At 50.3% G+C, this 57,671-nt stretch carries 52 protein-coding genes; 35 read left to right on the plus strand and 17 right to left on the minus strand.

Annotation, left to right across the window (positions count from 1 at the left end):
- Positions 1 to 213: 213 nt before the first annotated feature.
- From pepT to QZT18_RS09340, 8 genes are all read left to right on the plus strand, one after another.
- Positions 214 to 1,446, plus strand: a complete 1,233-nt coding sequence (pepT, locus tag QZT18_RS09305; RefSeq protein ID WP_294146984.1) for a peptidase T — start codon at positions 214 to 216, stop codon at positions 1,444 to 1,446.
- Between the two features lie 229 nt (positions 1,447 to 1,675).
- Positions 1,676 to 2,962 (plus strand): sensor histidine kinase, encoded by a 1,287-nt coding sequence (locus QZT18_RS09310; protein WP_294146986.1) that lies wholly within the window; start codon positions 1,676 to 1,678, stop codon positions 2,960 to 2,962.
- A gap of 117 nt (positions 2,963 to 3,079) precedes the next feature.
- Positions 3,080 to 4,837: a phage tail sheath subtilisin-like domain-containing protein gene (locus tag QZT18_RS09315; protein ID WP_294146988.1), complete on the plus strand. Its 1,758-nt coding sequence runs from the start codon at positions 3,080 to 3,082 to the stop codon at positions 4,835 to 4,837.
- A gap of 53 nt (positions 4,838 to 4,890) precedes the next feature.
- Entirely contained in the window at positions 4,891 to 5,319 is a 429-nt protein-coding gene (locus QZT18_RS09320) for a phage tail protein (protein ID WP_294146989.1), read from the plus strand.
- A gap of 567 nt (positions 5,320 to 5,886) precedes the next feature.
- Positions 5,887 to 6,462 carry a biotin transporter BioY gene (locus tag QZT18_RS09325; RefSeq protein WP_294146992.1) on the plus strand — a complete coding sequence of 192 codons (576 nt, stop codon included), beginning with the start codon at positions 5,887 to 5,889 and terminating at the stop codon, positions 6,460 to 6,462.
- A 62-nt stretch (positions 6,463 to 6,524) separates the two neighbouring features.
- Positions 6,525 to 7,208 (plus strand): dethiobiotin synthase, encoded by a 684-nt coding sequence (gene bioD / locus QZT18_RS09330; protein WP_294146994.1) that lies wholly within the window; start codon positions 6,525 to 6,527, stop codon positions 7,206 to 7,208.
- A gap of 18 nt (positions 7,209 to 7,226) precedes the next feature.
- Positions 7,227 to 8,411: an adenosylmethionine--8-amino-7-oxononanoate transaminase gene (gene bioA / locus QZT18_RS09335; protein ID WP_294146996.1), complete on the plus strand. Its 1,185-nt coding sequence runs from the start codon at positions 7,227 to 7,229 to the stop codon at positions 8,409 to 8,411.
- 181 nt (positions 8,412 to 8,592) lie between these two features.
- Entirely contained in the window at positions 8,593 to 9,339 is a 747-nt protein-coding gene (locus tag QZT18_RS09340) for a Sir2 family NAD-dependent protein deacetylase (RefSeq protein WP_294146997.1), read from the plus strand.
- A gap of 116 nt (positions 9,340 to 9,455) precedes the next feature.
- Here the strand turns inward: QZT18_RS09340 and QZT18_RS09345 are convergent, their stop codons facing one another.
- From QZT18_RS09345 to QZT18_RS09355, 3 genes are read right to left on the minus strand one after another with little or no spacing between them, the layout of a single operon-like run.
- Positions 9,456 to 10,295 (minus strand): hypothetical protein, encoded by an 840-nt coding sequence (locus QZT18_RS09345; RefSeq protein ID WP_294146998.1) that lies wholly within the window; start codon positions 10,293 to 10,295, stop codon positions 9,456 to 9,458.
- Positions 10,267 to 10,770 (minus strand): RNA polymerase sigma factor, encoded by a 504-nt coding sequence (locus QZT18_RS09350; RefSeq protein WP_294146999.1) that lies wholly within the window; start codon positions 10,768 to 10,770, stop codon positions 10,267 to 10,269. Before QZT18_RS09350 ends, QZT18_RS09345 begins: the two co-directional genes overlap by 29 nt.
- A 21-nt stretch (positions 10,771 to 10,791) precedes the next feature.
- A complete protein-coding gene (locus tag QZT18_RS09355) occupies positions 10,792 to 11,145 on the minus strand; it encodes a hypothetical protein (RefSeq protein ID WP_294147000.1) in 354 nt (117 codons plus the stop codon).
- Between the two features lie 183 nt (positions 11,146 to 11,328).
- Between QZT18_RS09355 and QZT18_RS09360 the strand changes: the two genes are divergently transcribed.
- The 5 genes from QZT18_RS09360 (at position 11,329) to QZT18_RS09380 (ending at position 19,228) form a co-directional block, all read left to right on the plus strand.
- Positions 11,329 to 13,074, plus strand: coding sequence for an ABC transporter ATP-binding protein (locus tag QZT18_RS09360; protein WP_294147001.1), 1,746 nt, complete (start codon positions 11,329 to 11,331; stop codon positions 13,072 to 13,074).
- The gene (locus QZT18_RS09365) at positions 13,064 to 14,857 is read left to right on the plus strand and encodes an ABC transporter ATP-binding protein (RefSeq protein WP_294147003.1); all 1,794 of its coding nucleotides are present in this window, start codon (positions 13,064 to 13,066) and stop codon (positions 14,855 to 14,857) included. The genes QZT18_RS09360 and QZT18_RS09365 overlap by 11 nt, the downstream gene beginning before the upstream one ends.
- A gap of 168 nt (positions 14,858 to 15,025) precedes the next feature.
- Entirely contained in the window at positions 15,026 to 15,649 is a 624-nt protein-coding gene (locus QZT18_RS09370) for a TetR/AcrR family transcriptional regulator (protein ID WP_294147004.1), read from the plus strand.
- A gap of 73 nt (positions 15,650 to 15,722) precedes the next feature.
- Positions 15,723 to 17,480: an ABC transporter ATP-binding protein gene (locus QZT18_RS09375; RefSeq protein WP_294147007.1), complete on the plus strand. Its 1,758-nt coding sequence runs from the start codon at positions 15,723 to 15,725 to the stop codon at positions 17,478 to 17,480.
- Positions 17,477 to 19,228, plus strand: coding sequence for an ABC transporter ATP-binding protein (locus tag QZT18_RS09380; RefSeq protein ID WP_294147008.1), 1,752 nt, complete (start codon positions 17,477 to 17,479; stop codon positions 19,226 to 19,228). The genes QZT18_RS09375 and QZT18_RS09380 overlap by 4 nt, the downstream gene beginning before the upstream one ends.
- A gap of 252 nt (positions 19,229 to 19,480) precedes the next feature.
- On the opposite strand, the gene QZT18_RS09385 is transcribed toward QZT18_RS09380, so the two are convergent.
- The 6 genes from QZT18_RS09385 to QZT18_RS09410 form a co-directional block, all read right to left on the minus strand.
- Positions 19,481 to 20,686 (minus strand): ribonuclease E/G, encoded by a 1,206-nt coding sequence (locus tag QZT18_RS09385; RefSeq protein ID WP_294147010.1) that lies wholly within the window; start codon positions 20,684 to 20,686, stop codon positions 19,481 to 19,483.
- A complete protein-coding gene (locus QZT18_RS09390; protein ID WP_294147012.1) occupies positions 20,679 to 21,395 on the minus strand; it encodes a TIGR03936 family radical SAM-associated protein in 717 nt (238 codons plus the stop codon). Before QZT18_RS09390 ends, QZT18_RS09385 begins: the two co-directional genes overlap by 8 nt.
- Positions 21,370 to 23,244 carry a TIGR03960 family B12-binding radical SAM protein gene (locus tag QZT18_RS09395; protein WP_294147014.1) on the minus strand — a complete coding sequence of 625 codons (1,875 nt, stop codon included), beginning with the start codon at positions 23,242 to 23,244 and terminating at the stop codon, positions 21,370 to 21,372. The genes QZT18_RS09390 and QZT18_RS09395 overlap by 26 nt, the downstream gene beginning before the upstream one ends.
- Positions 23,245 to 23,544: 300 nt before the next feature.
- Positions 23,545 to 24,063 (minus strand): hypothetical protein, encoded by a 519-nt coding sequence (locus tag QZT18_RS09400; protein ID WP_294147016.1) that lies wholly within the window; start codon positions 24,061 to 24,063, stop codon positions 23,545 to 23,547.
- Positions 24,064 to 24,082: 19 nt separating this feature from the next.
- Entirely contained in the window at positions 24,083 to 24,391 is a 309-nt protein-coding gene (locus QZT18_RS09405; protein ID WP_294147046.1) for a hypothetical protein, read from the minus strand.
- 633 nt (positions 24,392 to 25,024) lie between these two features.
- A complete protein-coding gene (locus QZT18_RS09410) occupies positions 25,025 to 26,317 on the minus strand; it encodes a sugar MFS transporter (protein ID WP_294147049.1) in 1,293 nt (430 codons plus the stop codon).
- A 678-nt stretch (positions 26,318 to 26,995) separates the two neighbouring features.
- Here QZT18_RS09410 and QZT18_RS09415 point away from each other — a divergent pair.
- From QZT18_RS09415 to QZT18_RS09460, 10 genes are all read left to right on the plus strand, one after another.
- The gene (locus tag QZT18_RS09415) at positions 26,996 to 28,423 is read left to right on the plus strand and encodes an MATE family efflux transporter (RefSeq protein ID WP_294147055.1); all 1,428 of its coding nucleotides are present in this window, start codon (positions 26,996 to 26,998) and stop codon (positions 28,421 to 28,423) included.
- A 306-nt stretch (positions 28,424 to 28,729) separates the two neighbouring features.
- A complete protein-coding gene (rplU, locus tag QZT18_RS09420) occupies positions 28,730 to 29,038 on the plus strand; it encodes a 50S ribosomal protein L21 (protein ID WP_003503953.1) in 309 nt (102 codons plus the stop codon).
- 8 nt (positions 29,039 to 29,046) lie between these two features.
- Positions 29,047 to 29,376, plus strand: coding sequence for a ribosomal-processing cysteine protease Prp (locus QZT18_RS09425; RefSeq protein ID WP_125140311.1), 330 nt, complete (start codon positions 29,047 to 29,049; stop codon positions 29,374 to 29,376).
- A 3-nt stretch (positions 29,377 to 29,379) separates the two neighbouring features.
- Positions 29,380 to 29,670 carry a 50S ribosomal protein L27 gene (gene rpmA / locus QZT18_RS09430; RefSeq protein WP_125140312.1) on the plus strand — a complete coding sequence of 97 codons (291 nt, stop codon included), beginning with the start codon at positions 29,380 to 29,382 and terminating at the stop codon, positions 29,668 to 29,670.
- A gap of 160 nt (positions 29,671 to 29,830) precedes the next feature.
- Positions 29,831 to 31,114, plus strand: coding sequence for a GTPase ObgE (gene obgE / locus QZT18_RS09435; RefSeq protein ID WP_294147100.1), 1,284 nt, complete (start codon positions 29,831 to 29,833; stop codon positions 31,112 to 31,114).
- A gap of 46 nt (positions 31,115 to 31,160) precedes the next feature.
- A complete protein-coding gene (gene yhbY / locus QZT18_RS09440; protein WP_125140314.1) occupies positions 31,161 to 31,457 on the plus strand; it encodes a ribosome assembly RNA-binding protein YhbY in 297 nt (98 codons plus the stop codon).
- Positions 31,458 to 31,478: 21 nt separating this feature from the next.
- Complete coding sequence (gene nadD / locus QZT18_RS09445) at positions 31,479 to 32,087, plus strand: nicotinate-nucleotide adenylyltransferase (protein WP_294147101.1); 609 nt, start codon at positions 31,479 to 31,481, stop codon at positions 32,085 to 32,087.
- 78 nt (positions 32,088 to 32,165) lie between these two features.
- Positions 32,166 to 32,915 (plus strand): bis(5'-nucleosyl)-tetraphosphatase (symmetrical) YqeK, encoded by a 750-nt coding sequence (gene yqeK / locus QZT18_RS09450; protein WP_294147102.1) that lies wholly within the window; start codon positions 32,166 to 32,168, stop codon positions 32,913 to 32,915.
- Entirely contained in the window at positions 32,836 to 33,192 is a 357-nt protein-coding gene (rsfS, locus tag QZT18_RS09455) for a ribosome silencing factor (protein WP_227030158.1), read from the plus strand. The genes yqeK and rsfS overlap by 80 nt, the downstream gene beginning before the upstream one ends.
- Positions 33,193 to 33,329: 137 nt before the next feature.
- On the plus strand, positions 33,330 to 34,052 hold the full coding sequence (locus QZT18_RS09460; RefSeq protein ID WP_294147108.1) for a DUF554 domain-containing protein: 723 nt from the start codon (positions 33,330 to 33,332) through the stop codon (positions 34,050 to 34,052).
- Positions 34,053 to 34,156: 104 nt separating this feature from the next.
- Here QZT18_RS09460 and lexA read toward each other — a convergent pair whose 3' ends face one another.
- Positions 34,157 to 34,771, minus strand: a complete 615-nt coding sequence (gene lexA, locus QZT18_RS09465; RefSeq protein WP_294147110.1) for a transcriptional repressor LexA — start codon at positions 34,769 to 34,771, stop codon at positions 34,157 to 34,159.
- Between the two features lie 174 nt (positions 34,772 to 34,945).
- Between lexA and QZT18_RS09470 the strand changes: the two genes are divergently transcribed.
- The 8 genes from QZT18_RS09470 (at position 34,946) to QZT18_RS09505 (ending at position 42,008) form a co-directional block, all read left to right on the plus strand.
- Positions 34,946 to 35,257 carry a LysM peptidoglycan-binding domain-containing protein gene (locus QZT18_RS09470; protein WP_294147112.1) on the plus strand — a complete coding sequence of 104 codons (312 nt, stop codon included), beginning with the start codon at positions 34,946 to 34,948 and terminating at the stop codon, positions 35,255 to 35,257.
- A gap of 331 nt (positions 35,258 to 35,588) precedes the next feature.
- Positions 35,589 to 36,536 carry a tol-pal system YbgF family protein gene (locus tag QZT18_RS09475; protein WP_294147114.1) on the plus strand — a complete coding sequence of 316 codons (948 nt, stop codon included), beginning with the start codon at positions 35,589 to 35,591 and terminating at the stop codon, positions 36,534 to 36,536.
- Between the two features lie 16 nt (positions 36,537 to 36,552).
- Entirely contained in the window at positions 36,553 to 37,692 is a 1,140-nt protein-coding gene (locus QZT18_RS09480) for a DUF4097 family beta strand repeat-containing protein (protein WP_294147116.1), read from the plus strand.
- Positions 37,693 to 37,730: 38 nt separating this feature from the next.
- On the plus strand, positions 37,731 to 38,255 hold the full coding sequence (locus QZT18_RS09485) for a hypothetical protein (protein ID WP_294147118.1): 525 nt from the start codon (positions 37,731 to 37,733) through the stop codon (positions 38,253 to 38,255).
- 272 nt (positions 38,256 to 38,527) lie between these two features.
- Entirely contained in the window at positions 38,528 to 39,136 is a 609-nt protein-coding gene (locus QZT18_RS09490) for a hypothetical protein (protein ID WP_294147120.1), read from the plus strand.
- A gap of 40 nt (positions 39,137 to 39,176) precedes the next feature.
- Entirely contained in the window at positions 39,177 to 39,710 is a 534-nt protein-coding gene (locus QZT18_RS09495; RefSeq protein ID WP_294147122.1) for a hypothetical protein, read from the plus strand.
- A gap of 23 nt (positions 39,711 to 39,733) precedes the next feature.
- Entirely contained in the window at positions 39,734 to 40,606 is an 873-nt protein-coding gene (locus QZT18_RS09500; protein WP_294147124.1) for a hypothetical protein, read from the plus strand.
- A 19-nt stretch (positions 40,607 to 40,625) separates the two neighbouring features.
- Positions 40,626 to 42,008 carry an MATE family efflux transporter gene (locus QZT18_RS09505; protein WP_294147126.1) on the plus strand — a complete coding sequence of 461 codons (1,383 nt, stop codon included), beginning with the start codon at positions 40,626 to 40,628 and terminating at the stop codon, positions 42,006 to 42,008.
- A gap of 9 nt (positions 42,009 to 42,017) precedes the next feature.
- Here QZT18_RS09505 and QZT18_RS09510 read toward each other — a convergent pair whose 3' ends face one another.
- The 5 genes from QZT18_RS09510 to QZT18_RS09530 form a co-directional block, all read right to left on the minus strand.
- Entirely contained in the window at positions 42,018 to 42,725 is a 708-nt protein-coding gene (locus QZT18_RS09510) for a hypothetical protein (protein ID WP_294147129.1), read from the minus strand.
- A complete protein-coding gene (locus tag QZT18_RS09515) occupies positions 42,718 to 44,907 on the minus strand; it encodes a M1 family aminopeptidase (RefSeq protein WP_294147131.1) in 2,190 nt (729 codons plus the stop codon). Before QZT18_RS09515 ends, QZT18_RS09510 begins: the two co-directional genes overlap by 8 nt.
- A gap of 1 nt (position 44,908) precedes the next feature.
- Positions 44,909 to 45,769: an ATP-binding cassette domain-containing protein gene (locus QZT18_RS09520; protein WP_294147133.1), complete on the minus strand. Its 861-nt coding sequence runs from the start codon at positions 45,767 to 45,769 to the stop codon at positions 44,909 to 44,911.
- Positions 45,770 to 45,848: 79 nt separating this feature from the next.
- The gene (locus QZT18_RS09525) at positions 45,849 to 47,351 is read right to left on the minus strand and encodes a cell wall metabolism sensor histidine kinase WalK (RefSeq protein WP_294147135.1); all 1,503 of its coding nucleotides are present in this window, start codon (positions 47,349 to 47,351) and stop codon (positions 45,849 to 45,851) included.
- Positions 47,335 to 48,000 carry a response regulator transcription factor gene (locus QZT18_RS09530; protein ID WP_294147137.1) on the minus strand — a complete coding sequence of 222 codons (666 nt, stop codon included), beginning with the start codon at positions 47,998 to 48,000 and terminating at the stop codon, positions 47,335 to 47,337. Before QZT18_RS09530 ends, QZT18_RS09525 begins: the two co-directional genes overlap by 17 nt.
- A gap of 286 nt (positions 48,001 to 48,286) precedes the next feature.
- Here QZT18_RS09530 and QZT18_RS09535 point away from each other — a divergent pair, with 286 nt between their 5' ends.
- The 3 genes from QZT18_RS09535 to QZT18_RS09545 are packed head-to-tail and all read left to right on the plus strand — an operon-like array spanning position 48,287 to position 53,796.
- Positions 48,287 to 49,045, plus strand: a complete 759-nt coding sequence (locus QZT18_RS09535) for an ABC transporter ATP-binding protein (RefSeq protein ID WP_294147139.1) — start codon at positions 48,287 to 48,289, stop codon at positions 49,043 to 49,045.
- Between the two features lies 1 nt (position 49,046).
- Positions 49,047 to 51,554: an ABC transporter permease gene (locus QZT18_RS09540; protein WP_294147140.1), complete on the plus strand. Its 2,508-nt coding sequence runs from the start codon at positions 49,047 to 49,049 to the stop codon at positions 51,552 to 51,554.
- Positions 51,555 to 51,558: 4 nt separating this feature from the next.
- On the plus strand, positions 51,559 to 53,796 hold the full coding sequence (locus QZT18_RS09545) for a serine hydrolase (RefSeq protein ID WP_294147142.1): 2,238 nt from the start codon (positions 51,559 to 51,561) through the stop codon (positions 53,794 to 53,796).
- A gap of 97 nt (positions 53,797 to 53,893) precedes the next feature.
- Here QZT18_RS09545 and QZT18_RS09550 read toward each other — a convergent pair whose 3' ends face one another.
- Together QZT18_RS09550 and QZT18_RS09555 are read right to left on the minus strand one after the other, a co-directional pair.
- Positions 53,894 to 55,189, minus strand: a complete 1,296-nt coding sequence (locus QZT18_RS09550; protein WP_294147143.1) for a HAMP domain-containing sensor histidine kinase — start codon at positions 55,187 to 55,189, stop codon at positions 53,894 to 53,896.
- Entirely contained in the window at positions 55,186 to 55,878 is a 693-nt protein-coding gene (locus QZT18_RS09555) for a response regulator transcription factor (RefSeq protein ID WP_294147144.1), read from the minus strand. The genes QZT18_RS09550 and QZT18_RS09555 overlap by 4 nt, the downstream gene beginning before the upstream one ends.
- 235 nt (positions 55,879 to 56,113) lie before the next feature.
- Between QZT18_RS09555 and QZT18_RS09560 the strand changes: the two genes are divergently transcribed.
- Entirely contained in the window at positions 56,114 to 57,487 is a 1,374-nt protein-coding gene (locus tag QZT18_RS09560) for a S41 family peptidase (RefSeq protein WP_294147146.1), read from the plus strand.
- The last annotated feature ends 184 nt before the right edge of the window (positions 57,488 to 57,671 follow it).

The raw sequence follows: 57,671 nt of genomic DNA on the forward strand, positions 1-57,671 counted from the left end.
CTCCCACCACCCCGTCCGCCGTCTTACAGAGGCGTCCTCGCATCTCAATTAAATCTCTAATATCCCTTTTTTCCTGAAGAAATATGTAGTATAATATCTGATGTGTGTGGACATAAGCTGCCGTTCGCGGACCGTGTTTCCGGCGGGAAAGCAAATTGCAGCGATAACCGTAATATATGGAATTTCTTTAAATAAAAACTATGAGGTGAAGGTATGAGCAGAGCAGCAGATCGTTTATTAAAGTACGTCTCCTTTGACACTCAGTCAAAAGATGAGATGGAGCAGGTTCCGAGCACGGAGAAACAGCTCGTGCTGGCAAAAGAGCTGGTGAAGGAACTGGAAGAGATGGGAGCATCCAATGTCCGTTTGAGTGAGAACGGCTACGTCTATGCGACAATCGGGGCAACTACGGAGAAGAAAGTGCCTTCTCTGGGTTTTGTCGCCCATATGGATACTTCTCCGGCTCTGTCCGGCAAGGATGTGAAGGCCAGAATCGTAGAGAATTACAGCGGCGGCGACATTGTCCTGAATGAGGAAAAGAATATTGTCATGAGAGTGAAGGATTTCCCGTTCCTGGTGGACTGTGAAGGGAAAGACCTGATTGTAACGGACGGAACAACGCTGCTTGGCGGTGACGACAAGGCAGGCGTAGCCGAGATTATGACAATGGCCGCATGGCTTTTAGAGCATCCCGAAGTGCCCCACGGCACAATCCAGATTGGTTTCACTCCGGATGAGGAAGTTGGCAGAGGCGCTGATTTCTTTGATGTGGAAGGTTTTAAGGCGGATGTGGCTTATACGGTGGACGGAGGTCCTTTAGGAGAGCTGGAGTACGAAAACTTCAACGCGGCATCCGGACGTGTCTATGTACGCGGTGTCGGAATCCATCCGGGCGGAGCCAAGAACATGATGAAGAGCGCCGTTTTAATCGGAATGGAATTCCAGAGCCTGCTTCCTGTTTTTGAGAATCCGATGTACACGGAGGGATATGAGGGATTTTTCCATCTCGATCAGTTTGCCGGAGACGTGGAGAATGCCAAGATGGATTATCTGATCCGCGATCACGATATGCAGAAGTTTGAGCAGAAAAAGGAATTATTTGCCGCAGCCGGAGATTACCTGAATAAAAAATACGGCGAGGGAACCGTTGAAGTCAAGATAAAAGATTCCTACTATAACATGAAGGAAAAAATCGAGCCTTACAAATACCTGATCGACATTGCGAAAGAAGCGATGGAGGAGAACGGCATCACTCCCGAAATCTCTGCGATCCGCGGAGGAACGGACGGAGCCAGGCTGTCCTATATGGGACTTCCATGCCCGAATCTCTGCACGGGCGGTTATAACTTCCACGGAAGATTTGAATTCATTCCGGTCCAGTCCATGGACAAGGTAGTGGAACTGCTGCTGACGATTGTAAATAAATTTGAGGCCCTTGGGGAATAAGAGAATTTTTTATTTCCGTGCCGGACGGCAGCGCTTGATAGTTAAATACAGACTGAAACACAGAAAAAACTCTGCACCGGATTGGGATGCAGAGTTTTTTGTATGGAAAAATCCCCCACCGTTCCGGAGGGAATAAAAAGCCTCCGGGTGAAAGACTTGCCAGTGTCTTCCTGAAAAGATATAATGGAATAAAATGACAGACAAGTGCGATGAAGAAACGGGGAAAATCATGACGCTGAATGAATTATTTGAAATCTGCAATACCCTGATTACCACACCCTTATCCTTTTTCCAGATTTATATGCTGACGAAAGAGTGGCGTTATTCCCGCAAGAAAACCGTAGTTATCGGCGCAGCCTCAATTCTGGCTCTGCTGGCGCTGGATTTTCTGGTTTGCAGCCGCATGGGGGTCAACAGGGCAAGGGATATTGTGTCCGTGCTCAACTTTACCACCCTGCTGTTTCTTTACCTGTTTCTTCCCAAGTATCAGGGAGGAAAATCTATCTTTATCTGCTTCAGCGTATCTTTGTCTATGTTCATCGGAAACGCCATAGCGGAGATTTTCGGCACTACGGTTATCGCTTACAGACTGCTGATTAAATGTGCCGTCTATCTGTTTATGCTGATCGTTACCTATCAATATTTCCGCCGTCCCTTTTTTACGGTCATGGAGGGGATCGAAACGGGCTGGCACAGGCTGTCCGCCATACCCGTTATGTTTTGTATTTTATTGGGAGGCGTGCTGTGGTCGAGAAATATGTACCATGACCGGGAGGTGAAGATGATTGGGCTGGTTCTCTGTTTTGCGGCCGGGATCATCTATTTGGTGCTGTATTTTACGTTCTGCAGTATACAGGAGCAGTACAGAATGAAATCCGGCTATGATCTTTTGCAGGCGCAGATGTTTTCTCTGCAGAAACAGCTTGAAATTGTCAGGGAATCGGGAAAAGAGCTGGATATTCTCCGCCACGATATGCGCCACTATATCATGCTTTTATCGGCCTGCGTGGAACACGGTGATCTGGAGGAGGCGGGAAAACTGATGAACTCCCTGGAACTGTCCTTAGAGTCGGCCAATAAAAAGTGCCGGACCTATACTGGAAATATCCTGATTGACGCCATTTTGTCGGAATATGAGGGCCGCGCCGAAAACGGCGGTATCCGGTACGATGTGCTGCTGGCACTTCCTGAAACGCTTAAGAATAATCCGATCGAATTTGCCGTTGTTATCTCCAATGCGCTTGAAAACGCCTGCATCGCCTGTCGTAAGATTCCCGAGGGAGAGGAGCGCGTGATAAAAGTCAGAGGCAGAACGGAGGGAAAGCAGTTTTTTCTGGAAATTGCCAATACATTTACAGGCACGGTGAGAATCGATGAAGAAAAGGGGCGGCCGGTCACGGAGCAGGCGGGGCATGGTCTGGGGACACAGAGCATTGAGGCTTTTGCAGAGAAATACCATGCGTATCTGAGATACCAGGCCGGGAACGGCTGGTTCCGCCTTCGCCTTGTTCTCTGAATTCTCTTCCTGTTACCGGTGAATTGATCTTGCAGCCGGCTTTGGAACAGGGAGAAGTGATTTACGGTACGCCGTCTCTTATGGGAATAAATAGAAAGAGGAAGAAAGGAGAAGAATATGGCAGAGTATTTATCACCAGGTGTCTATGTGGAGGAGTTTGAGTCCGGCGTAAGACCGATGGAGGGCGTTGAAACCAGCACGGCCGGTTTTATCGGTGTGGCCGAGAGAGGGCCGGTTGAAGGACTTCCCAGGATGATTACAACTTTTTCGGAATTTAGGAGGAATTATGGAGATTATCTTCCGGCGGATGGGTTCGGAAATTATAGGTTTCTCGCTTATGCTGTGGAGTATTTCTTTCTCAACGGAGGGGCGCGTTGTTTTGTGATGAGGGCGGCGCCGCAGGATGCAGTCTGCGCCGAAGGAGCCGCGCCGGCAGGGGATGCCCCTGTCTTATTGCTGAAAGCCAAAGATCCGGGACTCTGGGGGAACGGCATCAAGGTGTCCATAGTTCCATCCAGCAAGGCGAAAACCCAGATTTTAGAGGTGGTTGAGACGGCATCCGGCAAGTGCTATTCCGTCAAGAACGGAGCCGGTTTCAGGGAAGGAGACGTCGTTGCATTTTATGACGGAACGGGGACGGTATTAAACCGGGTGGTTAAGAGTCAGGATAATATTCTGATCTTTGAGAAAGAGTTTGAAGAGGATGTGGTGGATAAAAGCCTCTTACCCGAGAAGATTATCTCCACCTGTGAATTTTCCATGGAAGTCCGTTATGAGGACCAGATGGAGAACTATGATAATCTCTCATTTAACGGGGAAGCGCCGAACTTTGTGGAGACGGGGACGGCCAAATCCAATCTCGTGTCCGTCAAGTATATGGGGGAGACGCAAGAGGAGATAAAAACTCCATTTGAACGTCTGCTGGAAGGACAGGAGGACGCAGTGTCCATCAGTTTTTCCGGAGGGAGCAATGGAACTGTACTGGGAATGAAGGCAGATGATTTTATCGGCGCGGATAAAGGCGCCGGAAAGAGAACCGGAATACAGGCCTTTCTCGATAATGATGTCGTATCCATCATGTCGGTCCCGGGAGTCACCGATCCCAAGGTGCAGCTTTCTCTTGTGGCTCATTGTGAGAATCTGGCCAGCCGTTTTGCCGTCCTTGATATTCCGCAGGATGCCGGAACGGTACAGGATATAAAGAGCCACAGGGATATCTTCGATTCGGCTTACGCAGCCCTTTACCATCCGTGGCTGACTGTTTTTGATCCGCTGGACAAGAGAAATATCCAGATACCGCCATCCGGTTCCGTGAGTGGAATCTATGCCAGAAGCGATAATACGAGAGGCGTCCATAAAGCGCCGGCCAATGAGGTGGTCAGGGCCTGCGTGGGTCTGGACATACAGTTTACGAAGGAGGAGCAGGACATTCTGAATCCTGCGGGTGTCAATTTAATCAGGTCGTTCCCGGGACAGGGAATCCGCGTCTGGGGGGCCAGGACGGCCTGCAGCGACGCAACATGGAAGTATATCAATGTGAGGCGCCTTTTTATTTTTATAGAGGAATCCATAAAAGCCAATACAAACTGGGCAGTATTCGAGCCGAACGATGAAACACTTTGGATCAGGGTCCAGAGAACCATTGAGGTATTCCTTACCGGCCTCTGGAGAAACGGAGCCCTTGTGGGAGCTTCACCTGCTGAGGCGTTTTATGTCAACATAGGAAAAAGCACAATGACTCAGGATGATATTGACAATGGAAGGCTAATCTGCATGATTGGAGTTGCTCCTGTCAGACCTGCTGAATTTGTAACTTTCAGAATTACCCAAAGAATGGGTGATTCCAGGCAGCAAGAGGAGGCAATGGAGCGTTGAAAGAGCAATAGTTTTTAAAACAATGAAAAAGGAAATAGGGAAGGAGCATTATTATGGCAGTATACCCAAGGGCGAAATTCCGTTTTAAGCTGGAAATCGATGGAATGGAGGCAGGAAGGTTCAGTGAGGTTTCCGGTTTCGACGCGGCGGTAGAACCGATTGAGTACAGGAAGGGAGATATAGCGGGAGAGGCTCCGATGAGAGTGGCGGGACTGCGTAAATACGGTGATATCACCCTGAAGAATGGGATAATCGAAGGAAAAGCCGTTTGCGGCTGGATTGAGAAGGGGACGGCCGGTGAGGTGGAGAGAAAGACCGTGACCGTAAGCCTGCTCGATGAGATGCAGAATGTAGCGGCGGTGTGGAAGATTATTAATGCATGGCCTACTAAATATTCGGCGCCTGATTTCAATGCGGACTCCTGTGAGATTGCCGTTGAGAGTTTGGAGCTGGCCCACGAGGGAATGGTAAGGGAGCCATAGATTATGCATCCGGTTACGATGCAGGTGACTCAATATCCATATGCGAAGACCTTGAGGAAGCCGATGCAATAATCAGGAAGAACAGAAAGAAAACGAGATTGCTTTCCATGTTCATCCCCTTCGAAAAGTGCTGCTGTGAATTCCGTGCCGGCAGCACTTTTCGTGATTCTAATTCTAATACCGAATCCAACATCAAACCTAAAGCCGATTCTAACTCTATGCTGAATCCGGCACCAAATCTAAAGCCGATTTTAACTCTATACCGAATCCGGCACCAAATCTAAAGCCGATTCTAACTCTATATCGAATCCGGCACCAAATCTAAACCGATTTTAACTCTATACCGAATCCAGCATCAAATTAAAAGCAGGTTCTAATTCTAATACTGAAACCAATGTCAAACCCCAGAAGATATTTTCAGACATCGGATATAGCAATGTTAACTTATTTAAATATAAGGTTGACAATCTGGCCTGCAATTGGTAAACTTTATTTAAATGTAAACTAAAATATAAAAAGAGTTTACATTTAGATGATCTTATCAAACAGGAATTAAAGGAGGAGAACATGTTACAAAAAGCAGAAAAACCCCTGAGGTATTCACCGGTATTGAATCTGACCTATACGGCGATGTTTACAACATTGATCGCAGTGGGTGCGTTTATCAAAATTCCGGTGCCTGTGGTGCCTTTTACGCTGCAGTTTCTATTTACCATGCTTGCGGGGCTTTTGCTGGGAGGCAAAAACGGGGCGGTCAGTGTGGCTCTGTATATGGCGCTTGGGCTGGCGGGACTGCCTATCTTCGCGGAGGGCGGCGGAATCTGGTATCTTTTAAAGCCGAGCTTTGGCTATCTGATCGGCTTCTGTCTGGCCAGTTATGTGACGGGAAAGATGGCCGAACACGGAAATCCGCTGACAATGAAAAGACTTCTGGCAGCAAATTTTACGGGGCTTTTTATCGTCTATGGCGTGGGGATGATTTATTACTATATTATCTGTAATTTTGTGATAAACACACCGATAGGAGTATGGCCGCTGTTTCTTTACTGTTTCATATTGGCAGTCCCGGGAGATATCTGTTTATGCATTTTGGCAGCTTATCTGGTTAAGCGGGTCCAGCCGGTAATGAAAAGAATGAGATAAGGTTAAAAGAGAGCGGATAACATCAAAGAAATTGAAACATTACAGAATGAGGTGAACTGAATATGAGCAAGAGTATCTTTATTACAGGAACCGGAACAGACATTGGAAAAACCTTTGTGACGGGCCTGATTGTGAAAAAGCTGAACCAAAGCGGGAGAAGCGCGGCATATTATAAAGCGGCCATGAGCGGGAACAGCCGCGGCGGGGACGGGAATCTGATTCCGGGTGACGCATGGACCGTCAAGAATGTTTCGGGAATTGCCCAGCCGCTCAAGGAAATGTGTCCTTATGTGTATGAGCTTGCGTATTCTCCCCATCTTGCCTCCAGAATCGAGGGAAATCCGGTGCGGCTTCAGGTGGTCAGGGAGGGATTTGAGGCTGTCTGCCGCAATTACGACTATGTAACGATGGAAGGGAGCGGCGGTATTGTATGTCCGGTCTGCTTTGATGAGGCCAAAATCCAGTTGGAGGATATTATCAGAGAACTGAAGCTGTCCTGCCTGATTATCGCAGATGCGGGACTCGGCACAATTAACGATGTGGTCCTCACCTGCGAATATATGCGGGCCCATGATATTCCGGTGAAAGGAATCATTTTCAACCATTTCCATGCAGGAAATGTGATGGAGGAGGATAATCGGAGGATGTGCGAATACATGACGGGACTTAAGGTGCTGGTCTGCGTCAAAGACGGTGATACGGAGCTCGACATGGACGCAGACGAACTGGCATCCCTGTACGAATAGGAAAGAAGGTAAAAAAATATGATTTGGTATCCATATCAGCAGATGAAAACAATGAAACCGCCCTATAAAATCATCAATGCGGAAGGTGTTTATCTATACACGGAGGACCAGAAACTGATTGATTCCGTTTCTTCCTGGTGGAGTGTTATCCACGGTTACAAGCATCCGGTGCTTACGGAGGCGATTAAATCCCAGGCGGACCGGTTTGCCCATGTCATGCTGGGGGGACTGACCCATGAGCCGGTGGAAAAGCTGTCTGAAAAGCTGAAGGAGTGGCTGCCCGGGGATCTGGATTACTGCTTTTACTCCGATTCCGGGAGTGTGGCGGTGGAAGTGGCTCTTAAAATGGCGCTGCAGTTCAATACAAACCGCAAAGAGACCAGAGATAAGGTCCTGTCCCTGACCCGGTCTTATCACGGCGACACGTTTAAGGCCATGGAAGTGGGAGACGACGAGGATTATCATTTTGCATTCGGGGAGAAAAAGGATGTTATACATATCCCAACGGAGATTCCCGCCCTGGAGGAAGCGTTTAAACAGCATCATAGCGAACTGAACTGTTTTATCGTGGAGCCGCTGCTTCAGGGAGCGGGAGGAATGCAGATGTATGATATCTCATTCTTGGAGCGGGCGAGAGAGCTGTGTGACGAATACGATGTGCTCTTGATTTTTGATGAAGTTGCCACCGGATTTGGGCGGACCGGCTTCCGTTTTGTTGCAGATCTGGTATGTCCGGATATCCTTGTTCTGGGAAAAGCACTGACGGGAGGATATATAGGACATGCGGTTACGGTGGCAAACCACAAGGTATATCAGGGCTTTTACGGCGACGATCCCGCCCTGGCGCTGATGCATGGACCTACCTTCATGGGAAATGCTCTCGCCTGCAGTGTGGCGTTAAAGTCTATCGAGCTTTTTGAAAAAGAGGACTACATATCGAAGATCAGCCGGATTACAGCCGTTACCAGAAGGGAAATGGAGGGCTTTGAGGACAGCCGTGTAAAAGAAGTGCGTATCATGGGAGGCTGTGTCTGTGTGGAAGTCTATGATCCCGCCGTACTGGACGGATATCAGCAGTTTGCATACGAACGCGGCGTATTCAGCCGTCCGTTTTTAAATTATATGTATGCGATGGTTCCCTATATAATCACGGAACAGGAACTGGTGAAGGTGCTGGATACGATGAAAGAGTGGTTCAGGTAAAAGAATATGATATGGAAGGAAAGGCGCTGTCTGCATAGATACAGCGCCCTTCTTTTCGTGGAATTCATCGGATTTGAGGCGATTGATGCCGGGCCATTGATCCAATTCTTGTCCAGGCTTGCAGGTGATATAGCAAAATGTTATAATAAAAGAAGGTAATAGAACCGAAGGGGGCATTGCTATGAAGAAAAAAATTGAACGGCTAAAGAGAATTCTGGAAGAAAGTACGTACACTGTGGCGCTTTGCGGCTCCGGCATGATGGAGGAGGGCGGATTTACAGGAATAAAAAAGCAGGATAAAGCCTACGACATAGAAAGCCGCTATGGCCATTGCGTGGAAGAGCTGTATTCGGCTACCTTCTATAATACACGGCCGGAACAGTTCTTTGAATTTTACAAAAGTGAAATGCTTCATCGTATGCCGCATGACACCGCCACCGGTCCGGCACTGGCGGCCATGGAGCGGGCGGGCAGACTTCAGAGCGTGATCAACAGCAATATTTATGACAAGCCGCGCAGGGGCGGCTGCGAACATGTAATCAACCTGCATGGAAGCATCTATCAGAACCAGTGTCCCAGATGCGGGAAAGAATACCCTGTTTCCTACATAATGAATGCAAAACACGTACCGCTTTGCGAAGACTGCAGGATTCCCGTCCGGCCGATGATTTCTCTGTTCGGAGAGATGGTGGACAGCCAGAAGATGACAAGCACCACGGAGGAAATTACAAAAGCCGATACATTACTGCTGCTGGGGACGACCCTTGCTTCCGAAGTGTTCCATCATTACATCCAGTATTTTGAGGGAAGACATCTGGTCATTATCCATAAGCAGAAGCACTATCTGGATGAGAAGGCGTCACTGGTGATACTGGATCATCCGATGAATATACTGCCTCTTTTGGGATATGGAAAAGAGGAGAAATAAGGTAAAGCAGAGTTTTTCAGATTTTCACCGGGGCCGGTTATGGTCCCGGTGCTTTTTTTGCCATTCCTTGAAACCACCCATTTATGAACTTGGGCCTGGCCGCTGCATTCCATCTGTCAATTGTGCTCCTTATGATGTTTATTATGGCATTTCCCACGGCTGTCCGGGAGGCAGCCGTCCTCGGAAGAACTGGCGGTTTCGTCCTGATATTTCTGTCCGCCGGGACGTTCTTCATTCTGTTCCGCCCTGTGCTCACAATGTTCCGTATGCCCCTTGATCTCTTTCATGGATTTATCCTTGAACTCATCCAGGGTAGCCATGGGATCCACATCCAGAAGTTCCTGGATGGCGTAATACTTGCCGACGGACATACCATGACTGTGTGCCTCGCTGCACATATGGCTGTCTACACTGGCATATTCCGCAGTTACATTCCCGTGGCACTGTTCTAAGGCCGTATCTACGGAATCCTGAAGATTTTCCAGGAGCCGGCCGTTTCCATTTCTGTTTTCCAGGGTGACGGATATCACGGCATTATTTTTCAGATAAGACTGCATGGCCTCACTGCCCAGCAGGCGTTCCATGGCCTCCCCGTATTCCAGATGCTTCAGGGAGACTTCCTGGAGCACATTTTCTCCGTCCGCCCCGTAGGGAACCTCGTCCACGACCCTTCCCCAGCGGTTGATATCCAGTTCAATACTGGGATTGACATCAATGCTGATGGTGGCGGCCTCGGTATAATAGAGCTTGTAGCCTCCGAACCCGCTTCCCACAAGAAGCATGAGACAGGCGGCGGAGATGGCCCATTTCATTCCGGGTGAGGTGAAACGGTGTTTCCTGTGCGTTTTTTTCTGCTGTTTTCTTCTCATTCCGCCGACAACAGCCGCGCGTGTGCGTTCTTTCAGCGCATCATCACATTTAACGGCGTCAAATGCGTTTTGGATCTTCTGTTTCACCTTCCTCACCTCCCAGTCTGTTTTTCAGTTCCGCTTTGGCTCTTGCCAGATGCGTATATACCGTATTGACATTCTTATGTAAAATACCTGCGATTTCCACGGAGGAATATCCCTCGTAATAATGCAGATAGATCAGGATTTTATATTTTTCAGGAAGCTGTATCACGGCCTCCAGAACCTCGGAATGTTCGTTACCGTCCGGCGCCGCCGTGGCCATGGCCTCCTCCAGGGAACAGGTATTGCGGCGGAAAAAACTGCGCAGCACATCCTTGCACCGGTTGACGGTCACTCGGATCAGCCAGGCTTTTCTGTGTTCCTCGGACTGAAAGGGTTCGGAAAAAAGGGCGTATTTCAAAAATACATCCTGAAATACGTCCTCCGTATCGCTTTCATTTTTCATATAGACAAAGCAGATATGCTTCACCATATCGGCATATTGGCCGATTGTCTGCTCTACATCCGATTCCTGCCGCATTGTTTCTCCATGAAGTAATTTTTATCTGTGATGTGAGCCGCAGCCCTGCCTGTTGTGATGGCCGCTGCGGTTCCCGCTTTCACTGTGATGACCGTTTGAAATTCTGCCGTCCGAATTGCCGGAGGCTGAAGCAGCCGGAGAACCTGCAGTTGAGGAGGCGCACCAGCTATGTGTACCGTCGGGGCACACCCAGTTTCCGTCCTCGGACCAGTGGCCCTCACAGTCTCCGTGGTCATGAGTGGTACAGTATTCATAACCGGTACAGTCTTCGTATCCTCTCGGACAGCTCCACTCGGCTCCAAACGCCAGGCTGCTGCCTGCAAATACTAATACGATCCCAGTTGCTGCTGTTGCCATTATAGTTCTGATTTTCATTATTTTCAATCTCCTTCTTTCATTCATTTCATTAATAATACGAATGGGGGTGGTGAACCCTTTCAAACAGATGAAAATAATTTTATAACGTTCCGCAGGATCCGCTTTTACAGCGCCTGCGCACAGGTATTTATTAACGGAAAACGGCGCATAATGTGACCAGATATACGATGGAGGTACGGCATGAAAAAAATGTATAAGGAACTGTTTTTGTTTAAATGGGCGATTCTGCTGCTGGTATTGACTGTAATTGGTTCCGTGGCCGCAAATCTTGCCCTGCCCATGTATCTTTCAGAGGTTATTAATACTGCAATCCCGGACGGAGATAAAGTCCGAGTTGTTTCAATCGGGGGAACCATGCTGCTGTTCGTCCTGCTGGGCGTCATATGCAGCGTTGGAACCGGTTTTTTTGCGTCTCTTGCATCGGTTGGTTTTGGCAGAAATGTGCGAAGCAGAGTATTCAGGAAGGTACAGTATTATTCCCAGACGGAATTCGACGGTTTCTCCACATCATCCCTGATAACCAGAACTAATAATGATGTGGTTCAGGTTCAAACTTTTATGAATATGCTTCTTAAAGTTTGTCTGATGGCTCCTGTTATGTGTATCGGCGGGGTAGTACTGGCTCTGGCTAAAAGTGCGGCCATGTCCATGATACTGATTTTTTCTCTTCCGGTCATGATTGCTTTTGTCCTGATTGTTGCCCGCCTGGCTTCTCCGCTGTCCCGGAAAATGCAGGAAAAACTTGATGAGATCAATCTTGTTACCAGGGAGAAACTGACTGGAATCCGTGTTGCCAGGGCGTTTGGAACGGAACAGTTTGAGGAACAGCGATTCCATAAGGTCAATGATGAGTTTATGATCAATACCATCCGTATGAACAGTGTCATGGGGATTATGATTCCCGGATTGAGCCTGATTTTGTACGCAACCATGGTAGCTCTGATTGCATTTGGCGGTTACCGGATTATTAACATCCATACGGCAATACCCATTGGAGATATTATTGCCGTCATACAGTACGTGATGCAGATTATGATGTCGGTGATGATGCTGTCCATGATATTTGTCATGTATCCCAGGGCAGCCGTTTCTGCCGGGAGGATCAATGAGGTGCTTGACACAATTCCCGCTGTGGCTGACCGTGAGGATGCCGTAACGGAAACGGATGTAAAAGGATATGTTTCCTTCCGGGACGTGTCGTTTACCTTTCCCAACGCGGATGAACCGGCGGTTTCTCATATTTCCTTTGATTCTTCCCCGGGGGAAGTTACGGCGATTATCGGTTCTACGGGAAGCGGAAAGTCTGCACTGGTCAATCTGATTCCCAGATTTTACGACGTACAGCAGGGGGAGATCCTGGTGGACGGGGTGAATGTAAAGGAGATCAGTCTGGAAGTCCTTCGTAAAAAGATAGGGCTGGTACCGCAGAAGGCATTTTTGTTCAGGGGTACCATTGCTGAAAATGTGGGGTATGGTCTGGGGTATCCGGATCAGATGGATGTGGAGCATGCGGTGAGGATTGCGCAGTCCTATGATTTTGTGACGGCCAAGGAGGGGGGATTTGACGCTCCCATAACACAGGGAGGCGCCAACGTATCGGGAGGACAGCGGCAGCGTCTGGCAATTGCAAGGGCAATCGCCAGAAAACCGGAAATCTATATTTTTGACGACAGTTTTTCCGCATTGGATTATAAGACGGATGCGGCGCTGAGAAAGGCCCTGCTGTCGGAAGCCGGAGATGCCACCGTGATTCTGGTGGCACAGAGAGTCAGTACCATTAAAAATGCGGACCGGATTCTGGTATTGGAAGACGGCAGATGCGTAGGACAGGGCAGACATGAGGAACTGATGAAAAGCTGTGAGGTTTATCGGGAGATTGTATATTCCCAGCTTACCCGTGAGGAGGCGGAGAAAGATGAAATCTAGTATACACAATAAAAAAACGGATTCTAATGCCGTTTTCAGGCGCCTGCTTCGGTTCATGGGGCCTTACCGGAAAGGATTAACCGTCTCCGTCATCTGCATCGTTCTTTCATCTCTGTTTAACAGTTTCGGGCCGTTTGTACTGGGCAGGGCAACGGATGCGCTGGCGGGTCTCGTAACAGGCGGGGAGCCGGTATACAGTCAGATACGCAGTTTTGCCGCCACTCTGATTCTGCTGGCCGCCATTTATATTTTGTACGCGGTTTTCAAGTATGTCAGCACGGTTATTCTTGTCAGGGTTTCCCAGAAAACAATCCGTGATTTGAGGAACGGCATCGACCGGAAGTTTCGGAAACTTCCCCTGAACTATTTTGATACGAATACCTACGGGGATGTGCTCAGCCGTATTACCAATGATGTAGATACCATATCCAACAGCCTGCAGCAGAGTCTGGAGCAGATTGTGACGGCGGTGACTTCCGTTATCTGTATTCTGGCCATGATGCTTTTTATCAGTCCCATGCTGACTTTGATCGGCATTGTGACAGTACCCCTTGCCCTTGTTTTTTCAATGAAGATAGCAGGAGCTTCACAGAAGTATTTTAAGACTCAGCAGGAGACGCTTGGAGAGATGAATGGGTATGTGGAGGAAATGTATACAGGGCATACCATTGTCAGCGCCTATGGCACGGAAGAAGAGACGGTAGATGAATTTGAGGAAACCAACAGAACCCTGTATGACAGCGGCTGGAAATCTCAGTTTATGTCCAGCACCATGATGCCTGTTACCCAGGGAATGGCAAATCTGGGGTATGTGTTTGTCGTAATTGTGGGCGGGGCTTTTGTAATTGATAATAGAATGACGATTGGCATGATACAGTCCTTTATCCAGTATCTGAGACAGTTTTCACAGCCCATCAACCAGACCGTTCAGATTGCCAATATCCTTCAGTCTACGGCAGCGGCAGCCGCCAGGGTTTTCGAATTTATCGACGAGACGGAAGAGAGTCCGGAACCGGAGCATCCGGCAGTCCCTGATTCTATAGATGGTTCTGTGGAATTCAGGCATGTAAGATTTGGGTACCTGCCGTACCACACCCTTATGCACGATGTGAACCTGGAAGTAAAACCAGGAAACAAGGTAGCCATTGTAGGTCCTACGGGTGCGGGTAAAACTACATTAATTAATCTGCTGCTGCGTTTTTACGATGTGAACGACGGCGAAATCCGCGTGAGCGGCATTAATATTAAAGAGATGAACCGTATGGAGCTCAGGTCTGTTTTTGGCCTGGTGCTTCAGGATACATGGCTGTTTACCGGCAGTATCATGGAAAATATCCGGTACGGCAGACTGGATGCAGGGGATGAGGAGGTGGCCAGGGCAGCCAGGGCGGCCAGAGCGGACTCATTCATCCATACCCTGCCGGGCGGATATCAATTCAGGCTGCAGGAGGGAGCGGCGAATCTGGCACAGGGCGAACGGCAGCTTCTTACTATTGCGAGGGCGATTCTTTCAGACAGTCCCGTGATGATTCTGGATGAGGCAACCAGTTCCGTAGATACGCGTACGGAAGTACTGATTCAGGAGGCCATGGCGGTTCTCATGAAGGGGCGGACCAGTTTTGTAATAGCCCACAGGCTTTCCACGATCAAGGATGCAGACATGATTCTGTACATGCAGGACGGAGACATCAGGGAAGTGGGAAACCACAGGGAACTTATGTCCCGGAACGGACTTTACGCGAAACTGTATAACAGCCAGTTTGCCAACGAGAACGGATGCTGAATATAGCAATGCATTGTCAGCCGGCGCAGGTTATTAGCAGGGAGGAGGCGTGCACCGGAAAAATCCGGATTCATAACTTGACAGAAATGCATTGGTATGGTAAAGTGATAATTAAATTACTGATAATCTAATTATCGATAATTAAATTATCGGATAAAGGAGAGAGAAATGTCCATACCTGATCGCAGCATTGACCCAAGGATTTTATCAAGTGCCAAAAAAGAATTTTTAACGAATGGATTTGAAAAGACATCCTTGAAAACCATCTGTGATAATGCAGGGATTACTACGGGAGCGCTCTATAAGCGATACAAAGGAAAAGAAGACCTGTTTCACGCCCTGGTGGCCGATACGGTGGCTGATTTGAATGATGTTTTAAATGAAAAGGGAGGTGTGGACGTAACGGCGCTTTCCGACAGCCGGCTAATTAAAGCCTGGGATATGGATTTGGAATATATGTTGTGGTGGTTCCGGTTTTTATATGAACGCCATGACGGATTTGTCCTGCTTTTAAGATGTTCGGAAGGCACGGCTTACGCGAAATTCCAGCATGACTGGGTAGAGCAGATGACGGTATCAACCGGCAAATATCTTCAGGAGGCCCAAAGGCGCGGGCTGACCGGGACGGCCGTATCCAGGGAGGAACTGCATGTCCTGTTATCCGCTTTTTGGTCAACAATCTACGAGCCGTTTATCCATGATTTCAGTTGGGAGCAGATCGAGTCACATTGTAAGCTGGTATGCAGATTATTCAACTGGTATGAAGCACTGGCGTTTGACATTCGAAAATAAGTCCCTCCATAAGGAGGGCTTAAATTTAAACATAAGGTTAGCTTAAACTAACCCCAAAAAGGAGGAATGGAACTTGTTTGGAAAAGTATTGGAATATGCCGGTGAGTACCGAAAGACTACATACCGGGCAATTGCAGCCATGCTAATCGGATTGATAATGAATGTCCTGCCGTTTTTGTTTATTTATCAGATTATCAGTCCGCTGCTGATGCGGGAACCCATAACAGTCTCGGCGATGGCCTGGCGGGTATTGGCTATTGCCGTCTGCGGCGTTCTCTATGCGGTGTTTTATATACGGGGACTGGCGCTTTCGCATGAGTCCGCGTATCATACCCTGGAAAACTTACGGTTATCCCTGCAGGGCAGGCTGGAAAAGCAGCCTCTTGGAGTTATACAGGAAAAGGGGGTCGGCAGTATTAAAAAGATGTACATAGAGGATATCGACAGTATAGAGCTGCTTCTTGCACATGCGCTGCCCGAAGGATTCAGCAATCTCTTTGTTCCTGTCCTGGTGTTTATTGCCATGTTCTTTGTGGACTGGAAGCTGGCATTCCTGTCCCTGGCCTCGCTGCCTATCGGCCTGATTTCCATGATGGCCATGTATAAATCCGGCATGAGCCGGATGGGGGATTATTATGAGTCCGGGCGGAGAATGAACAATACAATTGTGGAATACATCAATGGAATGGAAGTCGTCAAGGTATTCAACCGGGACGGTGAGTCCTACAGGCGTTTTGAAAAGGATGTGCGCGGTTACCGCGATTTTACGCTGGCCTGGTATAAGGTGTGCTGGCCCTGGATGGCTCTTTATAACAGCATACTTCCCTGTGTGGCCATGTTTACCCTTCCCGTCGGTTCATATCTGGTGCTGAAAGGCGATTCCACCCTTCCCGACCTGGCATTGGTTCTGTGCATGTCTTTTGGCATTGGGGCGCCCCTGGTCCGGGCAGTGGGGTTTATGTCCACACTTCCCCAGATTAACTATAAGATTGCCGGTCTGGAAGCCATGATGAGCTCACCTCCCCTTCAGCAGAGCGATGAGCCCTTCACAGGGAAGGAACACAGTATCCTATTCAGGAATGTCCGTTTTGCTTACCAGGAAAAGGAAGTGCTCCATGGGGTTTCACTGGATATACCCCAGGGCAGCCTGACGGCGCTGGTGGGAGAGTCTGGGAGCGGTAAATCCACATTGGCGAAGCTGTTGGTCCACTTCTACGATGTGACCGGAGGTTCTGTAAGTATCGGAGGGCAGGACATCCGCCGGATGAGCATAGAGGCGCTGAATAACGAAATTTCCTATGTAGCCCAGGAACAATTTCTATTTAACACGAGCCTTTTGGAAAATATCCGTTTGGGTAAGCTGGAAGCGTCGGATGCGGAAGTGCTGGATGCGGCTGAAAAGGCCCAATGCGGGGAGTTCCTGGCCCGTTTGGAACAAGGTATTCATACGATGGCAGGCGATGGCGGCAGGCAGCTTTCGGGCGGAGAGCGCCAGCGTATCTCCCTGGCCAGGGCAATTTTAAAAAATGCCCCGATTGTTGTGCTCGATGAGGCCACGGCATTCATGGATCCGGAGAACGAAGAGAAAATGAATGCCGCAATCGCAGAGGTCATCAGAGGCAAGACGGTTATTGTCATTGCACACCGCCTGCATTCCATTGTGAATGCAGATCGGATCTGTGTACTGGATGACGGGAAACTTGCCGCAGTGGGAACTCATCGGGAACTGCTGAAAGAAAGCAGAAAATATCAAAAACTCTGGGAAGCGGCCCAGGGAAGCGCCCGGTGGAAAGTAACCACCCACGGGGAGAAGGGGGATGAAAAACTATGATTGCTTTGATGAAACGGATTCTTGCCGTATCAGGAGAGTATAAAGGCAGAATTCAGTTGGCCTTTGTATTTTCCTTTCTGAAATCGCTGCTTTCCAAGGCGCCTCTCATGTTGGGGTTTACAGCCCTGGCGGCATTCTACAGGGGTGGCATGACAAAGGAAATTTGTATTTGGCTGGGAACAGCCATGTTTCTATGCATTGTATTTCAGGTTATATTTCACCATATTGCGGACCGCCTTCAGTCGGCCGCCGGGTTCATGGCGTTTTCCGACATGAGAATGAAATTGGGCGGTCATCTGAGAAAGATGCCTATGGGTTATTTTACGGAAGGCAATATTGGAAAAATAAGTTCGGTTTTATCGTCTGATATGGTATTTATTGAAGAAAATTGCATGATGGTGCTGGCGGACATGATGAGCTATCTCTTTTCCGAGGCCATTATGATAATATTCCTCCTTTTCTTTAATGTTTGGATTGGTCTGGCCGCCATTGGCGTTGTGCTCGCGATTCTCCTGATTGCAAAAGGCATGAAAGAGGAAAGCGCCGGAGACTCTGCGGTTAAACAGGAGCAAAATGAGAAACTGACCGATGCGGTATTAGGCTTTACAGAGGGGATTGGTATTATCAAAACCTATAACCTGCTGGGGGATAAATCCAGGGAACTGACGGATAATTTTGCTGAAAGCCGCCGCACGGCCATTCAGTTTGAGGAGAACCATGCCCCTTACCAGCGGCGGCTGAACATGGCCTATGGTGTGGGTTCTGCAATCATTGTCGGAATTTCACTTTTACTCAGCAGCCGCGGCCTTTTGGACGTAATTTATGTGGTGGGTATTTTATTGTTTGTCTTCGACCTGTTTGGCCCGATAAAGGCATTGTACAGCCAGACAACCCGATTGACGGTCATGAGCAGTTGTATGGACCGCATTGAAGAGGTGTTTGCAGAGAAGGAGCTGCCGGATGACGGCACATCCTCCATCCCGGAGAAAAGCAGTATACCGGAGGTTGAATTCCGGCATGTGAGTTTTGGATACGGCGGAAAGGAGGTGCTGCACGATGTTTCCCTGACATTGCCGGGAAACCGTATGCTTGCTCTGGTCGGTCCTTCCGGCGGCGGAAAGTCTACGGTTGCAAGCCTGCTGACCCGGTTTTGGGATGTGGACAGCGGTCAGGTACTGATTCGCGGAAAAGACGTGAGGGAGGTGAGGCTCAGCGACCTGATGGATCATATCAGTATGGTATTCCAACGGGTATACTTATTTCGGGACAGCATTTATAACAACATCAGCATGGGCCGGCCGGACGCCACCCGTGAGGAGGTCCTGGAAGCGGCAAGGAAGGCCCGTTGCTATGACTTCATTATGGCGCTGCCTGAGGGCTTTGAGACCGTGATAGGAGAAGGCGGGGAGACCTTATCAGGCGGCGAAAGGCAACGGATTTCAATCGCCCGCTGTATCCTGAAGGATGCGCCGATTGTCATTCTCGATGAGGCGACAGCCAGCGTGGATGCCGACAATGAGAGCTGCATTCAGGAAGCGATCAGCCAGTTGTGCCTGGGTAAGACGTTATTCGTGATCGCCCACCGTCTGAACACGATCCGGGAGGCGGATCAGATTCTTGTGATTGCAGACGGACGGATTGCTCAGGCAGGCACCCATGAACAGTTGATCCGCCAGGAAGGCATTTACCGTAATTTTGTCACGGTGCGGGAAAACAGCCGGGGGTGGGGCCGAAGTACCGCTTTATGAATGAGCGGCTTACAAAACACAGATTCTTCACAGGGTTTTCAGCTTGATTTCAAGTTCCCATGATATACCGAGAAAAATCATGAGAGGAGAGCGGCTTTGAAAAGGTACATGATTCGGGCAACAGCCCTTTGTGTGACGGCCGCTGTTAACGCCCAAAAATCCAGATGGGAGTCAGAGATGGCTCACTATCTGGATTTTTTATACAAAAAAACAGGAGCATCGCTCCTGACACGAAATCAAAATGATTTCACGTCATTGTGCGACACTCTCTTTCAGCATTTCGTAAAATGGTCTTCTCACTTTTTTTCTTGTTATCTCCACGAGTCCCAGCTTTGTCATTTCCACCAGCACGGTCTTGACCGGATCTTTTCTCAGCTCTTCTTCCAGGCGGGCCAGCAGAAGTTTCTTGTGCTCCTCTTTCGTCATATCGATAAAATCCACAATGATAATTCCCGACAGGTTCCGCAGGCACAGCTGTCTTGCCGTCTCGGCGGCGGCCTCCAGGTTGATCTTAAGGATGGTGTCGTCCACGTTCTTTTTCCCTGTATATTTCCCGGTATTGACATCCACAACCGTCAGCGCTTCCGTCGGCTCAATCACGAGATAGCCTCCCGATTTCAGCCAGACCCGGCGGCCGGAAGCTTCCTCCATGGCAGATTCGAGACTGTACAGCTTAATCAGGGGAACCGCCGAATCTTCATAAAACTTTAGTTTCCCTGCATCATCCGGCTGGTTCTCTTCCAGATAGGCTTTCATCCTCTTGTGGCACTCCGGAATATCCGTGATAATTGCCTCCAGGCTGCCCGCAAACGTATCGCGGAGTCCCGCAATATAAGAAGGCTCCGCGCTTTCCAGCACGGAATAGCAGGTCCGGCAGGCGGCTTTTGACAGCAGCTCCTCCATCTTATCCTTAAGCGTCAGCACCTCCCGCCCGATTGTCTCCTTTGCCGCACCCATGGCATTGGTCCTGACAATCACGCCGAAACGCTCATCCTTCAGTGCGTCCAGATATTCCTTTACTTCCTCTTTCCACTTCTCGTCCCGGATTTTCACGGAAAAACCGACCTGGTTTTTGCCCATGGTCAGGACAGCGTATTTGCCGGTAAAATTCAGGTAACTGCTGAGAACGGGATCTTTTGTCTTCACCGCATCCCGCGCCACCTGGACCACCAGCTCATCCCCCTGTTTGACCGTCCGGTCCGGACAGAGAGCAGGAAGACAGTCGGCAAACAGATGGATCCTGTTCTCCGTCAGGCTGTAGTATCCCGTCTTTCCCCCGCCTAGATCTACAAAAGCGGCATTGATATTTTTCACGATATTCTGCACTTTTCCAATATAAATATTGCCCAGGAGGCTGCTGCTTTCCTCCTGCTCCAGATTCAGGGAGCGGCACTTGCAGTCGGCCATCAGTGCAGTCAGGATCGTTCCCTTCCATTTGGTTACAATCAGTTTATTCAATCTCGGCTCCGTATTCTTCCAATGCTTTAAATTGATGGTTTTCTTCCCCGCCCTCGTCGGCATAAACTTCCTCGCGCTGCACCTGGAACCCGAAGACAGGATATTCCTGTCCAAGGAAACTGTAATAAGCGCCGATAATCTGTTCCGGTTTTACGTTGGCCGTGCTGCCGGATGAAATCTTCAAAAAGATCCGGGTATTCTCATCCGTCAGATACGCCTCATAAATGTAGGGACGCAGATCCATGGTTTTTTCACCCTTTTTGGTCTTCTTTACTATTTCTATCGATTCACTGCCGCAGAACTCCAGCAGGCCTTTCATAAATCCGGGGACATCCTCCGGCTCATACTCTTCTTTGAACCATACCGTATAATCGGCGGCAGCCACGAGGGACATTGCATTTTTCGCGGCATCATCCAGTTTTCTGTAGCTTAATACGCGGAAACCTTCCGCATTTTCCCGGTTGATCCGCTCCATCATTGTGCGGGAATCCTCTGTGGAGTTCACTTCGATATCTACGTATTCCCCATTGCTTAATATGCCCACTCCGAGCGGGGAGGCGAAGGACATGATTTGATGCGGGCTGAAGCCCTCGCTGTAACGGATATCCACATCCGCCCTTCTCATCACCTTCTGAAAATAGCGCATAATGTCGAGATGGCCAATAAACTTTAACGGGCCTTGCTTACTGAACTTCATTCTTATTTTCATAGCAGACCCCTCCTTTATATTTTGCCACACCGCAGCCGGAACATTTTGCTCGGCAGTTCGGCGTCACGGTCTCTTTGACCGCATTATTCCATTCACGTTTTAAGAACTCTTTTGTCACTCCGGCATCGATGAAATCCCATGGGAACACTTCATCCAGACTGCGCTCCCTCACGGTATAGAAATCAATGTCCACACCGCAGGTTTCAAATGCCTGCATCCAGATTTCATTGTGGAAATATTCCGACCAGGAATCGTAGAGGGCGCCGTTCTTGTAGGCCTCCTCCACCACGGCCGCCACCTTCCGGTCGCCCCGCGCCAGCACGCCCTCGAGGACGGTCAGATCCGCCTCGTGCCAGTTGTAGCGCAGGCTCTTGCGGTTGAGCATTTCCTTCATCTTCTTATTTACAATGTACGCCCTGTCGAGAAATTCCTGTTTGGTGCACATTCTGGCCCACTGGAAGGGGGTAAACGGCTTCGGGACAAAGAAGGAGGAACTGGCGGTAACCTGAACTTTTCCGTTTCGTTCTTCCTTTGGAATATTATAGTATTCCTCGGCCACTTTTTCAGAAAGCTCCGCAATTCCCTCCATGTCTTCCACCGTCTCAGTCGGAAGACCCAGCATGAAATAAAGTTTCACACGGTTCCATCCGCCTTTGAACGCCTGTGCGGAGCCGTTCAGGATATCTTCCTCGGTCAGGCCCTTGTTGATGACATTTCGAAGACGCTGTGAACCGGCCTCCGGCGCAAAGGTCAGGCTGCTCTTCTTGACATCCTGCACCTTACTCATAACATCCAGTGAGAACGCATCGATTCGCAGGGAAGGAAGAGATACGTTGATTCCTTTGCCGTCAAACTCCTCTATCAGGAAGGTCACAAGCCCCTCTAACTGCGTATGGTCACTGGAACTTAAGGAACTCAGGGAAATTTCCTCATGGCCCGTGCTTTTTAACATCTTATATGCCAGGTTCTTCAGTTCTTCGAGACTTCTCTCCCTGACGGGACGGTACACCATACCAGCCTGGCAGAAACGGCAGCCGCGTATACAGCCGCGCATAATTTCCAGGACGACGCGGTCCTGGGTTACCTTAAGAAACGGAACGATTGGTTTTTCCGGATAGCAGGTATTTTCCATATCCATAATAAGCTGTTTCTCCACCTTGTCCGGAGCATGGGGATTCACGGGAACCATGCGTTCGATGGTTCCGTCCTCCTTATACCATACTTCATAGAAAGAAGGAACATAGATACCCGGAATCTCCGCCGCCGCTTCCAGGAATTCTTTTCTGGTTCCGCCGCGCTTTTTAATCTCTTTATACCGGTCCAGAAGTTCAAAATAAACCACCTCGCCCTCACCGATGTAGAAGAGGTCAAAGAAAGGCGCAATCGGCTCGGGATTATAGCTGCACGGCCCGCCGCCTATCACAATCGGATCTTCTTCCGTCCGGTCCTCCGCATGAAGCGGGATATGGGCCAGATCGAGGACCTGCAGGATGTTGGTATAGCACATCTCATACTGGAGGGTAATTCCGAGGAAATCAAAATCCTTCACCGGATCCTGACTCTCCATCGCGAATAACGGGATGTTCTTCTCCCTCATGATCTTGTCCAGATCCGTCCATGGGGAATAAACGCGCTCACAGTATACGTCCTCGCGTTTGTTAAACATATCGTAGAGAATCTGGATGCCCAGATGGGACATTCCTATCTCATATACGTCCGGGAAACACATGGCAAACCTTACGTCCACCTTGGACGGGTCTTTTTTCACCATGTTGACCTCACCGCCGATGTAGCGGGCAGGCTGCTGGATACTTAATAATACTTCATCAGTTAAAGCTAATTTTCTCATTATTTTTCCTTGTTTATTATGCTGTTCGCACAGTATTTTGGGTTTGCGTTATGGCTCAAACCAATGTGCCACAACGCATAATTATAAGGCATTTCATGGCATTAATCAACACCATTCGGCAGAACATATTAATCCCGCTTTACTATATTGTTACTGTTTACACCGCATTGCGCTGTGAACAGTAATACTATATTTACCAGTATAACAGAACTATATAGAATTAGCACCGACAAAAAATCATATCCGCCTATTTCATAGCAGCAGCTAAAACGCAGGGGTTCCGGAACACATGGCAAGTTATTATACAGGATTACAGAGCACCTCTTTCAGGCAGTTCTGCATCCGGATCTCCCGATCCAACTGGCAGGGAAGGTATAGAGAGGCCCTTTTCTTTAAAGAAACCCGGTCTGATAAAGACAATAGCTCCGCTACAAAACGGGAACAGAAATAGCGGCTTTTAAAATCCCAGGGAATATGCAGCAGGCAAAGGAAAACACCTGCCTTCGAATAGTGAAACTGCTCTTTTGCCTTCTCCATTTCTGCAATTTTTAACTTCATTTTATCAAAATCTGCACCGGATATTTCCAGACGATAGCAAACGCTTTCTCCGATCCTCTTTTTATGTCTTCCCGGATACTCCTTCCTGAATCCTCTGAAATTAAAGCTATAGAAATATTCGTTGGAATCGTCCAGCGAAATGGACGCATGTGTGTAGCCTTTTCCGCCGGCCCAATAGATGAAATTTGAAAAGATACTGTAATACCTTGTAAATAACACGGTAATTGTACGCTCATTGTTTTCTTCCATCTTCAGTTCCATATCAGCCCTCCTATATCCCTCAACAGCCCCGGCTCCGATGTTTGTGACGGGGACTCTGCTCCGCAGGTTCTTCTCCCTTCTCCTCCTTTTCAAGGAATGCATCCACAAAGGCATCCTCTACTTTTTTATAGCCTCCCACTACGGTATCCTCGATTTTCCGGTATAGGGCCGTCGCCTTTGTTGCCATTTGACCGCTTTTCAGGGTATAGCCCGAAGGGGTTTCTTTATTTTTTTCCAAAAATGAATCTGTAAATTTTCCTTCCACGTTCTTATATGCCCCGATTACGGTTTCTCCGATTTTTCCGGGTTTCAGCTTATATTCGCTCATATGCGTATCCTCCATAATATCCATAATAACTTTCTTACTGCGTTATTCCTAACGCCTTATTTCCTTTTTATAATTACGGCAACGGCTGTGACAACAGCAGCCGCAACGGCAACAACAACGATTTTTCCCATACATTTCACCTCCTCTCCACATGCTTACTCATTCTCATCGGCAAGCCCTGTCTTTGATGAGGCTATTTTATAATTGAATTGTTTGTGATTTGATTATTTTTTGTTTCTAAAATATTAAACCTCATTCTGTTACGGATAAAAATGCTCCTGAGGCAGTTCCTGAAAACGTTCCCCTCCAAAACAGGAAGGGATAACCTATACTTACCTATTAAAAAGAGTTTCTCCAAAAGGATTTACGAAAGGCCAGGCGCAGGATGACATCCCTGACCGAATGAGAGAGGGCGTTTAAAAGGGAATGGTCCGTAAGAAAAAACAAGCGGAGTTACTCGGGGATAGTAAAGACTCAATGTCTGTGGGAGCAGGGAATTGTCTTGCAGGACATGCGGAAAGAGCGTTTCTGGTTGTACCGGAACAAATTGGCAAAAAAACAAAAATGGGGATGCTGCAAAACTAGTTAACGTAGGTTTTGCAACATCCCCTTATAGTTTGGAAACTGAGCCTCTCAGTTTCTTTTTTTTATTTCATAACCTTCAGGCCGCTTCCTTAAAACATGCGGCGCAGCTTTCAGGTGAATTGCGGCCAGCCCGGCCATACAGAAACCGCTGGCTGTGAGGAAGGTAATGGCCTGGACCATTCCGGTGCGGTCGGCAATCAGCCCGATTAACTGCGGAGTCACTATGCCGCCGAGGGCGGAGATGGCGGTCAGGACCGACATTCCCAGCGTGGATCCCTTAATATAGATTCCGGCGTCGGCGATGCAGACCGGATAGATCCCCGACATAAAAAAGCCCAGTCCCGCTAAAGAGGCCGTGACGGATATCAGGCTGTGGGAGCCGATCAGAAACAGGAAACAGACAAGGCTCCCCAGACAGTGGAAGAGAATCAGCAGTCCCTGTGAAAACCGGCCCAGCATCGCGGCACAGAAGAGCCTGCCTGCCATGATGACGATCCAGGTGATCGAGACCAGGGTGGAAGCGTAGGCCTCCGAGACCAGCCCGGTGCTCTGCAGATAGGTGACAAACCAGCCGTTGACGCAGTTCTCAAGACCCAGATAGAAAAAGAGCAGAAAACTGATACAGTAAAAATCGGGGAGGCGGAGGAAGGCGGTGGGGGAACCTTCGGCTCCCGGCTGCTTTTCCGGCGCTTTTCCGGATAACCGTTCGGCCGCGGCTTCGGATTCCCCGTCATGAGCGGGCTGGGCCGGAGCAATCTCCATAACCGAGTAATCGGCCGTTCCATAGAGAAGCGCGGAGCTGGCGCAGAGCGCGGTGATGATATAGACAATGGCCCTCCAGCCAAGCCCGGCCGTTATCATCATGGCCGTGGCAAGCGGAGCCAGAAACGCGCCTACGGCAAAGCTGCAGTGGAGATAATTGAGCATCTTTGCCGGATTTTCAAAGATATCATTGACCGCCCGGTTATTGATGATGGAGATACTTCCCCTGCCAATCCCGCAAAGAAACATCAGCAGATAAAGAACCGGCACGGGAGGAAGTAACGTCAGCAGAAAAAGGGCCGCAGGCATCAGAAAACTTGCCGAAGCGATCGAAAGGCGGGTTCCCAGCCGCGAAGAAAGGAGAGGGAAGAGAAAACAGGCCAGAAAATTCCCTACTGCCATACAGGACAGCATGGCGCCGGCCACGGCAAAGCTCAGTTCCCCCTCTTTCATCAGGGAAGGCAGGATGGAGCCGATGATCAGGACGGCCATTCCGTTGATAAGATATCCGTAGCAGCATCGCAGAAACAGGGAAAATCCGGACGGGCGCTGCGCAAAAACCGGTACATTGTTTTTCATATTCATATCCTCCAGGTGTAATCGAAGTCATTATACATCAGATGCGGAAACCGGGCAAGAAGTATGGGCGCTGTCACACCGCAATGCGCGATGGAACAGTAACACGCTGCGCGATGCGCAGAAACGGCAAAAAACGCCGTTTCGCGCCGCCACCCTCGTGTTTGACCCAAGGGGCCCGCTGTCTGTGACTTCCATTATGCTCCACTCACAAAAAACACCTCGCGGAATACTACCTGTGAGCAGTAACGGAAATCGTCCCTCTTTTTAAAGGGACTTGAAAGCTTACACTCTCTATGGTAGAATAGCATGGTTGCAATTTTACATAAGTGCTGTTCACAGCCCATCTTTACTGCTTTTATGTTACCAAAGCAGGGAGAGGGCTGTTTTTTAATTCATAGGAAATTACGTCCTATGAATTAAAAAACGCTCCGCGAGGATGCACATGCCGCGCAGAGGTAAATAGTTGTTGGAGCAGCCGCGCGGCTGCGCAAGAATCCCGCGGGCGGCATTCTTTGTACTTCGGCTGGAGAGCTTGCAGAGCTGCCGTGCCGGATAAGAAAGTCCTCCGGGCAGGAGGCGCACTCGCAGGAAAGTCCCGTAAAGGAGGTGATGCACTGCGGAGCGGTGTCTATAAAGATGCTGAATAGTTACTTTAGATTTGATTTAGGAGGTTTGAATATGGAAACAATAGAAACTGATGAGACGGATTTTACAGAGACTGGTCATGCGGCATCCGCGGCGGAGCCGGTGAAGGAAAACAAGATGGGGACAAAGCCGGTGCTTCCGCTGCTTTTATCCATGGCCTTTCCTCCGATGCTGTCCATGATGATACAGTCTCTCTACAATATTGTGGACAGTATATTTGTGGCGCGCTACAGTGAGAATGCCCTGACGGCGGTGTCGCTCGCCTTTCCCCTGCAGACACTGATTGTTGCCTGCTCGGTGGGAATCGGAGTCGGCGTCAATTCTTACATTGCCAGGAAACTGGGAGAACGCAGACAAAAAGAAGCGGACAGCGCGGTGGTCCACGGCCTTCTTCTTGCAGCCGCTGCTTCTATATTATTTGCGGCCATCGGGGCATTCGGAATCGGGCCATTTTTCCGGATGTTTACAAACGACGAGGCAATCCTGAAAGACGGCCTTCTCTATGCAAGAATTTGCGTCGGCTTCTGTTTTGGGCCGTTTATCCATATCTGTATCGAAAAGATTTTTCAGGCCACAGGAAAGATGATCTTTCCAATGGCGCTGCAGGCCATCGGTGCGGTTATCAATATTATCCTGGATCCGATCCTGATTTTCGGATACTTCGGCTGTCCGTCCATGGGCGTCACGGGAGCGGCCGTGGCGACAATCATCGGCCAGCTCACCGCCATGAGCCTCTCGTTCCTGGTCCTTGTGGTATTTCCCCACGATGTGAAGCTGCGCTTTAAGGGATTTCGCTTTCACGGTTCGGTCGTACGCCAGATTCTTGCCGTTGCCGTGCCGAATGCCTGTATGAATGCGCTGGGGAGTCTCCTCGTGATGGGACTGAATGCAATTCTGATTCAGTTTTCCAATACGGCGGTTTCCCTGTTCGGCATCTATTATAAGCTTCAGACCTTTGTCTTTATGCCGGCCAGCGGCCTTTCCCAGGGAGCCATGCCCATCATGGGGTACAACTACGGCGCCCGTTCCAGAAAACGCCTTTTGGAGTGCCTTAAATACAGCGCCGTAATCTGCCTATTGATCATGGGAGTGGGCTGTCTGCTGTTTGAGAGCATACCGGGAACTTTACTTTCCTTATTCCATGCGAATGAAGAGATGCTCGAGATCGGGATTCCGGCGCTTCGTATTATTGCGGTCAGCTTCCTTCCCGCGTCGGTGGGCTTCATCCTTCCGACCATGTTCCAGGCAATGGGCAACGGACTCGACTCCCTGGCGGTATTTCTGCTGAGGCAGCTCGTCATCACCCTTCCGCTGGCCTATTTCCTGCACGGACCGTTCGGACTGCCCGGAATCTGGGTTTCCTTTATCGCGGCGGAGAGTGTGGGAGCTATTGTTGCCTTTCTGCTGTTTTGTAAAATCAGGAAAAAGGATGAACTTTTACGCCGTGAACCGGTCAATTAAAGGGGATATCCCGTCGCTTGTATAGGGTGGAATTTTCTGTAACTGTCCAGAAGGTAGTATTCCGCGAGGCGTTTTCATGCGTTTTGCATGAAAATCCCGAGTTTAGCCAGCGCGAAACAGCGTTTTCTGCTGTTGCTGTGCATCGTGAAGCGGTAATTATGAAGGCACTGAATAATTACAATTTTCTTAAAATAATGATTGACAACCAGTCTGGAAAATGCTAGTATAATCTAGTGTGCCGCACAGCGAGGCTATAAGTGCGTAAAGCCGCCGAAGCTGGCGAGTAATGATAATAGGAGGTGCCATATGTACGCGATTATTGCAACAGGTGGTAAGCAGTACAAAGTTGCCGAGGGCGATGTAATCAAAGTTGAAAAACTTGGTGCGGCTGCTGGAGAAGCAGTTACTTTTGATCAGGTTCTTGCTGTTAACAACGGTGAGATGCAGATCGGATGCCCAACCGTTAACGGAGCTACAGTTTCCGCAACTGTAGTAAAAGAAGGAAAAGGCAAGAAAGTTATCGTTTACAAGTATAAGAGAAAATCTGGATACCATAAGAAGAATGGTCACAGACAGCTCTTTACAGAAGTTAAGATTGACAAGATCAATGCTTAATTGAAACCATGATAAGAGTAAACGTATTTTCAGATTCTGAAGGAAATACCAGGGGAATTGAATTAAAAGGCCATGCCGGTTATGATGAGTACGGAAAGGACATAATATGTGCATCCGCATCAGCGCTTGCCCTCAACATGGCGAATTCTGTCGAACGGTTTACCGACGACGGGTTTGACGGGAGTGTCGAGGAAGAGACAGGGCATTTTACATTCCGGTTTACCGGGGAAGTCAGTAAAGAATCAAAACTCCTTATGGACTCGCTTGTTCTTGGACTTAAGAATATAGAAGAGGCATATGGAGAGGAATATATCAAAATCCGATTTAAGGAGGTGTAACTCATGTTTAAAATGAACCTTCAGTTATTCGCTCATAAAAAAGGTGTTGGTTCTACAAAGAACGGCCGTGATTCCGAATCCAAGAGATTAGGAGCGAAAAGAGCCGATGGACAGTTCGTATTAGCTGGCAACATTCTGTACAGACAGCGTGGAACAAAGATTCATCCAGGCATCAACGTAGGTCGCGGTGGAGACGATACATTATTCGCTACGGTTGACGGTGTTGTCAGATTTGAAAGAAAGGGCAGAGACAAAAAACAGGTTTCTGTTTACCCAAGAGCAATTAACGAATAATTCAGACAGCTCCATACCATAATGTATGGAGCTGTTTTTTCATTAAATGTCCGGCGGAGTTTTCCTGCGCCCGGCATTCAAACACCGGTGGAGCCGGAGCGCAGTTTGGAGCGGTACGGAACACGGTGTTATCTTAATGCACCTGTGAAAGGAGAAATTTATGTTTGCCGATAGTGCAAAAGTATTTATAAAATCCGGAAAAGGCGGAGACGGCCATGTTAGCTTCCGCAGGGAACTTTATGTAGCCGCCGGCGGCCCGGACGGAGGGGACGGCGGAAAAGGCGGAGATATTATATTTGAAGTGGATGACGGTCTCAATACCCTGACTGATTTTCGTCATGTCCGTAAATATGTTGCAGAAGACGGGGAACAGGGCGGTAAGAAACGCTGCCACGGCGCGAATGGACAGGATCTTGTGATCCGTGTTCCGGAAGGCACGGTGCTCAAGGATTTTGAATCCGGCAAGGTAATTGCCGATATGTCCGGTGAGAACCGCCGCGAGGTCATCTTAAAGGGCGGCAAAGGCGGCCTTGGAAATATGCACTTCGCCACTTCCACGATGCAGGTTCCGAAATATGCCCAGCCGGGACAGCCGGCGCAGGAGCTCTGGATTCAGATGGAACTGAAGGTAATTGCCGACGTCGGACTGGTAGGTTTCCCCAATGTGGGCAAATCCACGCTGCTTTCACGGGTATCCAACGCAAGACCGAAGATTGCCAACTATCATTTTACCACCCTCAACCCCCATCTTGGAGTTGTGGATTTAAACGAGGGACAGGGATTCGTTATGGCGGATATCCCGGGCCTCATCGAGGGCGCATCCCAGGGAATCGGCCTTGGCCATTCCTTTTTAAAGCATATTGAGAGAACAAAAGTCCTGGTTCATGTCGTGGATGCGGCATCCACGGAAGGACGCGATCCGATAGCCGATATCAGGGCAATCAACGCCGAGCTTAAAGCTTATAACCCTGAACTGCTCACACGTCCGCAGGTAATTGCGGCGAACAAGACGGATGCGATTTATGACGGCGAAGAGGAGGATCCGATTGAGCGCCTCAGAAAAGAGTTCGAGCCGGAGGGAATCAGGGTATTTCCTATCTCTGCCGTAACGGGCAAGGGAGTGAAAGAACTTTTATATCACGTCAACGAACTTTTAAAGACGGTGGATCGGAAACCGATTATATTCGAAAAAGAATTTGAATACCAGTTCCAGGCGGAAAACCTTCCGTATACGGTAGAACGCACCGAGGACGGCGTGTTTGTAGTGGAGGGACCGAAGATTGACAAGATGCTCGGTTACACTAATCTGGATTCGGAAAAAGGATTCCAGTTCTTCCAGAAATTCTTGAAGGACGGCGGAATACTTGCCGATCTGGAAGAGGCCGGAATCGAAGAGGGCGATACCGTCCGCATGTACGGCCTGGAATTTGATTATTATAAATAAAACGATACAGTAAAGAATTTAAGAGGAAAGCGGGAGCGTAAGATTAATGACGAGTAAACAGAGAGCCTACTTGAAAGGCCTTGCAATGACAATGGATCCGATATTTCAGATCGGAAAAGCCAGTATTACCCCGGAACTGACCACGGCTGTGGCAGAGGCTCTGGAGGCCAGGGAATTAATTAAATTAAGTGTTCTGAAGAACTGTATGGATGGCGGCAATGAAATTGCCGAGGTATTAGCTGAGCGCACACAGTCCCAGGTTGTCCAGGTAATCGGCAAAAAAATTGTGCTTTACAAGCAGGCAAAGGACGAGAAAAAGAGAAAGATCGTTCTGCCCAAGTAAAGAAAGGAGCCTGGACAGGCTATGAAACGAATCGGAATTATGGGGGGGACATTTGACCCAATCCATGTGGGCCATCTGATGCTTGGGCATCAGGCTTATAAGGAATATGACCTGGATTCTGTATGGTATATGCCTTCAAAGACTCCGCCCCATAAAAGAGATCACAGGATCACATCTTCCGAGGACCGCTGCGCCATGGTGGAGGCCGCAATCCGGGAAACACCCTATTTCCGCCTTTCCGACTTTGAGGTGAGGCGAACGGGAGGGAATACCTATACAGCGGATACATTGCGCCTTCTTCGGGAAGAATATAAGGATACGGAATTTTATTTTATTGTGGGAGCTGATTCCATCCACGATATTGAAAAATGGTATCGGCCCGAATATGTGCTGCGTGCGGTTACCTTTCTTGCTGCAGGCCGCGAATGCGAGGAACAGAAGCGTTCTCTGGATACCCAGATCGAATATCTGAAAGAAAAGTACGGTGCACGGATCATGAGACTCCACTGTATGGAGATCGATGTGGCGTCCGCGGACATCCGGGAGCGGATTGCCTCCGGAGAGCCGGTGGAGGGCCTGATCCCTCAGCCTGTGTACCGGTATATTAAAGAACACGGACTTTACCTCTGACACTTCGTCACCGGCGGAGTCTTTAGACAGCAGATTCAGGCTGAACGGTAAGGAGAATCCCTGCCGGGGAGGCGTAAGATGAGTAAGCAAAATTCATATAAAGACCTTCCGGTTCCCGAGTTTGTAAGGATCCGGGAACATCTGAAGGACAAATTACACCCGATGCGTTACGAACACACACTCGGCGTCTCGTATACATGTATCGCGCTGGCCATGCGGTATGGGTATGATTTGCAGAAAGCGGAGCTGGCCGGCCTGCTTCACGACTGTGCAAAACGGTACGATGAGGCGGCAATCATCAAAAAGTGCCGCAACAAAGGAATTGAACTGACCGAAAATGAGCTGAGTGCGCCGGCCACGATCCATGCGAAACTGGGAGCCTGGATGGCGGAACATAAATATGGGATTAACGATCCCGAGATACTGCAGGCCATCGCATGCCATACCACGGGCAAACCGGCTATGGGGCTTTTAGACAAGATACTTTATATTGCGGATTATATAGAACCGCGCAGAGACAGGGCGCCACGGCTTCCCGAGATGAGAAAGCTGGCATTTGAAGATCTCGATGAGGCCCTGTACCAGATTATGAAGGGAATTCTCGAGTATTTAGAGGAGTCCGGCGCTTATATAGACGATATGACCAGAGTTGCTTTTGAATATTGTGACGCAGAGAGAATGCGCAGAATGGAAGAAGCCGTGACCCAAACGGGTCCTCTGGCTGATTTAAAGGAGGAAATATCACAGAATGACACAGGCAAGCAAAATGGCAAAAATCGCCGTAAAAGCACTGGAAGACAAAAAAGGAGAAGATATCAGAATCATTGATATCCGTGAAGTATCCATTCTCGCAGATTATTTTATCATAGCGGACGGAAGCAACGCGAGCCAGGTACAGGCCATGGCCGACAATGTGGAAGAGGAGCTTCTGAAGGAAGGCCACGAGTGCCGTCAGATAGAGGGCTACAATACGGCCAACTGGATTCTGATGGATTACAACGATATCATTGTCCATGTATTCTCACGTGAAGACAGGCTGTTCTATGATCTGGAGCGCATCTGGAGAGACGGCAAGCAGATCGCGAGTATTGACGACTTACAGTAAAAGACCGGTTTCCGTTTTTTAGAATGGAAGAGGTAAGAAACGAAGAAAAGAAAATCGAACTCGCGCGTTGGTTAACATAATTATTTTATGTAAACTAATGTGCGAGTTTTCAGAATTCAAAGAACAGAGGTTATAAAATGCCTGGACTTGGAACTGTCATAAACTGCGCCGGGGTAATCGGCGGCGGTATTCTTGGTATGATGATAAAAAAGGGACTGTCGGAACGTTTTCAAAATATTCTGATACAGGCCGTGGGACTCTGCGTCATTTTTCTGGGTATCAGCGGAACGCTCACGGAGATGTTATCGGTGGATGGCGGCGTGATTGTATCCGGAGGCACAATGATGATTATCTTCTCATTGGCCCTGGGAGCGCTGTTTGGAGAGTTTCTGAATATTGAAAAGCATACGGAGGACTTCGGGGAGTGGATCAAGATTAAGACGGGGAGCGGCAGCGACGGCAGCTTTGTGGACGGCTTCGTCACTACCTCCCTGACAATCTGCATCGGCGCCATGGCCGTCGTCGGCGCAATCCAGGACGGAATCACGGGCGACATTTCCATGCTCTGTGCAAAGGCGGTTCTGGATGCGATTATCGTGTTCGTTATGGCATCCTCGATGGGAAAGGGCTGCATCTTCTCGGTTATCCCTCTCGGCCTGTTCCAGGGAGGCATTACGCTGCTGTCCAGGGTGATAGAGCCGCTTCTGACGCCGCAGGCGGTATCCAATATGTCGATGGTCGGTTCCATGCTGATTTTCTGTGTGGGTGTCAATCTGATGTTCCAGAAGAAGATTAAGGTAGCCAATATGCTGCCGGCCCTTATTTTTGCCGTGGCCTGTGCATTTCTGCCGTTTTTTTAAGATTCTTTCAGTGTACATAGTTCAAGATCAGGAAGACGGAGTATTAAGAGGAAACGGACCGGAGCAATGTCCGCCTTCTCTTAATACTCCGTCTTAAATTGTAATTACATTAACCGGAAGAGGCCGATTACCTTGCCGAGGATCTGTACATCATCGAGAATGATCGGTTCCATGGAGGCGTTCTGAGGCTGCAGGCGGATATGGCCTTTCTCTTTATAGAATGTTTTGACCGTGGCGGAGTCTTCCACCAGGGCAACGACAATCTCTCCGTTTCTTGCTGTGTTGGCCTGTTCCACGATGACGCGGTCACCGTTAAAAATTCCGGCGTCGATCATGCTGTCTCCCTTGACGTTCAGCATGAAGATCTCCTTATTCGGAAGCATCTCCACGGGAATCGGGAAATAGTTCTCAATATTCTGCTGGGCCAGAATCGGCGCTCCGGCGGCAACGGTACCTAACAGCGGAACATTAACTACCTCCCTGCGGGCCAGATTGAATGTGTCGTCTATAATCTCTATCGTACGGGGCTTCGTAGGGTCGCGTCGGATGTATCCGTTCTTCTCAAGCTGCTCCAGATGGGAATGGACGGAGGATGTGGACTTGAGCCGCACGGCTTCGCAGATCTCACGGACAGCCGGAGGATAGCCCTTCTTTAGTATCGTTTCTTTAATATATTCTAATATTTCTCTCTGTTTATCGGTAATTTTACCCTGTGCCATATATGTACCTCCTCTGTATGTATAATAGTAACATATGTTCGAAAAAAATGCAAACCTTTGTTCGGTATTTTCGCTTAAAAGTATTGACAAACACACGTTCGCTCTATATAATACAGATAGAGATAAGAACATACGTTTGGAACATATATTTGTTTTACCAAGGAGGAAATGGGGATGAAGAAGGGGATGCTTGTTTTGCTTGTTCTGTTTGCTATGATGAGTTCAGGATTTTTCGGGCATAATCTGATGCAGGCCATGGCCGAGGAGGAACCGGCCGTAAGCTATAGTAAGTATTACACCAGTATCCGTCTGGAGGAGGGTGACACACTCTGGAACCTGGCTGAGAAGTATAACCACCATTCGGCGAAGACGATGGAGGAGTATGTGCGTGAGTTAAAGAGCATGAACTGTCTGATAGACGACAGTATTCATGCGGGGAATTATCTGACCGTCACCTATTACCGGGCTGATCCCGAGATATATTAGAGGGTGCCAATCAGAGGGTGCACAGAACAGTGGACAATCGAACAATTTATCAGGAGATGCGGGCGGCGGTAAACCGCCCGCTGATTTTTTATATCATCGGAAAGTGCTCCTATGATATAAAAAGCCCTCCGGGCAGGATACGCCCTCGCGCGAAGGTCTTAATGCAAAGGTCAATTGTACACCTGGCTTTATCAGGTGAGTTAGAGTATAATGAGAGTCTGAGATCCATCATATTCGTGGAATTGTATTCGTAAATGAGGAAGAGGAGTATGCGAATCGGAGAATACGCCGCCCCGGCATCGGGCCGGCCGCGGAAACAGAGGTAAAAAGTATGAACGGCAGGAGCGGCGCTGAGAAGGAACCATACGAAAAGAGAAAGGGAACCCGGAGAAGGATTCCTTTCTGGTGGATCCTGAAAACAGCGCTTCTTATCTTTGCCGTGGTATTTGGTACGGTATACCTGAATCTCAGGCTTGGCTGGACCGCGGATGCCTGGCAGGGACTCTTTTTCCTGGCTGCCGCCCTTGTATTTATCCCGGAGATGGTTGTGAGAAGACATGGCCGGAGAGGAGAGAAGCTCTTCAAAAAGCTGGACTATCCTGCCGCATACGCCGCTTTTGAAAAGGAATACCGGTTTTTGAAGAAATATCCATGGCTGGATCGTTATAGAAATTGGATGCTCATCTTTTATTACAGAGATCCGCTGTCGGCGGAAGCGGTCTGTCACATGGCGGACAGCGCGTCGCTTATGGGGGACCTGGAACAGGCACGCGGCCTGTGCGGCAAACTGAAAGAGGAATGGCCGGGGAGCGAAGCGGCCGCGAGGGACTTTTCCTTTCTGGAACCTGAAAAATACAGGGAGTTTCAGAAGGAATGCAAACAGGTGATAGAGCAGGCGCTGCCGGAGGTATCGGAGGACGGAGAAAAGACGGAAGCCAGATTCTTTTGTGCCGTCACGCTCAGGGGAGGCAAGGGGAGGCGCTGTAAAATACAGCCGTGCTTTGTCGGAATAACAGAAAAGAACATTCTTCTGGCAGCCCTTAAAAAGCCCGAGATGGAAGAAATTGTGTGGCGTGAACGGATACCGCTGCCTGTTATTTCTGTGAACAGGAAGAAATCACGTTATCCCAACAGTGAAATTATAAAGCTTTTGTTTGCCGGCAGAAGAAAGATGAGGATAGAAGTTTCATACAAATTGAGTTTCGGTCAATATCCGGGTCAGGGAAAGAATATAGAATCTTTTCTCCAACTTCTTTCCGGGAGTGCGGAAACAAATTAGAAAGGGGAACGAAGGTATGAAGAGAATTACAGGGAGGAATATGTATAAAATTGCAATGGTGTCCATGATGGCTCTTTTATTAGCAGGGACATCCGTTTCTACCGCCAGCGCCGGGGGACGGACCAATCGGGCCGTGACCTCGGAAAAAGGGGGAGGAGCCGTGGCGGACACTCTGCAGAGAGAGACAAAGATGGGACTGAAGCCGTTTACCAATATTGACATCGCCGTAGAGCTTGCCGATGTCACTTTCTTAACTGCGGCGGACTATGGGATCGAGATGTCATGGTGTGACGAACGGCTGAAACCGGATTATCAGGTGAAAGACGGCAAACTTTCCGTCTTTACCCGTCAGCACGGCTCTCTTGGACTTCAAAGAGCCATCGGGGGCCAGGTCATTATCTACCTGCCGGAAACAGCCGTTCTGGATCAGGTTTCCGTGAAGACGGATCTGGGAGGCATCCAGATAGCGGACCGGAACATCACATCCATGCAGGCATACTGCGACGCGGGGGAAATCCTGTTAAACCGGGTTTCCATGCAGACACTAAAAGTGGACACCGATCTGGGAGCAGTACAGGTTCTGGACAGCAAAGTATCCCGGTCAACATCGGTGAGGGGCGATGCCGGTGATATCTTATTGTGTGGAAATATACAGGGAACTGTCACCATTGATAATGCTCTGGGAGACGTCCGGATGGAGACAACGGCGAAAGCCGATACATATCAATATGATCTGACGGTGGATTTGGGAGAGATATATGTGGACGGCACCGAATACAGAGAACACTGCGCACGCCAAGGCGGTTCATCGAAACTCAAGGTGCGTGTTGATGCCGGTGATATTAATGTAATCTTTGCCGGCAGCAACGCCCTGGATCCGGGAGCGGTTAAAACGGATATTCCCTATAAGGCATACATTCCCTATGGCCTGTCGTATGTAGTGAGCAGCAGGGAACTGTATTATTACGGCGAGCCGGTACGCGGATTCATCGACAGAACGGCTTCAGGAAGCGGCAGCAAAGACCGGTATTATAACCGGGGCGTAGATTCCGATGTTTTCCTGCAGGCAAAGTATGATCAGGGAAAACTTTCGGGAGTGGAGGAGATGAGCGAGAAGCAGATCAAAGAGGTCTTCGGTTCCGCAGAAGGCAAATAGAAAAAACAAACAATTAAAAATAAAAGGAGTATGAGACGATGTATCTGATTCTGTTTTTTGGCGTTACGATTCTGTTCGCCCTGCTGCTCGTCAAGGTGACAAGCAAAAGAAAAAATGAAAAATACGGAGTGTTTTTAAAATCAGCGGAAGAGGGCGCGCTTCATGCGGTTCCCGAAACAGAAGGATTTGATATGGTTATGGCCCAGGGGGCTAAAGATGCCATCTCCACGGTGAAGGGATATGACCGGATTCAGACGGGATATGCTTCCCTGCCCATTTTTATTGTGCGCTACAGAGGAGACGAAATGTACATTATGGCGGTTCCTTATCCTTCCATTAAATCAATGGAGGTGGATCCTGATTTTATTCTCCATATCACAAAAGAGATGTTACAGGAAGTGAAGTTTGGTGCTATGGGAAAAGTTTCCTTTTTCTTTAAGGACAGCGGCCGCTTTTTTTCCATGACCGTAACAGATTTTGCAATTCCTCTTGTCATGCAGGAGGAGGAAAAGAAAAAATTCAAACCGTATATTGCAGAATTTGCCAAGAGAGTGAATGGGTAGAACAAGAGAATGGAATTTTGCTTCTTGATGGTACACAAATTATAAAAGTTTGAAATTATTTATCTCCTAAACTTCCTTTATGGTTTAGAATGGTTTGCCGGATGGCGGACCAGGACCCATAAAGGAAGTTTTTTTGTTCTTCTGTTTTTTGTTTTTCTGTTTTTACAGGAAGATGAAACACAATTAATAATTTGGAAACAAAACTGAATTATTACGGAAACAAAACCGCAGTAGAATAGCTGCAACATGAAGAAAAAAAGGAGATATGAGAAATGGAAAAAGATTTTATCGGATATGAGTATAAGGATGTAGTTGTCAGGAAGGAGCGGGAGGCGCTTTGGATCGACAGTATGAAAAATTACGGCTGGCAGTGTTCCGGGAGTCGTCCGGCTATTGTAAAGCATATCTGGGGACCGCTCCGGGTGATGGCCGCCCCGCTGGCGCTGCTGCCGGGAACACCGTTTGCCAAAATGATAGTAGATCACAATTCGGATAAAAAAGTGGAACTGGCCTTTAAGCGGGATAAGAATATCGAAAACAAGGCTGAGCTGGTACGTTTACAGCGCCAGTTTGAGACATATGCCGCAGAACTGGATGAACTGGAGGATTCCAAAAAAACGGGAGCGGCGGCTGTGTCAAGTTTCCTGGGGCTTGCAGGAACCGTATTTTTAGGAGTTTCCACTTTCTCCTATCTGGCAGGAAACATCCCTCTTTGTATTGTAACGGCGGTTCCGGGTTTCCTGGGCTGGGTAATACCGGTATTTCTCTACAGCGGCTTAAAAGGTATCCGGACAAGAAAAGTAGAACCATTGATGGAAGAAAAACAGGAAGCAATCAGTAAGGTCAATGAACAGTCCTATTTCCTTTTACAGGAAAGCTAGATGGAAGAAACGAAAAACGGAAGAAAGAGGTAATAAGAGAATGAAAGAATATCAGAATGAACCGAAGTTTGTCGGATATGAATACACGGATGTAACGGTAAAGAGAACATTGGAATCGGTTTACACGGACAGCTTTGAGAATTTCGGCTGGAACCTGGAGGGAAGCTCCGTACCGGCCGCAGGCTCCGGAACCGTCATCTTAAAGTTTAAAAGGGACCGGAAAATTCCAAATAAAACGGAGTTGACGAGACTGCAGCGCCAGTTCGAGGCCTGTGTTTCCGAAATCGGTCAGTTGGAAACTTCGAAAGTTCTGGGAGCTTCGGCGGCCGCATTTGGGATTGGCATCATAGGTACCGCGTTTATGGCAGGTTCTGTGTTTGCCATCACTCATCAGCCTGTCCTGATGACCCTCAGTATCGTACTGGCCGTTCCGGGGTTCCTCGGATGGATCGCACCGTATTTCTGTTACAGGGGAATCAGCCATAAAAAATCAAGGGCCGTAGCTCCTCTGATTGACCAGAAGTACGAAGAAATTTATCAGGTATGCGAGCGTGCAAACGCATTGTTGAAATAGGGGATGGAATCGGGGAAATAAGTATGAAGAAAAAAGGATTGTTTTATCTCCTGGAGCCGGTGCCGCTCTATCTTGGAGCGGCCATTTTTCTGATTGCCGCCGTCGCGTTTCAAATTGCGGGGAAAGGGACAACGGTCACCGCTTATACGGCAGATGCGCTGGCTCTCTATTTTTCATGCAGAGCGGTTCCGTCTCTTCACCGGCTCTGGAGTAAACGGATGAAACCGCGGCTCCTTTCGGTAAAAAGAATCCGGATGATGGCGGATGACGCTCAGTACAGAACGGTTCTATTTACTTACGGCTCCCTTGGCATCAATGTTTTGTATGCGGTGTCGAAGCTGGTGATGGGCTGTCTCTTTTCTTCCCTCTGGTTTATTACGCTTGCCGGTTACTATTTTATTTTAAGCCTGGTCCGTTTTATGATTCTTCGGGCCGAACGGCGGGGAGGCCGCATTGCGGAGTGTGAAGCGAAGCGGCTGCATGAGCTGCGGATTTGCCGGAACAGTGCAGTTTTGTTATTTCTCCTGACGGGAGCAGTGCTTGCCATGATCTGGCTCGTTATCTACCGGAACGAGGGCCACCGCTATCCTGGAAGCATCATTTATCTGGCGGCGTTATTTACTTTTTACAAAATTATCTTTGCGTCCGTCAACCTGCACAGGACGGGAAAAACGGGAAGCATCCTTCTGGCCTCGATCCGTCAGATTAATTATGCCGATGCGCTGGTTTCCGTCATTTCACTGCAGACGGCAATGTTTGCATCCTTTTCGGACGGAACGACGGATATACGGCTTATGAATACGTTAACAGGGAACGCGGTCTGTATTCTGATCCTGCTTATGGCAGTGCATATGATGCGCTTCTCCGCGAGGGAAAGCAGGAAAATACGGTTTTAACCGTTATATGGAGGAAATTATGAATAATCAAAATCAGGCGGCGGTGGGAAATCCGCTGGAATCCGAGCCAATCGGAAAACTGATGAGGCGGTTTGCAGGGCCGGCGGTTGTCAGCAGCATGGTCAGCGCCCTTTACAATATTATCGATCAGATTTTTATAGGAAGAAGCATCGGCCCGCCGGGCAATGCGGCGACCAATGTGGCGTTTCCCCTGGTCATGCTCATGGCTGCGCTCTCCATGACCTTTGGGGTGGGAGGAGCTTCTAATTTCAGTCTCTGCCTGGGAAAAGGCGAGAAGGAGAAAGCCGGAAAAACAGCAGGAAACAGTCTTGTGCTGATGATAGGTTCCGGTGTGATGCTGGCTGCGATCACACTGCTTTTCCTAAAACCGCTTATGGAGGCATTTGGAGCGAGGGATCGGGTACTTGTTTTGGCGATGGAGTATACTGGACTGACCGCATTTGGGGTGCCCTTCGCAACGCTGAGCAGCGGCGGAAGCCAATTAGTCCGGGCGGATGGAAGTCCGCGGTATGCAATGCTCAGCTCCCTGGCGGGAGTCGCCGTCAATACGGTCCTGGACCCCGTCTTTATCTTTGGGATGGGCCTGGGGATGAAAGGAGCAGCCCTGGCGACCGTCCTGGGGCAGGCAGTTTCCGGCATACTGCTGCTCTTTTATTTCAGGAATTGTAAAACCGTCCGGTTAACCAGGAACGATTTTAAGCCGGCAGGATGGTGCGCCAAGGCAATTCTGGCGCTTGGCTCATCATCCGGGGTGAATCAGCTTGCCGTAGCCGGGATGCAGATTGTGATGAACAATACGCTGGGATATTATGGGGAACTGTCTGTGTATGGGCGGGATATCCCCCTCGCCTGCGTCGGAATCGTCACCAAGGTAAATGTGATTTTTTCCTCGGTCATCATGGGGATTTCCCAGAGCTGCCAGCCGATTTTCGGATTCAATTACGGAGCCGGGAATTTCAAACGGGTGAAGGAAACATTTAAAAAGGCGGCAGCGGCGGTGACGGCGGTATCGGTTCTGGCCTTTCTGTGTTTCCAGCTCTTTCCGCACCGGATTATTGGGATTTTCGGCCGGGGAGGCTCCCTGTACTATGAGTTTGCCACACGGTACCTGAGGATCTATATGTTCTGCATTTTTATGGGAGGAATCCAGATACTTACCGCAAATCTGTTTCCATCCATTGGAAAGGGAACCATCGGCGTATGGGTTTCCCTCAGCAGGCAGATGCTGTTTCTGCTTCCGCTGATCCTTATCCTGCCCCTGTTTTCCGGGATTGACGGCGTGCTTTTCGCAGGTCCTCTGGCAGACGGAGCCGCCGGAATACTCGCCGTCATACTGGCCGCACGGGAAATGAAACAATGGAATAAAGAGATCAGAGCTTAGGCTGATTTATTACTCCCTGTGCACGCAGACGGCAAGCGCGGCCGCCCCGGCCATGATAAAAAGGCAGGAACCGATGACGGCCTCCGGCGGTACGGTAAAGGCGGGATCCAGGTTAGGAAGCGTCAACGGATACCGGGTAAAAAGATTCTGTCTGTAAAGATCCGCCGCCGCCGGAACCGGCGCAAAACCCCAACCGAAGACAACGGCCATCATTACGAACAGCAGTCCGGAATGCATCCGGCCCACGAGCAGGCCGGTTCCCAGCACAAATACGAGTGAGGGAAGAAGGACCAGGGCGGCGGGTGCCATAAGCCGTGCCACAGACACCGCGGGGCCAAAGAGATTCAGTAAAAATCCCACTCCCAGCAATACGGCAAGAAGTGCTGAAATCAACCAGGCTGCCGCGGCGGCACAACACTTTATAAGAAGGTACTGCCCCGGGTGGGCCGATGACGTAATCACAAGCGCCTCCACCTGACGCGCCTTGTGATTGCACTGGTTCCACAGGAAAAACAGCAGGGATACGTTCAGCAGCGGCATCAGAGAAGCCAGATAGTTTCCGAAGCTCCAGGGGGAAAATGGCGCGGTATGGGCCACTCCCAGGATGGTGGAGGTGCCGAGTATCTGCCGTCCGTACCAGAGCGTGATGGCCGTCAGGCCCACAAAAAACCGGCTGCACACCGTTCTGCGCAGTTCATAGTAAAATACCTTATTCACGTCCAATCTCTCCTTTCTCAAGTCCGCATGCCTCCAGAAAATCATCCAGAGTAATCGCCTCGGAGTCTCCCGTCATACAGTCCGTATAGAGACGGGACCAGATCCCGTCCAGCCGTTCTTCACCCAGCTTCTGGGAAGCTCTGTAAATCATCAGGGCATTTCCGTCGTACCACCCTGCGGCGCTGCGGGCAGCGCTGATTTCACCGGCATAGCGCTCCGGCAGCCGATTCAGATACTCCGGATGGCGGTCATAGAAGGAGGCCTGCTGATCGGAAACGGTGTCCATCCATTTATCGACATAGTGTTCTTTTGCATAGCCGGAACCCATAATCCGGTCCATAAGGCGGTACGTCGTGTAGACCGTGATGCCCTCATCGTTCCATAAATTATCTTCGGGATCGTAAAGCGTGGCTCCCAGTCCCCACCACTGATGGATGATTTCATGGGCCAATACCTCGGCGCCCGCCGCGCCCTTGTCGGGATCGGCCAGGTTTTCATCGCTGAAGTATGTTTCTCCCATGCCGCTGATATTGCGGTTTGCGAATCCTCCAAACAGAAAGGCCGACATCTGGACGATTTTGAACGGTTTATCCTCCGTGAACGAGCGGGGGCCATAGTGCTCCGCACAGTAAGCCACCGCCTGTTCCATCAGGCCGATAGCGCCGTTTTCCAGTCTGGACTGGTATTTCCTGCTGTAATAGAACCGGATCGGCATTCCGCTGCCGGTTGCAAGCTCCGTGGAAATGTAGTCTCCGGCAAAGAAGCGCAGGCGGTCGGTGCCCTGGTCGGATATCAGCCATGAGGAGGTGCCGTCCCCGTTTTCCGAAAGTTTCTCCGTGGAACCGGTGGAAACCGGCGTCAGGGAATCCGGCAGGGTGATGTTCAGGGTAACCGGCGCGTTTTCATCTTTAATGACGGCGCAGGCTCCCAGCGTCGGGGCGACGGCGCTGCCCGAAAGCTCAATTCCGCTGCCGCTTATGGAATTCCCGGAAAGCAGACTTTCCTGTGCGTTCCATATCCTCGGCATACCTCCGTATTCGATGATCAGGGTAATCTCAGGATCCGGAGGCAGAACGCAGCTCAGTTCCCGGGAGGCGATATAGTCGTTTCTTAAATCCTCCACGGCCAGTTTCCGTCCGTTTGCCGTGATGGAACGCACCTGATAGCCGCTGTTTAAGTCAAAGTACAGTTTTTGCTCCCGGCCCGATGTGTTGCGGAGCCGATACACGGCCCGGCCGGAAATGGTGCCGAGAAGGAAACTGTCAATGGATGCCTGGATTTCCGTGCCGTCGGTAAACAGATATCGGTTATAACGGTCCTCCTCCACATAGGAAGTCCAGTCCTCTGGAGAATGGTCCACGAACGGCTGTTTCTGCCACAGCATGGCTCCCAGGCCCAGCGCCGCCAGTGCGATGGCCGGAACCGCCGGTTTTCCGGAGTGACGGATAAAGGATGCGAATGCGCCTTTGCCATACTGCCGCACACACAGCAGTGAGAGCAGCCACATGCCGCCCAGGATACAAAGCCAGACAAGACGGCTGTAGAGAGCGGTCCGCCATACGACGGCGCTTCCGAATGCGTCGGACAGGGTGGAGACAAGCGGAACATTCCACTGCGCCAGGAAATACTGGCTGCACCACCGGCCCTGTGAAAATACGAGTCCTGCCAGCACGGCCAGAATGCTCACATCGAGCCTGCCTGTAATCTGAATGGCGGCCGCGGCCAAAACAGCGCCCATAATCAGGCCGGACCATAAAAACAGGATCACCGACAGCCAGTAGCCGGAAAATGAAAAGACAATGTTTAACTTCCAGGCCGTGTAGGGCAGGTACAGGAGACCGGCGGACAGGGCGGTGAGTATCCCGCATGTCATGACCGCAAGCAGGCGCACCGCGTTCATCGCCATGGGAGAGAGCATGGTTTCCACAAGGGCGGATGTACCGTTTCGCATGGGCTGCTCCAGATTGCAAAGCATCAGCAGGGCGAACAGGACCGTACCGGCCATCCCTCCGGCCAGCATCGGATTTGCCAGGTAAAGAGCCGACATGGAGTCTCCGAATGTGTGGCGGTAAAAGGAGTATCCCGCCAGGGGAGCCAGGACGGTGAGAGCCGCCGCCAGCCAGGTCGGCCTGTTTCGCAGCAGGCGGTGGAGTTCCACACGAAACAGAGAGAACATTTTCATATTAATTTCCCTCCCGCGTAATCAGATAGAGATAGGCATCCTCCAGAGTAGGTTCGGCGTCCTGCGCCGCTTCGGGCAGCGTGTCGGCCACGCCGCGGCACAGTATGCCGGAGGCCGTATTGATTCGGGATGTGATGTGCATGGCAGGGTCGGCCTTCATTCCATCCCGTTCCAGAAAGACGCCCACATGGCCCTGTGCCTGCCGGATCAGCGCCTCCGGTGTTCCTGCAAACAAAATCTGCCCGTGACTTATGACGATTAACTGGTTGCACACGGACTGCACGTCTTCGATAATATGGGTGGACAGAAGCACCAGTTTGTTCTGTGCCGTCTGTGAGAAAAAGTTGCGGAAACGGATGCGTTCCTCGGGATCGAGGCCGACCGTCGGCTCATCGAAAATCAGAAATTCCGGTTCTCCTAACAGCGCCTGGGCAATTCCCACCCTCTGGCGCTGCCCGCCGGACAGGGTGCGGATCCGGGCTTTGCGCTTTTCCTCCAGGCCGGTGGCTTCGATCGAGGCGTCAATGGCGGCTCTGCTGTCTTTGATTCCCTTGAGGGCGGCCATATAGTCCAGAAACTGCCATACCGTCAGTTCGTCATAGAGTCCAAAATGTTGGGGAAGACAGCCGAGCTTTGCTTTCAGCTCCCGTTCACATTTTCCCAGGGCTTCCCCGTCAACGGTTATGGAGCCGGAGGTGGGCAGCAGACCGGCGACTAAAAGCTTCATCAGCGTGGATTTTCCGGCCCCGTTTGGTCCAAGCAGGCCGATCAGGCTGGGACTTTGAAGCGTCAGGCTGATATCGGAAAGCGCTTTCTTTCCGGTTGGATAAACTAGATTCAGATGTTCAATGGCGATTTGCATAGGTTTCTCTCCTCTGTGTATTTACTGTGTTTCCAGTCTATCAATTCCGTTTGCAGCTACGGTGGATTTAATATGGATTTTATGTGGAGAGAAAAGAGACCTTCACCGCGACCCCGGCCGCCGTATTGGCGATTTGGCAGGAAGCGCCGTGCCGGTCCAGTATCATTTTTACGAGATAAAGGCCCAGGCCGCTTCCGCCTGTCTCCCGGCTCCGTGAGACATCGACACGGTAGAACGGTTCAAACAACTGGGGAAGAGCCTCTTTGGGAATCCGGCTGCCGCTGTTTTCGATTTCCAGGACCGGGCCGGTGGATTCCATGGTCAGCCGGACCCATACAAGAGCTTCTTCGGGAGAATGGTTCAGTGCGTTTGTCAGAAGGTTCGAGACGACACGGCCAAGCAGGAGGGGATCTCCGGATATCATCACATCAGGTTCTAACTGTGTAAAAATCTGCTGTTCCTTAAGTCCTGCCAAATCAAGAGCCATATCCGTCTGGCCGCGGACGAGTTCCGATAAATTGAGGGTCTCCCGGCTTATAGCGCCGCCGTCCGCCTCCATGCGGGCGATTGTGAGCATCTCATGAACCAGCTTTTCCATCCGGCCGGTTACTGCCAGAGATCTGGCCAGGTATTTGTCGCGGTCCCGGTAAATATCCACTCCGGCCAGCATGCCGGATATCTGCCCCTTCAGCACAGTGACGGGTGTTTTCAGTTCATGGGAGGCGGCGGCAAAAAAAGCGGATCGCTGCTGTTCCCGTTCCCGCTCCCGCTCGATGTCGCGCTTCAGGGAAACGTTGGCCTCCTTCAGCTCGTCAAGGGCCGAGGCGAGGCGGCCCGAGAGTTCGTCCATGTTCCGTTCCAGCGCGCCGATCTCGTCCCTGCGCGTCCCCGTACACTTCCAGGTGAAGTCCAGCGCAGCCAGCTTTCTGGAGATGCGGCTGAGCCGCACGATTGGCCGGGTGATGAAGTGCGAGTAAAGGAATGCTCCGGACAGTGAGAGCGCAAACATCACCAGGATGAGATGCGGCAGAACGCGCCGCATGGCCTCCGTAGTCTGATTAATCTCGCTCATATCCGTGACGAGGCTCAGTTTATAGAGCCTGTCGCTTCCGGCAAACTTTATGGTACGGTCCCAGTCCGTCGAGGACATCGCGATTCCGTCCTCCGCGATAGAGGCGTCCGCGTCGGCTCTTGCGGTGGCGGTGCCCGAATCCTCCGTAGTCACGACGGTAGTAGTCACGACCGATGTTGACACTGATTGGGAGGAGACTTCCGTTCCGTATGAAATCAAAACGGTCTCGTCCGTCTCGTCCGAAACCACAACCTCCAGATTGTTTTTCTCTGAGAAACGGTTCAGTATCGGTTCACATGATTCAAATGGGATATTCTGAAGTTCTTTTACAAGTTCATCCGCCTTTTGGCTCAATTCGTCCGTGGCGATGGACCGGTATGAGAGCGGTGTGGCCCAGGCGATGAACAGATAGGTTGCGCTGACGGCAGCCAGGAGAATCAGCACCGTCATCAGAAAAATACGTGCCGTCAGGCTCTTGCGGATATCAATATAATCAATGAATTTTTTCAACCCGGTATCCAACTCCTCTCACTGTTTCTATATAATCACGGTTCAGCTTTTTCCTCAGGTTTTTTATGTGGCTGTCCACGATCCTTTCGTCGCCGAGAAAGTCATAATTCCAGAGCTGTCCCAACAGCACGGAGCGGGTCAGGACACGCCCCTGATTCTGAAGCAGTTCTCTCAGAACCTCGAATTCCCTGGCGGTCAGGCTGACCTCCTCCCCCGCTACGTTCACCCGGTAATCATCAAGGTCCATGATGATATCGCGGTAGGTCAGGCTGTGGGTTTCCGTTTCACCTCCGGTCCGGCGCAGAATCGCGGCGATTTTTCTCAGCAGTATCGGCATGGAAAACGGCTTGGGCACATAGTCGTCTATCTGAAGATCAAACCCTTTTATCTGGTTTTCTTCCGCATCCAGCGCCGTCAGCATGATAATCGGCACATTGGATTCCCTGCGGATAAGTTCGCACACGCCATAGCCGTCAATCTTTGGAAGAAGCAGATCCAGGAGAAGCAAATCCCAGGTCCCGTGACGGAAACGGTCGAGCGCCTCCACGCCGTCACCGGCCGCCGACACTCCGTATCCTGCATCCCGCAGGTAAGCGCAGAGCATTTCCTGGATATCAGGATCATCCTCAATCACCAGTATTTGTTTCATAAATAATGCCTCCTTTTATTTCAAAGTGTAGTATCGTTACGGTTCAGAGACGGCATGTCTCCTCCTGCGGGGGGCAATAACCCGGACTCCATGCAATGACGCCGTCTTTACTCCAGTATATCATTCTAATTTGAATTTCGTATGGATTTTATAAAACCGTAAGCTTCTTACGGAAGGCGCAGTGGAAACAGTTAAGAAACTGATAAGAATCAGGCAGAAGTTCTCTAAAGATTTTTGAATCACGATTGGTTATAATGGTTATATCGCAGTGAGAGGAGTTAACGATATGAAACAGATTATCATTCAGACCAATAAATTGTGTAAAACATTTTCCTCCGGCGGCCGCCAGCAGCACGTTTTAAAGAACCTGGATTTGAGTATATACGAGGGGGATTTTACCGTGATCATGGGAGCATCCGGTTCGGGAAAATCCACCCTTCTCTATGCACTCTCGGGCATGGACCGCCCGACGCTCGGGACTGTCTGTTACGGGGATACGGAGATTACGGGGATGAACGTCAGTGAGCTGGCGGTATTCCGGAGAAAGAACTGCGGCTTTGTGTTCCAGCAGATTCACCTGCTCGATAATATGAGCGTGCTGGATAATGTACTGGCAGCAGGACTTTTGATAAGCCGTGACCGCAGAAAGACGGCCGCAAGGGCAAAAACGCTTCTTTCCCGGGTTGGGATCCAGGAAGAGGATCTGGGCAAATTTCCGGCACAGCTTTCCGGAGGGGAAGCGCAGAGAGTGGGGATTGTACGGGCATTGATTAATGAACCGAAGATGATATTTGCGGACGAACCCACCGGAGCGTTAAATTCGGCCTTTGGAACCCAGGTCCTCAACACGCTGACGGAGCTTAACCGTCAGGGGCAGAGCCTGGTCGTGGTGACCCACGATGTGAAAACAGCCAGGCGGGCGAACCGGATTCTGTATCTGAAGGACGGTGTGGTCTGCGGGGAGTGCATGCTTGGAACGTATGAGCACGGCGACGGGGCGCGTCATCAGAAGCTTGGCGCATTTTTAGATGAAATGGGGTGGTGATATGGCGGTTTGGATGATTGCCCGTGCCGGTATCCGTAAGAAAAAGGGCGTTGCCGTCTCCATGGGTATCCTGATTATGCTGGCCGCCGCCATGTTCGACGTGGGACTTACCCTGCTGGCGGGGGTGGGGAGTTTTTACGACCGGGAGAACGACCGGTTAAATGGAGCCCATTACATAGTCCGGTTTATGGGCAATTCCTATCAGGATGAGTATCTGGACTATTTCCTGGAAGACAGCCGCGTCGAATCGGCAGAGACTGTCGAGGCCGTAATGATGAATATGGCCAGTTTCCCGGATGGAGGCGTTATTTCTCCCAACTTTATTCCGATGGACGTCATGGGTTCCACCGAGGGGTATGAGATAACGGAAATGACGGATATAACGGAGATAGGGGACGGCCTGGCCGTATATGTCCCGGTATTTTTCAAGGATATGGGATACCGGCTGGGCAGCAGGCTGGTTTTGGAATATAATAAGCAGATTCTGGAATTCAGGATTGCCGGTTTTACACAGTCTACGTGGTTTCAGTCCTCCGTGAGCAGCCTCGTGGATATCTATGTTCCGCAGAAGACTTATGACCGGCTTTTCGAGATGATCGGCGGCGGATATCTGATCCGGGTCCGTGCGGAAAACCAGGGGGACGTGGAAGCGATCCGGCAGGATTTCAAGGAAAATACGGATATTAATATTGAAGCGATCTCCCTGACCTCGGATGTTATGGATTTCTCCATCAATGAAATGCGGCAGGGCAGCACGATGGTGGTCAGTCTTTTGTCGGCCGTGCTGTTTATCTTCTCCTTCCTGATGGTGTTGGTGGCCGTGATTGTCATGCGCTTCCACATCCGCAATCATATTGAGGCCCAGATGAGCAGCCTGGGAGCCATGAGCGCCATCGGATATACCGGGAACCAGCTCAGATGGTCCATTGCCGTGGAGTTCCTGATTATCAGTACAATAGGCACGGTTCTCGGAACTATGGCGTCCTATGCGGTCATTGCGGGGCTGGGAGGAATCATCACCAGCTCGGTGGGCGTCTCATGGGCCGGAGGTCCCCACGGGAGCACCGATTTAATCAGCGCCCTTGTGATTATGGGAATTGTTCTGCTCGTGTCTGTAAAAGCGGCGGGAAGGGCGGCAAAAATCCCCCCGATTGAGGCGCTGCGCGGGGGAATGAAAACACACAGCTTTGAGAAAAATTATTTCCCTCTGGAGAGGACGGCGGGAAGACTGCCGTTGGCCCTGGGAGTTAAAAATATGATGTTCCAGAAAAAGACGTATCTGATGGTGGGCTGTATTTTTACAGGTGTTGCCTTTGCCTGCGGGTTTGCGGTTATTACCTGGTGGAATATGGGAAAGGACGATCAACTGGTCCGGAAACTGACCGGGTTTGAAATCAGCGATATCATGGTCTACACGGCGCCCCACACGGATTACGACGCCCTGGTTTCGGAGATAGAGGGCATGGACGGGGTGAGGAAGACGAATCTCTATGAGACTGGGTCGGCCAAGGTAAACGGGGAACTCCTGACCTGCTATCTGTCCGACGATTACGGCAAGATGGAGATGGTGGAGGTCTATGAGGGAAGTTTTCCGGAGTATGACAATGAAATTGCCATCACCGGCGTGCTCGCCAAGGCCTGGGGAAAGTCGGTCGGGGACAGGGTCAGCGTCCAGACGGAACAGGGTGTGGCGGAGTATGTCATCAGCGGCCTGGGGCAGAGCATGAGCAATTTCGGCCGTCAGTGTTATCTGAATCTGGATGGGATGAAGAGGGTCTCTCCGTTTTATAAGAAGCACACAATTTCCGTCTACCTGGAACCTGGAATCGCAATAGAGGATTTTATCGGGAAGATGGAAGACCGGTTTGAGGTACTGTCCCCCTCCGGGAGTACGGCGGAGAACCGGCGGGAGAAGGACGCTGCGGGAAAGGCCAAGGAGAAAATGGCCGCGCTTTTGTCCTCCTATGGCGTGGACAGCGCCCAGTATGCCCTGATGGTGGACGGTGAGATTGTGCTTTCCGGCAGTACGGACAGCTTTGTCATCGACCGGATCGAGAATAACCGCAAGCTGTTTGTCAGCAATGTGGATACAATCGCTTCCTCTATCGGAGTGATGTCGGTTGTCATTCTGGGCGGAACATTTTTTATGATTATTCTGGTGCTCTACATGGTGATTCGCTCCATTCTGGTGCGCCAGAGGACGGAGTTCGGAATCTACAAGGCGATGGGGTATACGGACCGTCAGTTGATGGAAATGATTGCATCCAGCTTTCTCCCTATTTCGGTGGGCGGAACCCTGCTCGGCTGCATCCTGGCCTCCATGGGCGTCAACCGCCTGGCCAGCGCTTTGTTCGAACAGCTCGGCATTTCCAGTCTGAAGATGGCAATCAATCCCTGGCTGATGGCCGGTATGGGAATTATCATCGTGGCTGCCGCATTTGCCGTCTCCATGGCGCTGGCACGGAAAATTAAGGGAATTACAGTCTACGGGCTGCTGACGGAGGAGTGATAAGATGAGAAACAGATGGGAAATGGGCGCTGCTGCGCTCGGCCTGGCAGCCGTTCTGTCCATATCCGGATTTGGCGGGGAAGTTTTGGCCGTGTCCGGCCATAGCGGGGAAACTTTGAAGGTTTCCGGCAGCAGCGGGGAGGCTCTGGCTGTATCCGGCCGTGGCAGAGAGGCTTTGGCTGTATCCGGCGGCAGTGGGGAGGAGCTGGCTGTATCCGGCCGCAGTGGAGAGATTTTGGCCGCGTCCGGCCGCGGCGTGGCGACTCTGGTTGCGTCCACCGGAAACAGCGGAATGAAATCCGGCCAAAGCCGGGAGAAACTCTACGGCATCGGCTCCACCAGCAAGGTGATAGTATCCGCTGCCGTTATGAAACTGGACGGAGAAGGGAAACTGTCTCTCGACGAACCGCTTATCCGTTACCTGCCGGAATTTGAAATGGAGGATCCCCGCTATGTCCGGATTACTCCACGCATGCTTTTAAACCACAGCTCCGGCCTCCAGGGCGGGACGCTTACAAACTCCATGCTTCTGGGGGATTCGGACACATACAATCACGATACGCTTCTTCAAAAATTGAAAACACAGCGGTTGAAAGCCGATCCGGGGGAATTTTCCACCTACTGCAACGACGGTTTTACCCTGGCGGAACTCCTGGTGGAGCGTGTCAGCGGAATGAGTTTTACAGAATATATAGAGCATGAATTTGCGGTACCTCTGGGGCTTGAAAATTTTGCTACGCCGCAGACACCGGATATCCTTAAACGTGCGGCCGCGGTGTATGACACCCAGACAGGAGAGCCTCTGCCGCCCGAGATGGCAAATGTCATCGGCAGCGGGGGAGTTTATGCCTCCGCCGTGGATTTGTGCCGGTTTTCCCGCCTGTTTATGAGGGACCAGGGAGCGGCAGCAGGGATTCTGCCGCAGCAGGCCGCACGGGAGATGGAGGAGAGCTCCTACGAAGAGGCGGTAAATCCGGAACATATCGATTCCACACTGTCTTACGGGCTGGGCTGGGACAGCGTGGATACCTATCCGTTCAGCCGTTACGGCATCAAGGCGCTGGTTAAGGGTGGAGATACCACGTTTTACCATTCAAGCCTCACCGTTCTGCCCGAGGAAAATGCGTCCTGCGCCGTGGTGACCAGCGGCGGTTCCAGTATGGCCGCCCAGCTTGCCGCTCAGGAAATCCTGATGGAATATTTGGAGGAGACAGGGCGGATTGTCAGGGAGCCGGAGGATATGGCGGCCGGGGGAGAATCAGAGGCTGCGGGTGAAATTCCGGAGGAACTTATGGCATGCGGCGGGCTTTATGCGGGAAGCGGGCTTTTGTCGCTCACCATGGGGAGCGACGGAACCCTGACCCTGGAAAACCGCGGTACAAAGCGAGACAAACGCCAGGTCTATACCTACCGGGACGATGGCCGGTTTTACTCCACAAACGGCAATTATATGGATATGTCGGGCCAGCTTGTAAGAAGCAGCGACGGCAGGACAGGGAAAACCTTCCTGGAATTCAAAAGGGGAGAGGATGGGATAAACCGTCTGATGGCCGGTACTTTTGAAACGTATCCGAAGTTAGGAAACACGGCGGTTTATCTGCCGGTAGCGGAACAGCTTACCGAGGGGCAGAGAAAAGAAGACATAAAGGAAACAGAAGTCCCGGAAATGTGGAAGGAACAGAATGAAAAAGAATTCTATCTGGTGAGCGAGAAGAGTACATCCTCCTTTTACCTGTCTCATTTTATGGCGGAGCCGCTGGTAGGGGAAGAATCGGCCGGATATTTGACTTTTGATGCCAATGAACTGCGGATGGCAGACATTACTTCGGAGGATGAGGCAAGATTTTTCCAGAAGCTCCCCGGGCAGGCGGGCCGGGACTTGAGCGATTACCACATCGGACTGCGGGATGGGAATGTATATCTTGAAAATGAGAGTTACCGTTTCATCCGCGGGGATGGAGCTGGAATTCTTAAGGCGGGCGGTCAGCCGATCGTGATTGGAAAGGACGGCGATACCCGGTGGTTCACATTTGGAAAAGAACAGGAGGGACGTCCGGTTTCGATCAAAAAACCGGATTCCGGTGCCTGGTATGTCTACGACCACAGCGGCAAAACGATGAAGTGTGTGGCCAGTTCCTGGCTGATTGGGGACGGCGAATCATTCCTGCTTCCCGCAAAAGGCCTGATCGCGTTCGCGGGGGAGGCAGGAGATGAATTTGTGATAATGCCCGCGGTGCAGTGAGTCTCGACTGATCTTAAGGAATTCTCGAATTGGTCTCTCACAGCATTATGGAGCATTAACCTCTTACATCATTATGAAGTACTGGTCTCTCATGGTATCATGAAGCGCCGGCAAAGGGAATCAACACCTCTACGGCGAATCCGTCCTCAAGGTTACGGCATTGGATATCGCCGCCCATCTGCTCCATCAGAAGACGGGAGATGTAGAGTCCCAGCCCGGAGCCCTCGGCTTTTTCTTCGGTCTGACGGCTGCCCCGGTAATATTTTTGAAACAGGAAAGGGAGTTCCTCATCGGGGACTCCTTTTCCGTAGTCCCGGAATATTAATGCCAGTCCGCTGCCCGTCACAGCGGACGAGACATGGATGGCCGTATCCGCATACTTATAGGAATTGTGGATGATATTATCAATGACCTGTGAAATACGCAGCGTATCCATGAAAAGAAGACAGCCAGGAACCGGATCGAGCCGTACCCGCTCACAGTAATCGGCGCTCCGAATCATCGGAACCAGAAGTTCACTGCTTTCCTCAGCCGGATTTACCGTCATTTTACCCAGATCCTCCAGGGATGCCTGGAACAAATTGGTGACCAGGCGGTCAATCTGCCCTGCCTTTTCATAGATGGTTCCGATTTTATCCCTGGTCTTACCTTCAGCCTCCGTTGCCAGCAGCAGTTCGCTGACCAGCTTGATGGAGGCCACCGGCGTTTTGATATCGTGGCTTAGGGACGCAATCAGCTCTTTTTTGCTTCTGTCTGCTTCGGCCTCCCGCTGTCTGGCCTCCCTGAGCTGTTCGCGCATCAGATCAAAACTTTCCGTAAACGCCCCGAAGATATGGCCTCGATCCATCGGCAGCGGAACGTCCAGATTACCGGCCGCCACATGGCGGGCAAAATCCTTCAGTTCCAGAAAGGGACGGATGACACTGCGGTTTAAGTATAAGAGATAAAGTCCAGCCGGAACGGCGATCAGAGCCAGGAAAAAGAGGGCGGCGGTTATGAACTGCCTCCGGCTTTTTGAAAGGAGATCGCCGTAGGACGTGCGAATCAGAACCTTACCAACAACAGCCCCGCCGTTTTCCACATTAAGAACGGTCTGATGGTTTAAAACGGCATCATGGACCGAGGAGGGCGCCGCGTCGGAAGTCGCAAAAAGCAGTGTTCCCCGGTTATCCAGGACCGAATAATCATAAGAAATAGCGTCCTCTTCAGACAATCCGCCGGGAGCTTCAAACGTCCGGGACTCCCAGGCATCCGCCGTCCCGCGCACAATGCGGTTGACCGCCACCATATCTACCGGTGTTTCGTGGATTTCGGCAGTGAGAGAGTGAAGAGCCGTACCGCCGAGGAAAAGATAAAGAATGAGAGTCAGGAGGAGCCACCGTTTACGGATCATACGTCTTCCTCCGCATCAAAACGGTATCCGGTGCCCCAGACGGTCACAATCCGTTTCGGATGGTTGGGATCTTCCTCAATCTTTTCCCGCAGATGGCGGATATGGACCGAAAGAGTTCCCTCCGCGACGTAAGGGTCCGGCCAGACCTGGCCGAGCAGTTCTTCCTTTGGAATGACGCGGCCAGGATTTTGAGCCAGATAAACCAGGAGCTTAAATTCCATCTCCTTCAGACGGATGAGAGTGCCGTCCACAAAGACCTTATGTCCCGGTAAATCGATGGTGACACGTCCGCTCATCAGGGGGCGGCTGTCCGCGGCCGCCGTCTGCACGCAGCGTTTCAGCACCGCCTTTACCTTTGCGAGAAGAATACTCAGGGTGTAGGGTTTCTGGATATAGTCGTCGCCGCCGATGTTTAAGGCGGTCAGAATATCGTCATCACTTGTTCTGGCGCTGATAAAAAGGATAGGGATGTCCAGATTTTCCCGCAGCTTTTTGCACAGGGCAAAACCGGACTGTTCTCCCAGATTGATGTCCAGAAGCAGGACGGATACCGTATTATCCCTCAAAAAGTCGAGGCATTCCCCATAGCCGGTCACATAGGCGGAAGAAACCTCAAACAGGTTAAAATATTCACTGGTGGACTGGGCGATGGCCAGCTCATCATCCACGATAAGACAGTCATAATGCATGCAAATTCTCCTTGGAGTGTTCTAGTCCTGTTATTATATCATGGAGAGATTTAAAAGGAAAGCGGATGGCCGCACCGAGCATTTTATGGTATAATGACCATAAAGGGCATTATACCTGCGCATGCCGAGTTCTGCGTCCACCGCAGAAAATCGGGCGCTGAATTCCGTCGGAGACACCGTATTCACGTAGTGAATATGGTATAATGAACACAGAAAAAAATCAGGAGGTATCCATTTGAAACGAATTATAAACGCCTGTGCGGCCTGCTGCATCGCGGCATTTTCACTTTCCGCCTGCAGTCCGTCATCGGCCCCTGCCCAGAAAACAGAACCGGCCTCTGTAAAAGCTTCCGTGACTTCCGAGGAAACAACCGCGGCCGATACCCATGCGGATATGGTCCTGTCAAAAGAACAGATGCTGTCCGATTATAATAATATGTGGACCGTAATGGGAGAGAGCTATCCTTTCTGGGGAGTGCTAAGCCGCAGCAACCCCGAAAATCCGCATTACTATGACGATATCATTGATGATTACAGAAAACAGATTGAGGATATGGAATTAGACGGCGATGACGCCATGTGGAAGTTTATCGAGATTATTTCCAACAGTCTTTACGATGTCTGCGGCTCAACCGGCCATGTGGGAATCCTCAATCCCCATTATTTTCGTGATTTCAGAAGCACCAATGAGAAGTACCTGAGTGAAATGCCTGTTCTGCAGCCCTGGGTCGATTTGGGCCGGAAGCCGGAGGTCAACGAATTCTATGAATATTATGATTACCTGCTGACCCTCCTGCCGGATATGCCGCCGGAAACAGAAGCGGAAGAGAATGCTGAAGAAAAATCCGCGGACATGGAAGAGTTGACAGAACCCAATTTGGCAGAACCGAATTTGATTACGAAAATACTGTCCGAGGAAAACAGGGTTGCCTACATAAAGGTGGATTCCTTCGGGGACGAGATGATGGAAGAAGATCTGCCGAAAATCCGGAGCTTTCTGAATGAAGTCAGGGATTATGACCATCTGATTATTGATATCCAAAACAACGGCGGCGGCAATACCGTCTACTGGGAAGAGGCTTTTGTACGCCCGAATATCACGGCGCCTGCGGACTACAGGACGCTTCGGATGATGGAGGATAACGAGCTGACCAGGCAGTTTTACGGTCCAATGTATCAGGATTCTTCCATAAGCGTCGAGGATATTAAAAACGATCCCAAACTGAACCGTCTGCCGGAGGAAGATATGGGCGGCATGGCTTTTGCAAGGGAAATCAGTGACACGACGGAACCGGAATTTGATAAAAAACTGTTTGGGGGCAAAATCTGGGTGCTCACGAGTCCCAATGTGTTCTCCTCCTCAGAGGCATTTGCGGTGTTCTGTAAGGAGAGCGGTTTTGCCACACTGGTGGGCCGGACGACGGGCGGCTCGGACAGCGGCGGCCCGGTATGGTATGAACTGCCGGAAAGCCATCTGCTGGTGACGTTTGATGTGGAATACTGCCTGAATTCCGATGGAAGCTGCAACATGGAGCATGGAACCGTGCCGGATATCGAGACGGACGATGCCCTGGGAACCGTGATGGAAATGATTGGAGTGCAGCAGTGAGAAGTCGGAGCACCTGCTCTACATTGAGCACCAGCCGGGCAAAATGACGGTACATTTTGTGGATATGTGCGCAGAGCAGTTTCCTGTAAATTTGTTCAGAATGCCTATGACATAGTTGCTGTTTTTATCGTAGAATAGATAAAATGAAATGTCACAGAAGCAATAATTTCATATTTTTACGGAC

The organism is uncultured Clostridium sp., assembly GCF_900547735.1.
Classification (GTDB): domain Bacteria; phylum Bacillota; class Clostridia; order Lachnospirales; family Lachnospiraceae; genus Otoolea.

What these genes read in the sequence shown, in the direction of transcription:
- rsfS (WP_227030158.1), top strand. Translation starts at nt 32,836, where the DNA reads ATGACACAGGCAAGCAAAATGGCAAAAATCGCCGTAAAAGCACTGGAA.
- QZT18_RS09460 (WP_294147108.1), top strand. Translation starts at nt 33,330, where the DNA reads ATGCCTGGACTTGGAACTGTCATAAACTGCGCCGGGGTAATCGGCGGC.
- QZT18_RS09540 (WP_294147140.1), top strand. Translation starts at nt 49,047, where the DNA reads ATGGCGGTTTGGATGATTGCCCGTGCCGGTATCCGTAAGAAAAAGGGC.
- bioD (WP_294146994.1), top strand. Translation starts at nt 6,525, where the DNA reads ATGAGCAAGAGTATCTTTATTACAGGAACCGGAACAGACATTGGAAAA.
- QZT18_RS09410 (WP_294147049.1), bottom strand. Translation starts at nt 26,317, where the DNA reads ATGAAAAACAATGTACCGGTTTTTGCGCAGCGCCCGTCCGGATTTTCC.
- QZT18_RS09425 (WP_125140311.1), top strand. Translation starts at nt 29,047, where the DNA reads ATGATAAGAGTAAACGTATTTTCAGATTCTGAAGGAAATACCAGGGGA.
- QZT18_RS09520 (WP_294147133.1), bottom strand. Translation starts at nt 45,769, where the DNA reads ATGCAAATCGCCATTGAACATCTGAATCTAGTTTATCCAACCGGAAAG.
- QZT18_RS09530 (WP_294147137.1), bottom strand. Translation starts at nt 48,000, where the DNA reads ATGAAACAAATACTGGTGATTGAGGATGATCCTGATATCCAGGAAATG.
- QZT18_RS09365 (WP_294147003.1), top strand. Translation starts at nt 13,064, where the DNA reads ATGAAATCTAGTATACACAATAAAAAAACGGATTCTAATGCCGTTTTC.
- QZT18_RS09545 (WP_294147142.1), top strand. Translation starts at nt 51,559, where the DNA reads ATGAGAAACAGATGGGAAATGGGCGCTGCTGCGCTCGGCCTGGCAGCC.
- QZT18_RS09325 (WP_294146992.1), top strand. Translation starts at nt 5,887, where the DNA reads ATGTTACAAAAAGCAGAAAAACCCCTGAGGTATTCACCGGTATTGAAT.
- QZT18_RS09405 (WP_294147046.1), bottom strand. Translation starts at nt 24,391, where the DNA reads ATGAGCGAATATAAGCTGAAACCCGGAAAAATCGGAGAAACCGTAATC.
- bioA (WP_294146996.1), top strand. Translation starts at nt 7,227, where the DNA reads ATGATTTGGTATCCATATCAGCAGATGAAAACAATGAAACCGCCCTAT.
- QZT18_RS09370 (WP_294147004.1), top strand. Translation starts at nt 15,026, where the DNA reads ATGTCCATACCTGATCGCAGCATTGACCCAAGGATTTTATCAAGTGCC.
- yhbY (WP_125140314.1), top strand. Translation starts at nt 31,161, where the DNA reads ATGACGAGTAAACAGAGAGCCTACTTGAAAGGCCTTGCAATGACAATG.
- QZT18_RS09415 (WP_294147055.1), top strand. Translation starts at nt 26,996, where the DNA reads ATGGAAACAATAGAAACTGATGAGACGGATTTTACAGAGACTGGTCAT.
- QZT18_RS09340 (WP_294146997.1), top strand. Translation starts at nt 8,593, where the DNA reads ATGAAGAAAAAAATTGAACGGCTAAAGAGAATTCTGGAAGAAAGTACG.
- QZT18_RS09350 (WP_294146999.1), bottom strand. Translation starts at nt 10,770, where the DNA reads ATGCGGCAGGAATCGGATGTAGAGCAGACAATCGGCCAATATGCCGAT.
- rplU (WP_003503953.1), top strand. Translation starts at nt 28,730, where the DNA reads ATGTACGCGATTATTGCAACAGGTGGTAAGCAGTACAAAGTTGCCGAG.
- QZT18_RS09355 (WP_294147000.1), bottom strand. Translation starts at nt 11,145, where the DNA reads ATGAAAATCAGAACTATAATGGCAACAGCAGCAACTGGGATCGTATTA.
- rpmA (WP_125140312.1), top strand. Translation starts at nt 29,380, where the DNA reads ATGTTTAAAATGAACCTTCAGTTATTCGCTCATAAAAAAGGTGTTGGT.
- QZT18_RS09310 (WP_294146986.1), top strand. Translation starts at nt 1,676, where the DNA reads ATGACGCTGAATGAATTATTTGAAATCTGCAATACCCTGATTACCACA.
- QZT18_RS09395 (WP_294147014.1), bottom strand. Translation starts at nt 23,244, where the DNA reads ATGAGAAAATTAGCTTTAACTGATGAAGTATTATTAAGTATCCAGCAG.
- obgE (WP_294147100.1), top strand. Translation starts at nt 29,831, where the DNA reads ATGTTTGCCGATAGTGCAAAAGTATTTATAAAATCCGGAAAAGGCGGA.
- yqeK (WP_294147102.1), top strand. Translation starts at nt 32,166, where the DNA reads ATGAGTAAGCAAAATTCATATAAAGACCTTCCGGTTCCCGAGTTTGTA.
- QZT18_RS09490 (WP_294147120.1), top strand. Translation starts at nt 38,528, where the DNA reads ATGGAAAAAGATTTTATCGGATATGAGTATAAGGATGTAGTTGTCAGG.
- QZT18_RS09535 (WP_294147139.1), top strand. Translation starts at nt 48,287, where the DNA reads ATGAAACAGATTATCATTCAGACCAATAAATTGTGTAAAACATTTTCC.
- QZT18_RS09495 (WP_294147122.1), top strand. Translation starts at nt 39,177, where the DNA reads ATGAAAGAATATCAGAATGAACCGAAGTTTGTCGGATATGAATACACG.
- QZT18_RS09320 (WP_294146989.1), top strand. Translation starts at nt 4,891, where the DNA reads ATGGCAGTATACCCAAGGGCGAAATTCCGTTTTAAGCTGGAAATCGAT.
- QZT18_RS09550 (WP_294147143.1), bottom strand. Translation starts at nt 55,189, where the DNA reads ATGATCCGTAAACGGTGGCTCCTCCTGACTCTCATTCTTTATCTTTTC.
- QZT18_RS09360 (WP_294147001.1), top strand. Translation starts at nt 11,329, where the DNA reads ATGAAAAAAATGTATAAGGAACTGTTTTTGTTTAAATGGGCGATTCTG.
- lexA (WP_294147110.1), bottom strand. Translation starts at nt 34,771, where the DNA reads ATGGCACAGGGTAAAATTACCGATAAACAGAGAGAAATATTAGAATAT.
- QZT18_RS09400 (WP_294147016.1), bottom strand. Translation starts at nt 24,063, where the DNA reads ATGGAACTGAAGATGGAAGAAAACAATGAGCGTACAATTACCGTGTTA.
- QZT18_RS09500 (WP_294147124.1), top strand. Translation starts at nt 39,734, where the DNA reads ATGAAGAAAAAAGGATTGTTTTATCTCCTGGAGCCGGTGCCGCTCTAT.
- QZT18_RS09515 (WP_294147131.1), bottom strand. Translation starts at nt 44,907, where the DNA reads ATGAAAATGTTCTCTCTGTTTCGTGTGGAACTCCACCGCCTGCTGCGA.
- QZT18_RS09390 (WP_294147012.1), bottom strand. Translation starts at nt 21,395, where the DNA reads ATGAAAATAAGAATGAAGTTCAGTAAGCAAGGCCCGTTAAAGTTTATT.
- nadD (WP_294147101.1), top strand. Translation starts at nt 31,479, where the DNA reads ATGAAACGAATCGGAATTATGGGGGGGACATTTGACCCAATCCATGTG.
- QZT18_RS09485 (WP_294147118.1), top strand. Translation starts at nt 37,731, where the DNA reads ATGTATCTGATTCTGTTTTTTGGCGTTACGATTCTGTTCGCCCTGCTG.
- QZT18_RS09555 (WP_294147144.1), bottom strand. Translation starts at nt 55,878, where the DNA reads ATGCATTATGACTGTCTTATCGTGGATGATGAGCTGGCCATCGCCCAG.
- QZT18_RS09480 (WP_294147116.1), top strand. Translation starts at nt 36,553, where the DNA reads ATGAAGAGAATTACAGGGAGGAATATGTATAAAATTGCAATGGTGTCC.
- pepT (WP_294146984.1), top strand. Translation starts at nt 214, where the DNA reads ATGAGCAGAGCAGCAGATCGTTTATTAAAGTACGTCTCCTTTGACACT.
- QZT18_RS09475 (WP_294147114.1), top strand. Translation starts at nt 35,589, where the DNA reads ATGAACGGCAGGAGCGGCGCTGAGAAGGAACCATACGAAAAGAGAAAG.
- QZT18_RS09470 (WP_294147112.1), top strand. Translation starts at nt 34,946, where the DNA reads ATGAAGAAGGGGATGCTTGTTTTGCTTGTTCTGTTTGCTATGATGAGT.
- QZT18_RS09380 (WP_294147008.1), top strand. Translation starts at nt 17,477, where the DNA reads ATGATTGCTTTGATGAAACGGATTCTTGCCGTATCAGGAGAGTATAAA.
- QZT18_RS09505 (WP_294147126.1), top strand. Translation starts at nt 40,626, where the DNA reads ATGAATAATCAAAATCAGGCGGCGGTGGGAAATCCGCTGGAATCCGAG.
- QZT18_RS09315 (WP_294146988.1), top strand. Translation starts at nt 3,080, where the DNA reads ATGGCAGAGTATTTATCACCAGGTGTCTATGTGGAGGAGTTTGAGTCC.